This window comes from Edaphobacter modestus, from assembly GCF_004217555.1.
In the GTDB taxonomy this organism is placed as follows: Bacteria; Acidobacteriota; Terriglobia; order Terriglobales; family Acidobacteriaceae; genus Edaphobacter; species Edaphobacter modestus.
The window spans coordinates 1-57,671 of the sequence record NZ_SHKW01000007.1; the positions used below are offsets into that span (position 1 = coordinate 1).

The window sequence follows — 57,671 nt, forward strand, 5'->3', positions numbered from 1 at the left end:
CCAAGCCGATGGTCGACTACTAGGACAGAACCTCTTTTGCAGGCCAATGTCCGGATAGTCGCCTTCTCGGCAACTGTGCAGGTTCATTTCTACGGAAAGCCGGTTTTACGTCCAGGTGCATTGGATTTGTAAACTCTGGCCGACTTTGCGGTACGGATGAGAAACAAGCAATCACATTGTTTGGATCTAGCGTCCGTTTACTCGAAACGCAGCGCGGTCATCGGGTCTACCCTGGTGGCGCGTACAGCCGGAATCCACGTGGCCGCCAAGGCGACAATGCTGAGCAACAACGGCGTCAGGACAAATGCAAGAGGGTCCCATGCCTTGAGCCCGAAGAGAAAGCTGGTGAGGAATCGAGTCAGCCAGAAGGCTGCAACGATAACAGTAAGCACCATTCCCTGGCCGAGAACCATATTGCGGAGGTGCGATGTCTGCGCCCCCATCGCCATCCGTATCCCTAGTTCCTGCGTGCGCTGCTCCACAGAAAAAGCCATCAAGCCGTAAATGCCCACGGCAGCCAGCAACAATCCGGATGCGCCGAAGACCGTCAGGAGCAGCATGTTGAACCGTTGTCGCGAAAGGTTGAGGCGGTCAATCTCGTCCATGGTTCGGATGTGCGCTACGGGGAGCCCGCCGGTCGTCTCTCGCAGTGCGGATGTCACTTGTGTAACCAGCGTGTGAGGTGCGCCTTGAGTGCGCACAATCCACCAGAGGGGAGCGACTCGAGAGTTAAGTGCCGTCTCACCATCTGGCATCTGTGCCAGCGCCCTTCACTGCAACCTAACCGGCCGGGACTAACACTGCTCTTGGTACAGGAAAACTAGGCCCTTCACTCTTTCAGATTTGGTCGAAAACTAACATTCAGAATGGTTCAGAAATCCCCAGGGGCCCTATTACTTGGAGACAAAGATTTTACAATTGGACTCCGTTACCTCACTCTGGTAACGCGATAGGATTACTTTCGTTCCACGTTGCTCAGATCAAAACTTCAATTCCTATATCGCATTCCTAAGAAAGCAACTGTCTGATCTGTTGTCGCTGTCGCGATCTAAGTCGATGAGCCCGGACGTCTGGTTGTTGTATCTCGAAGTGTCACAAATATATTCCATCAGTTGCATGGAGAGATAAACCGCGGGCTCAAAGGTAACCCTGCCTTCTTACCTGGTTACGCTATGCATGTGACGATCGATGTTCCTCGAAGTTTGGATTGCCCAAAACTGTTGTTTTGAAACCAGTCGTTGGTCTTACCGGAGGCACTTTTTGAACTTATTCTTGCAGCACTTTATGTTTCTGCCTTTCTCCGTACTTCCACCTCGAAAAACTCACTCGATGGAGGTTGATTCGTTCGAGGTATCGCATAATATTCGACGCTGGTGGATGACACCGCTCCATGCGGTACTGATCGTCCTTTGCGCATTCGGCGGCAAGGCCATTGCCCAGACCCGTCAATTCGTCATTACAAACAACTGTGCCGAAACTGTATGGGTCGCTGGCGCAGGCAATCCCACCCCTAGCTTCAATGGCTCGTCAGGAGGTCTGGAACTTCCCGCCGGCGCGACCGTCACCACCTCACTGCCCACTCCGTGGGTTGGTGGCCGCTTTTGGGGACGTCGTCAGTGCACCTTTGACGCTAACGGAAAGGGCTCCTGCCAGACGGGCGACTGTGGCGGCCTCCAATGCCAGCACGCCGGAGCGGGCAACACAAGTCTCGCCGAATTCACCCTTACCGGCTCTGCAACCGGGGCCGACAACTACGACATCAGCCTGGTCGATGGCTTTGACTTTCCCCTCTCCGTTCAACTCAACGATCCGAATCCTACCCATGCGGTCAATGCTGCGTGCCAAGTGGATCTGCGCAGCTCCTGCCCCGCTGGCCAGCAGATGCGCAACAGCGCTGGACAGGTCGTCGGGTGCAAGAGTCTCTGCAGCCAGTATGGAACGGCGAACTACTGCTGCGCGGGACCCTATGCCTCGCCGCAGGCATGCAACAACGTGAAATGGGATACAAACTACCGCGGAGCGGTACTCAAGCAGTCCTGTCCCTCCGTCTATGGTTATGCCTTTGACGACCCATCCAGCGACTTCAATGTAGTTCCTCTACCCGCTTCGGGCTATCAGATTACATTCTGTCCAGCAAATACTCTTCCCAACTCAGGTCCTGCGACCGTTCCTACTTTTACTATCACTTCGCAGGAACCGAGCCAGACTGTAACGCCTGGTGGTTCCGTCGCGTACAACCTGAATGTAACCGCAAGCAGCACATTTACTGGCACCGTCAAGCTCTCGGCAGCGCATCTGCCGGGCAGCTGCACCTGGACAACAGTGGGCAAGGTGTCGTGCAGCAACAAGGGATCCTCTGCCTCTTTCAGCGCGTCCAACGTCAGTTTGACACCGGGAGTAACCGTCCCCGTCACCCTAACTGTCAATACAACGACGACTCCAGCTCCGATGTTGAGCACAGGAAATATCGAGGTCATTGGCCAGAGTAGCGCCCTCGAGAACGTCTGGGAGGGTTCGTTGACGGTTGCCAATCCCACAGCTCCCGACTATGTCTTTAGCATTACTCCAACATCTGCGCAGACCGTTCTGCCCGGAACGCCGGTGGTCTACACTGTCACGGCCACTCCAGTGAACGGTTTCACCGGCGTCGTCTCGATGAGCACCTCCGGTCTTCCTGCAACCTCCACCGCACCCGCGTTGCCACAGTTCACTTTTACCGGTGATCCTACACCGCAATCGGCGACTATCACGATCGCTACCTCTGCCTCTGCCACAAAGCGAGCCTACTTTCCTTTGTTCACCAGCTTTAGCGCAAACAGCCTCCACGACGCTCAAGTCGCTCTAACAGTCTCATCCTCAGCCCCAAGCCCGGATTTCACCGTCTCTGTGACTCCTGCAATGAGCGCGCTTCAAGCGGGAAACGGGACGTCCTTCACGATTACAACAACACCCGAGAACGGCTTTAGCTCCACGGTCGCTCTCAGTGCTCCCAGCCTTCCAGTTGGGGTGACGGCAACGTTTACGCCTGACTCGATTTCCGGAGCGGCAACTTCATCGCTAACGCTCGCCACCAGCGCCTCGACGTCGCCCGGAACCTATATTATTCCGGTCACTGCAACCTCTGGCTCGCTGAGCCATACCACGAACATCTCTCTCACAGTCAACCCGGCCGGCGTCCAGTTCACCGATCTTGACATCGGCGATCCGGGAACCGCTGGCACCTTCACCGCAAACGGAGGCCCCTTCACGGTAGGAGGCAGCGGCAGCGACATCTTCGGAACTGCCGACCAGTTCAACTACGCCTACCAGTCGGCGACCGGCGACTTCACGGTCATCACGCACGTTGCTACTCAGACCGATACCGACGTGTGGGCCAAGTCAGGCGTCATGATTCGCTCTACCACTGCAGACAATGCGGCCTTCGCCGCGGTCTTTGCTACCCCAGGGCACGGTGTCGCCATGATCGTTCGCACGGCCGATGGAGGAGGCACCACAGACCTGGGACAAGCCCAGCAAAACGTCCCTGTGTGGGTCAAGCTTCAGCGATCCGGCAACACCTTCACTGGCTACGCATCTCCTGATGGCCTCAGTTGGACGCTCATCTCTACCAGGGATGTCGGTATGACCGGATCTGTCACCGCCGGGCTAGCAGTCACCTCGAAACGGGAGTCGACACTCAATATCTCAACCTTCGATAGCGTCATCATTCGGTAGGGAAAGAGAGATTGATGAATCGTGCGCGACTGATTGCTTAGACAGTCCTGGGCGTGGCAGAAACCATGGCCACGCCCAAGATGCGATCTGCCGATTGATGGCAGCAACTCACTGTGTTCGATGAATGCCCATCTTGTCGCGGAGCCACTAAAAAATTAGATCTCCCCCTACGATCGACGTAGCAAAACCTGTCGATTGTTCGTCCCTGAACGTTGAACGTAGTCACTGAAAGGTATTGTGATGAAAAGAGCATTTCTTGTCTTATTGATGTTGTTGTCTCTGGGAGTAGGGGCGGCGCTGGCCGGACCCTGTCCTGCGCAGTTTCCAACATCGCGCGGCAATGGTACGGTCGCTGGCGTGCCCGTTGCGGGCGGAACTCAGTATTACTTCAAAGACACTCTACTCAATGGCTTCGATTGTTTCGAGGAGTTGAGCTCCTGGTTCCCCTCCTATATCACTTCATCGAACGCGACGAATCCTGCCAAACAGACAGTCGATATGGCCTATACGACTGACGGCACGGCGACCTTCTCGAACGTAGTGGTACCGACCGCAGGCACCTACACTTTGACGATCCGCTATGCATTCGCCACCGGCCTTTTTCCAGGGGTTTTGGCTCGGCCAGAGGGCATTAAGGTGAACGGCACCGTCATGACCGTGGACCTGAACTTCCCGGTCACCGGAGACTTCGATACCTTTAGTACTGTAACCATTGCGGTCCCCTTGAATGCAGGCCAAAACACCGTTCAAGTCTTCAACGTGGCCACTCAAAGCATCTCCCGCCTTGACTCGATGACCGTCACCGCGGGTGGAAGCAATAGTTGCAGCGTCCTGCCTCAGGCGCCGGGCGGATTTAGCGCGGCGGAAGACTCCAACAATGCGATTGCGCTGACCTGGAACGCCAGCACGACTCCCGCAGGCTGCACGGTTGGGTACTACAACGTGTTCCGCGGCACCACGTCTGGCTTCATCCCATCAGCCGCCAACCAGGTCGCGACCGTGGTGTCCGGCACGAAGTATAAAGATACGACCGGAATGTGTCAGACGCCTTACTACTATGTCGTGCAGGCAGTAGATTTGGCGGGGCTATCGGTTACGTCAACCCAGGCCAGCGCCTCAATCAGCCAATGTCCGACAGTAAGCAGCGCCCAGATCAACGCAGGCGGTTCAGCAGTCGCTCCCTTCATTTCGGACGTAGACTTTGAGGGCGGTTCGATTCTTAGCCACAAGAACGTCATCGATCTCAGTGGTGTTACGAATGCCGCGCCGATGACCGTGTATCAGGACGCACGCCAGGGCAACTTTACCTACACGCTTGCTGGCTTTGTCCCTGGATCGAGCCATACGGTAAGGCTACATTTTGCCGAAACCTACTTCTCCACTGTCGGCTCCCGCACCTTCAATATCAGCATCAATGGAACGCAGGTGATGACAAATTTTGACATCTTCGCCGCGGCGGGCGCCAAGAACAAGGCAGTGATACAGGAGCTCACGGGAAATGCTGACTCCAGCGGCACTTTCGTAGTTACGTTCACCTCGGTCGTCAACAATTCTCTGCTGAGTGCGATCGAAATTAACTAGCATGCAGGATAGATAGAATTCAGCCAGATCGCGGCTAAGCCGCGATCTGGCTGACGATTTCTACTCGCTGCGACAGCAGCTCATGTGCCTCGATCTGCGTGGCGCGATGTGGCGACGCTGATTGCACGGATTTGCAGGATCGACCACACTCACCGAAGCAATACCACTCCCCGCTAGAGATAATCATGCAGCAATCATCTTGGACCACACCCGACTTCGAAGAAATCTCACTCAACTGCGACATCAACTCCTACGCGCCTGTCGAACTGTAAGCCGGACTGAATGCTATTAAGGTACTGGGGCCGCAGCAGGTGGCGGCCTTCCTCAGTGGAATGCGCCTGGAAAAACTGTTCTGCTCTGCGACGTGGCCGAGATCGATCCCGATTTCCTCTCCGCGCGTCCACCATCGACACCTTCCGATCACCAGGAATCCATCGCGGCGGAACCGCGACTCCTCTATGTTGCCGTGACGCGCGCAAAGTATGCCGTCGACCTGCCGCAGAGCCTACTCAGGCGTTTCGGACTGAACCGAACGCCGAGCGAGGTCGTCGTCGCTCCATCTGTAGCCGAGGCCATCGTCGACAAAGGTCCACCTCGGAAGATCCACGCCTGTCCGGTGTAGCGTCTCCTTATCATTCGCCAGCTAAGGGAGAGTCGCGAGAGATGACATCGCTGCGCCGGAGTTATGACAACTGAGTTTTTCAACAGCCACCCCTGTTAGCACCAACTGACATTCATTTCAGTTTTTTCTGTCACTTCGGATGAAACGTGCCCGATGAGCACTAATGCCGCTTCCACATTGATCGAGAGAGTTCGGTGTCGTTGGATTCGCATGTTCGGCGTAGCGGATGCGCTGCTTTTCGCTGCATCACGGACACAGCTCGCCGTAACGGCCGTGAACGGCCATCTCTTTGCGGAAAGCTGTGGCCTTTTCGGAGAAGCTGCTGGCACCTTCGGTGTTCAGGCGGTCGATCCAGAGTTGAAGCGTGCGTAGGCGTCGACATCAACACCATCTGCTCGTGATTGGGCGATGGACCAGAATAGAAATTACATTCAAATGACATTGGGTTTCATTCCTCACATGTATAGTGCACTTATCCTCCCCGAGGATCACTGTTAAGTTTGCGATTCCTCCTCTAATGCGAGACCACTTGCATGTCTAAGTTGCAGAGACCCACTCCCACCTAAGGGAGAAAGCATAGCCATGCGCGATGAGCGCTGCAGGGGGAAATGGTTTGTCCAGAAGGTCGCGATATTGCGGTCTTATCACTCTGTTTCTGTTTTTCAAATTGAAAGGAAGCGTCTCTTGAGGCTCCCGTTTGGCACCTTCAGGCTTACTCTTGTTCTACTTTGCGTACTCTCGGCACCTTTACTCGCGCAAGACGTTACGATGTGGAAGGTTGATCCACAACATACCGGTTTAAATTCCCAAGAAACGATCCTGACCCCGGCACTCGTCGCAGACCCCACAAAATTTGCCCGTCTCTTCTTCCAGAAACTGGATGGACAGGTATATGGGGCGCCTCTCTTTATGAGTGCCGCAACGCTTAATAAGCTGCCTGGGAGCTTTTCGGACGGCAAGTCGCACAACGTTGTCTACGTGGTCACGCAGCATGACAGCGTGTACGCTTTCGATGGCGATGCTGATCCTCTTGGAGCCAACGCTTCCGGAAACGATTCTGCACCTCTGTGGCACACCAGCTTTTTGAAGCCGGATCCGGCGTTAGGCACACCCACCACTGTGCCATCTTCGGACGCTGCCGGAAACGATATCAGTCCGGAGTTTGGCATCAGTACAACTCCCGTGATCGACCCGGTATCGGGTACCCTCTACGTGGTCTCGCTGCTCAAGTTCCCGGGACAGCCGCTGAACAATCTCTATCGGCAGGAACTTCATGCCCTTGACCTGAAGACAGGTCTGGATAAGGTTCCCCCTTTTATCCTCGATGCAAGCCTGACGTTTGAGGGCTTTGCCATCTCGGATTCGAGTGCGACCGATCATGATCCGGTTACAGCACCTACAGGCCAGATCCCCTTCGCGCCTCTGCATGAACACCTGCGCAGCGCCATGACCTTTGATCCGAAGAACAACATCGTCTATCTGGCTTATGCATCGCACAGTGACGAGTCGCGTTATTACGGTCTTGTGCTGGGCTTTGATGGCTCCACGCTCAAACTCACTCACAGCTTTGTGACGACTCCCAATGGTACGACGCCGCTTGACGGAGCGACACATGGTGGAGCGAATAAGGGTGGCGGCAAGGGTGGCATCTGGCAAGGCGGAGCTTCCGTAGCCCTGGACGAGAACCAGAACATCCTCTTTGTGACAGGCAATGGTGTCTTCGATCAGGACCCCACCACCGGGTCCATGGACTGGGGAGAGACCGCGCTCAAATTACCGGCGGCAATGGATGGTCAGCAGCAGCTCCATCTGACGTTGAACGACACGAACTCATATTTCACTCCTTCCAACTGGGCGACTCTGAACCACGGCGGTGGTACCATCCCGGGCGATTCGGACCTCGGCGCGGGCGGCCCACTGCTGCTCCCTGTGCAGCCGGGCGAGCATCCGCACCTGATGATGTTTGGAGGCAAAGCAGGTGTCTGGTACCTGGTGGATCGTGATGTTCTTGGTGGCTTGAGGACGGATGATGCGCAGGTCATCCAGGAGGTCCCTGAACCGCGCGCTCCGCAACTCACCCTCACGCCGAGCTACTTCAACGGTGCCGTGTACTACGCTTCAAGCGGAAGCCCGATGGAGCGGCGCAAACTGGTCTTCGATACTGTCGACAATGTAATGACGCTGGAGACGACGCCTACGATCGGCACCGGCGGCAATATCAATGCGAAGGGCTCGTCGCCGTTCATCACGGCGAACGGCACGGCGAACGGTATCGTATGGGCAATCGACGGGAATCTTCGAGCCTACGATGCGAATACCATGCAGTTTCTCACTACCGGCTTTAATGGAGATATCTCCGCTCCGGATGGTTCAGGGCGATGCCAGACAACAAAGTTCAACACTCTGGCTGTTGCGAATGGGCATGCGTACTACACCTGCTACTCGGGCGTGAGCCAGGGCTTTCTCGTCGTGGCCGGTCTGAAGGGAACGGCGGCAGCAGTACCTGCGGCACCGTCCGCACTCTCCGCCGAGACCGCATCGTCTACGTCCATCAATCTGAGCTGGACCAACAATGCATCCACAGATCCTTCGTTGGCCGGCTTCCATGTGTTTCGTGCGACGAACGCCAACGGACCATTCACGCTGTTGAGCTTATCTGCGCAGGGTACAGACTTTTCGGACTCGACCGTCTCGCCCAATACTCAGTACTTCTACCGGGTGACCGCCTTTAATGGCGCAGGCGACTCCAGCCCGAGCAACACGGCATCCGCCACGACCTTTCCGACTTACACGCAGAGTGGGCTGGTGGGCTTCTGGCCCATGGAGGATGCCACGGGCAGCACCGTGACCGATGCCACTGGCAGTGGCCACAGCGGTCTGGCAGCGGGCGAGGCCTTGTACACCCCAACCGGTTACATCAACGGTGGCTGGAACTTCCACGGAACGAAGATTGCTGACAATATTACGGTTCAGGACAGTCCTGATCTCGACTTCTCCGCGACGCAAAGCTTCACGCTTTCAACCTGGGTTCGAGTCGATGCTCTGACCGGAGTGGAGCAGCCGATCATTCTTAAATCAGCAAACAACGGCAACGTGTATGGCCTGCTCGTCAATGGTGCCAACCAGTTTGCCATGCGCGGACCGGCAGGCGATGTCGCCGGCCCCGCGGTGACCCACGCGGCATGGACACATGTGGCCATGGTGCAGAATGGGACCGCTGGTACCCGTACGCTCTATGTGAACGGCCAGGCTGTGGCTCAAGGTGCCGCACAAGCTGCCGATGGCCCCGGAACCCTGGAGTGGGGTGAGGAAGATCTGCCTGCGGGAAGCGACCAGGTAGAGTTCGGCTTTCAGGGCGCGATCGACGAAACCAGGCTCTACAATCAGGCGCTCTCCGCGTCACAGATCGCAGACCTGCTGCCGGTCACGCTACTCGACGCCAGCTCCATTCTCGCGCCGAACACACCCGATCAATTCGGCACGACCTTATTCCCAAGCAAGGTTCTGGCTACCGAAGCCCGCATCGGCAATACAGCACAAAGCTACGCAGTCGTTGCGCACTTTGCCAAGGCCGTAACCGGCATCTCCGCGTCGCTCACCCAGCAGAACGGAGCGCAGGCACAGGCCGTCGTGGGCACCCCCGTCTATGATTCCTCACGGACAACCGTTTCCATTCCGCTGACCGGTCTTGCCAATAGCCAGCAGTTGAATCTTCACCTATCGGGAATCCTGGCGGCTGACCAGTCCTCCGTTGTTCCGGGAACCGCGGACATCGCGTTCCGGGTGCTTGAGGGAGACGTAAATAGCGATGGTGTGATCGATAACAATGACCTCACTCTCGAGAGCAGCATCGTGACCGGTGCTGCTGTGCTGCCGAGCAATGCGCCGTTCGATATCAACGGGGATGGCGTGCTAAACCAGGCTGACGTAACCCTGCTTTCGGGGCAGACGCCGGGTGGGCAAACTCCGCCTGCAGCCCCTGCCAACCTCGCGGCAACAGTCGGCGCGTCAGACGTCGCATTGAGCTGGAGCGCGAGCACCAACGCCATCTCCTACACGCTGTTCCGTGGTACCGCCGCGGGCAATGAGACGGAGCTGATGGAGAACCTTACCGGCACGCAGTTCACCGATAACAATGTGATCCCAGGCACCACCTACTTTTACAAGGTGGAGGCCGTGAATGGCGCAGGGACATCCTCCTTTTCCAATGAGGTCCAGGCCGCCGTACCGGGTAACAGCCAGCCAAGTGGGAACGCCGTCGTGCAGATTGACTCCGGCAGCACCACCGCCGTGGGGTCATTCGCCGCAGATGAGTTCGTCAACGGCGGCGGCGTCACGCCAAATGTCGGAGTGCCCATCGATACTTCAAAGGCGCAAAACCCCGCACCCATGGAGGTTTACCAGACCAATCGGTTCGGCAACTTCACCTACACGATCCCGAACCTTTCCTCGGGTACGGCCTACATCCTGAGGCTTCACTTCGCGGAGACCTTCTGGGGGCAGGCGAGCTCACGTCTGTTCAACATCATGGTGAACGGGCAAGCCGTCCAGTCTAACCTCGACATCTTCGCTGCTGCGGGCGGCAAGGACATCGCGATCTCCATTGACTACCCCGTCACTGCGCAGAATGGTCAGGTCGTTGTAACCTTCCAAACCGTTCGTGACAATGCGCTGGTCAGCGGCGTGGAGTTGCTGAACACGGCGACCCCGGCGCCGGTGACCTCGATCTATCAGGTCGATACGGGCAGCTCCGTCCCGGTCAGTACCTTCTCTGCTGACAGCTTCTTCTCGGGCGGAACGACCTCGAAAACCAATGACACGATCACCACGACAGGAGTAAAAAATGCAGCTCCGGCTGCTGTCTACCAGAGCAATCGCTTCGGGAGTTCAACCTACACGTTCACTGGGTTGAAGACCGGCAGCCAGTACACAATCCGCTCGCACTTCGCGGAAACATTCTGGAGCGCAGCTGGCGCGCGCCTCTTCAATATCCTCATCAATGGTCAGGTGGCGCAGCCCAGCTACGATATCTTCGCCGCGGCCGGCGGAAAGGACATCGCAACGACTCTGGACCTGCCCGCCACGGCTCAGAACGGGCAGATTACGGTGCAGTATAAGACCGTAAAGGATAATGCGATGGTGAGCGGCATCGAGGTCATCGGCGACGGAAGTATGATGCCGGCACCAAACCCACCGGCATCCCTGCATGCGGCAGCAGGCGTTGGCCAGGTGTCGCTTACCTGGGCACCATCGCCGACCGGGACCTACAGCGTCTTTCGCGGCAACGCAGCGGGGGCGGAGGCCGCAACTCCGATTGCGACTGGCCTGACGGGTACATCCTTCATCGACAAGAACCTCTCCAATGGGCAGACTGTCTTCTACACGGTACGAGTCGTCAGCACTACGGGAACCTCGACTGCTTCGAATGAAGCAAGCGCAACTCCCGGCGCAGCGATTGCTGGCCTACCTGTCTACCAGATCGCTGCTGGAAGCAGTACGGCGGTCGAGCCATTTCAGGCAGACACCTTCTTCGCGGGAGGAAATGCCTCCGGTGGTGCCGGTACTGCCGATCTCTCCGCAGTGATCAGTCCAGCTCCGGCAGCGGTCTACCAGCAAGAGCGTTCTGGAGGAACTATTACCTACACGCTTCCGAATCTTGCTGTGGGAACAAGCTATACGCTGCGTCTCCACTTCAACGAGTTCTTCTGGAAGCAGGTTGGCCAGCGCGTCTTCAACGTAACAGTCAACGGGAATGTTGTTCTACCGAACTTCGACATCATCGCAGCAGCCGGAGCTCCGGAGACTGCGATCGTAGAGCAATTCACGGTGCAGCCCGATCAAAACGGCAACATCACGATCACGCTTTCGGGTGCAACGGCCGATCAGCCGAAGATCACTGCGCTTGAACTCTACCGCTAACCTTCTGGCAGGAGCAGCGGTGCGGTACAAGCGCCGCTGCTTCCGCCAGATTCTGTTTTTAAGAAGACAGCCCACCAGCAAAACTTTGTAAGGACAGTCATGAAAGAACCCCGCCCTGCAGCTTCTATCCGCAATCTGCATTCGCTTACCTGCATAACCCTTGCGTTGATGATGGTCTTTGGGCCTGCTGTCACCTACTCTGCTCCAGCCCAGGAGCGACCGACCAGCACATCGGTAGCTCCCAATCCTGCCGTGACTCCATCGGCCTCTTCTATTGGCAGTTCAGGTCTCTCCGCTGAAGCATACGTCCATTACCTGCTTGCACTGAAGTTCGCAACAGATGGCATCAAATACGAAGCACTTCGCGAAACGGCAGCGAGCCTTCGCGTACAGCGTGAGGGCAATCCAGCAGCGGGTCTTGCATTTCAGCTGATCGCAGAGCAGCGCCAGGATGTGCACCTCAGACTCTGTTGTATGACGGCGAATCTTGTATTCGCCCGCTACAGCCCGGATGGTTCTCGGGTTCTGACCCTGCTCGATGACCACACACTCAGCATCTGGGATGCGCATACAACGAAGCAGATTGTCGGGCCAATGCGACATGACGCGGATGTTCTTGCTGCAGCCTGGAGCGCCGACGGGCGCTGGATTGTCACCAGTTCGCGCGATGCGACGGTCCATCTATGGAACACAGCTACCGGCCAGCTGGTCCATACTCCCTTCGGCACAGAGAAACCCCTATCAAATATTGCGCTCAGTCCGGATGGCGATCGCGTGCTAGGCAGCGTAGAAACTGACGTCTATCTGCTGAACGCTGCGACCGGTGAACTCCTCTCGCCTAAGCTCAGATACCACGATGACGTGAGCGTCCTCACCTTCAGCAACGACGGAAAGCATGCGCTGATTGGCACGAACGATGACACGGCGGATCTCCTCGACCCAATGACCGGAAAGCGTCTGCATCGTCTCGTCCTCGGCAACGCAATCTTCAGTGCGACCTTCAGCCTGGACAGCCGGCGGCTGATCATCGGTTCAGAAGATCGCACGGCAAAGATCTGGGATGCGACTACGGGCGCACCATTAAGTGTCTTCACGCAAACTGGGCCGATCAGCGATGCGGTGTTCAGCCCGGATGCCACGCGTGTGCTGACAACGTCCTATGATCATACGGCCCGTGTGTGGGATGCGCGCACCGGTCAGGCACTTACACCCTTACTTCAGCATAGTGAGCCGCTTATCGATGGTGGCTTCAGCGCTGATGCTTCGCTTGTTTTTACTCGTGGGCGCGATCAGTCCATCCGCATATGGAGCGCCGCTACGGGTGAGGCAGTGATGTTGCCCATTCATTACACCAGCAATAGGAACGGTGCCGAGTTCAGTCCGATCGATCCATCCCTGCTGGTCGCCATCGGCAACACAGCCGAGATTCTGGACGTGCCTCCGAGCGCTCCAGCGCCGGTGTGGCTCGCAGAATTGGCAGAGTTTGCAGCAAGCCGCTCCCGTTTCTCACAGATGACGCGGCCTGATCCCTCCCACATTGAGCAGCTCCGCGCAGAGCTGCTCGCGTCGCATGAGGATGATCCATGGACGCGGTTTGGTCAATGGTATTTCTCTGCCCCTGGTCAGCGTGCTGTATCGCCCTGGAGCAGGCTCTCCATGCAGCGGTACATCGATCAACTTTTCACTCTAAATACGAAGGAATCGCTGGACTATGCCCGACAGATTGCCTTTGAACATCCGGCATGGATGGTGAAGATCGATGCCGCGCAGAAAGCTCTTTACGCCAAAAGCCTTCCTTCGAAAACGAAAACGCACTAGCCAAAATGTCGGATAGGTAGATTATGAGACGTGTCATTTCGTGGGCATCCCCTAACCCATGGAACGGTCCCAGTCACGGGACCCATGGAGCGTTAAGCTGTCAACATAAATTCCGTAACTCCATGGGCTAGGCGCTGTTGAGCGGAAGCTGCATATTGTTCGCTAATATCCAACAACAAGCTAGGCGCTCTTCCTTCTACCGTTACAGCAACAGACATTAGGAAGGGGGTAGTGTGTGCGTTCTGCTAAAGGTTGTCAGGGGACGTTTCGCTTGCGGCCGATGTCACATTTCCAGATGCGAAGGGCTACGGCGATCGCAAGGCGGTCCTGGTCATTCGCCAGAGTCTTGATGACGATTCCAAGGGAGCCATGATCGGCGAACATGAGGTGGGCATGATCCATCTGGCGTGGCTTCCGGACAGCGGTGCGTCAATGAAGGACGCCCAATTTCGCTTCGGGGGCACTCTGGCCGGGGTCAAAGCGAAGCGTATCGGAATCGAAAAGCATGGCGATTCAATTGCAATCTTCATCAGTCTTGAGGGCGAACCCATGCACCAGCTTAGCCCACCAGTCGCCCTCCACTTCGACGAACCTTTTTACGTCGGCGTCGGCTTCTGTTCGCACTTGCCTGCGACATCGGATACTGCTGTTCTCTCCAACGTCGTTCTCCAGAACTCGGCGGGTAAGGTACAGTAGACCGGAACAACGCTCGCGCTCAGATGAGTTTAACTGTGTGGCGTGATGCCGAATTGCCTAAATGTAATTGCCGTCAATAAGGGAACGGCCCTGCGATTTCTATCCAAAGAGGAGTGTCATCGATATGAAGGTTCTCTCGACCCCAATGCGATTCTGCTGGAAGCTCACTCTGATCGCGTTCATTCTGGCGGCTCCCATTATCAAGGCGCAATCTTCTGCCGTTCACGCAGAAGCAGCACCCTCCGAGCAGCACCTGCGCAGTCGTCTCTTCATCTACGATCTGCACGACGGCTCTTCTCATATGGTCTATACTGCGGACTCGATATGGGAGGCACCCAACTGGTCTCCCGACGGGAAGTACCTCATCGCCAACTCTGGCGGGGGTATTTATAAGCTTGTCCTCAAACAGGACGGCACGGCCGAGCCGCAGAGATTAGCTCTGCCCGCCAACTTTCAATGCAATAACGACAAGGCCATCTCTCCCGATGGCAAGAAGATCGCTTTCTCCGCCACTGCTCCGCCTCATAAGGGATCGCAGGTCTTTCTCGCAGACGCCGATGGCAGCAACGTCAAGCTAATGGCGTCCGAGTCGCCCAGCTATTTTCACGGTTGGTCGCCGGATAACAAGACGCTTGCCTTTGTGGCCCAGCGCAACGGCAGCGGCCAATATGACATTTACAGCATACCCGCCGATGGAGGCGCGGAGAAGCAGCTCACCTCCAATATCCACCACGATGATGGCCCGGACTACTCGCCGGACGGCAAGTGGATCTACATCAACTCCGACCGGTCCGGCAAGGAGGCGGTCTGGCGTTTTCCCTCCGATGGCGCAGGCACCAACGATACGAAGGCCGAGATGGTTGTGAGCGATGGGCTCGAAGACTGGTTCCCCCACATCTCGCCGGACGGCAAGAAGATGGTTTATATCGGCTATCCCGCTGGTACGCCAACCCACAACCCGCGCACCGTCCAAATTGAGCTCAAACTTGTCGCGATCAACCACGGCGGGGTCGCCGCGTCCCAGGAGACGCTCGTGAAGGCCATCGGCGGACAAGGAACGATGAACGTCAACTCGTGGGCTCCTGACTCTAGGCGCGTCGCCTACGTAGTTTATGAGGTCCTGCCGTAGGGCGCGCGTAGGTATAGCGGCGGTTTAGGGTGGCCAGATAAGTGCGCTTGCTGCAAGCAACAACGGTTATGGTGCCCGTAATCGCGTTTCCGTTTCTCAATTGACGCAAAATCGCCAATGCTATGATTCGACGGTAGTGGCCTGGAAACGTTTGGGCCTCCGCCATGAGGGCTATATGTATAGTTAATGTTTTTCTGTTTCCCCTCGGAGGTCGCAGTGGCGAGAAAGTTCGCTATTGTCCTGGCCGTAGTGTGCCCTTCCGCTCTTTTCGCGTTGAAATCGCCGGCCGCGCACCACCTGAGGATGATGCCGGCAGCATCGGAGCCGGGATCTACACAAAACCAGATCCGTACGAGCGTGTCTACGCATGCTGCGTCCTCAACGTTTGAGGATCATCTAAGAGACAGTTTCTAATTCAGAGGTAGCATGTCCAACACCGTAAAGATCGTTCGCTTCCATAAGACCGGACCCGCCGAAGTCCTCCAGTTTGATGAACTCCCACTTCCTGAGCCCGGCCCAGGCGAGATCCGTCTCCGCGTCAAAGCTCTCGGACTCAACCGCGCCGAGATCATGTTCCGCAACGGCCAATACCTCGAGACGCCAGTTCATCCGGCAAAGAACGGTTACGAGGCCGCTGGTATCATCGAAGCCACTGGCCCAGATGTCGATGGCAGCTGGATCGGCAAGACCGTCAGCACTGTCCCCGGAACATTCAAACTCAACGACCACGGAGTCTATGGCGAAGTCGCGGTTGTTCCCCTTCATGGAATCGCCGAATACCCCTCAACTCTCTCGTACGAACAGGGAGCATCCATCTGGATGCAGTACCTCACTGCGTACGGTGCACTCATTTGGCTCGGTCAGGTTGCCAAAGGGGACTTTGTCGTCATCACCGCGGCCAGCAGCAGCGTAGGCATAGCTGCTATAGAGATGGTCAAGGTCGAGGGCGCCATCAGCATCGCCGTCACTCGTACCGCAGCAAAGAAAGCTGAGCTCCTCAAACTAGGAGCAGATCATGTTATCGTCACCGACGAGGAAGACTTGGTGGCCCGCGTCAACGAAATTACCTTGGGCAAAGGCGCACGCATCGTCTTCGATCCCATCGGTGGCAAGATCCTAGAATCGCTCGCCGCTTCGACAGCCTCCAAGGGCATCATCTTCGAATACGGAGCCCTGGCTCCCGAACCCACTCCCTACCCACTCTTCACGGCACTCGCCAAGCACCTCACCATCCGGGCCTACACGCTCTTTGAGCTGACACCCGATCCAGTATTTCCCAAGGCAAAGCAATACATCTTCGATCATCTCGCTTTAGGTGCATTCAGACCCATCATCGATAAAACATTTCCCTTCGCAGAAATCGTCGAAGCCCACCGCTATATGGAGTCGAACGCCCAGATCGGCAAGATCGTCGTCACTCTCTAAGTCTCACGAGGCGCTGTCAAACATAAAAGGGTCAACACTAATTGTGTTGACCCTTTGTGTTGTTCATTCGGCTGACGGGCAAACCGGACGTCAACGACTACAACCGCATTCCTTCCTGTTTGCCCGTTATTCTCAGAACCCAGAAATCTGGAAAGTCTTGTGTCCGGACTGTTCGGTGAGTGAGTTGGCGGTTTGCACTCGTGACCGAACGGCGCGGTGTTTGTGCGTAGCCGACAGTAACGAAGCAGCTGCAACTCGAGTCCGGTCGGGCGTCGTCTGTTTGTATGCGTTCGATTCCGGCAATCACCCATCCGTGTTCTGCTAGCGTCCAGCGATGGTGAAGGCGAGGAGCACGTTGCCGGGTGCTTCGCCGAAGGTGTCGTAGCCGGAGAAGACATAGACTGTAGGCATCACGCTCAAAGACCTGCTCTCGCAGGCCACCGAAATATTCGGCATCCTGCCGTTTCAGCGTGTAGCAGGTCGCGCAGGGCGAGGATCTTCTGATTCCCGCAGGGACAACAAATTGCGGTCTGGACCCTTTCTTCAAAGCCTTACTCCTTCGTCTTCAGCTTGGAGTCGTTTTCGCGGATGAACGCCTCGATCTCCGACGCACTCGCCAGAATGCGGAGCCATTGTTCTTTGTAAAGCGTGACCGGAAACCGGCCCATGCCGTACAGAGAGAGCCCGCCCTTCTCGCTCACCTTCAAAGTGAGGCCGCCCTTGTCTTTGCTCTTGAGCTGGGCGTTCTCAGCCCGCGGGCGCTCCAGCTCCGCTTGCATCTCCGATTCACTCATCGTTTCTCTCCTCCGATTCCCTGCATACAATTCATTTTCCAAGCTTCCCAGCCCGGCGCTTTTTGACCGGAACGTACCGATATAGCGTATCCCGGCTGATGCCGAACTCACGAGCAAGCGCGGCCTTCGAGTCACCATCGGCAACCCGCCGTCGCAACTCGGCCGCCCGCGAGGGTGTCAGAGTCGGCTTCCTGCCGCGGTACTTCCCTTTCCGCCTAGCGATCGCAATTCCCTCACGCTGTCGCTCGCGGATTAGCTCTCTCTCGAACTGAGCAAACGCCCCCATGACACTCAGCAACAGATTCGACATGGGCGAATCCTCGCCGGTGAAGGTCAAGTTTTCCTTCACAAAGACGATATGGACGCCCCGCTCCGTCAGGCCCAGCACTATCCTCCGCAAGTCATCGAGGTTGCGAGCCAGCCGGTCCATCGAGTGACAAAATACTGTATCGCCTTCGCGGACGAATCTCTGCATGGCCTCCAATTGGGGCCGCTTCGTATCTTTGCCGGAAGCTTTGTCAGTAAATTTTATGTCCAAAGCCAGCCCTTCGAGCTGGCGGACCTCGCTTTGATCCAGGGAGCTGACGCGCAGGTAGCCGACCTGTTGGTCTTTGGACGGCTTGCGCGTTCGCACGGGCCGATGTGTCCGAATAGACTCTTTGACCTTCGTCGTTACCGAAACGATAACTCAGAAGTAGACTCTATTACGACACTATTTCGCTCGGTATCGGACGTAGGGTTGGGCTATACCCCATCGCGACATCAATCCGCAGTGCCACTTCATTCAACGGATCACTTCCCGATTGCCGACTAACCAGACTTTACCTTCGAGACCACGACGAAGTTAACCGGGCGCTTGAACGTCATGAAATTGGCCCTCCTTCTGTTAACCTCCCACCACCTAGGGGTCACTACACCAAACGTCGAAAATCATACGCCAAGGGGTTCACTTCGGGCTAGAGTTCCGATTGCTGCTCGAAAGGCGTACTGCTATGTCAGCTCAACTCTGTGCTTCCAACGTATACGGTCTCGCCACGCGAATATGTTTCGCTAATGCCAGCCTGGACAATGTCAGCCCCAAACTCTTCTACCCCGGGTAAAGCGCCTACCGCTTGTCGCCTCTTCTCAATCAAGCCGCGGCTCTGCCGCTCTAGGAGCTTTGGAGTAATTGTTCCCTCAATTAGATCTCCACTCACAACGACAAGACGGATGCCTCTAGCGGACAAGCTGGGAATCATTCCGCGGAGTGCGTCTTCCCCCGCTCTCTTGCTAGCTGCAACAACTTCATCACCGTCGTATCCGGGGCCAGCGCCGTAAAGTGGGCAAGATGGCTGGTCACAAAGACAATCCGGCTTCCGGGTTTCATCATGGGCAACGCGCCGTTCACCAGGTTCACTTGCGCGGTGAGGTTCAACTGCATCGCGTAATCAGCGGCTTTGTCTTGTTCCAACCCTCCGCTAGCGTTCAAGACAAGGAAGTCGAGCCTTCCCCAAGCAGTCTGTATCAGATCAAAAGTGGCCGCGATGTCTTCTGCATTCGTGATATCACCCTGTACAAGGAGCGCCTTTCTCCCCATGGCGGCTAGCTCATCAGCGACTTCCTGTGCCCTCGGACCCTTGCTGCGATAGTTGATTGCAATATCCACTCCGAGTTGTGCAAGCTGCCGTGCCACACTTGCTCGTCAAGAGCCAGTTACTAGAGCGGTCTTGCCGAGAAGCATGGCGGAAGACAATTGCACCTGCTCGTCCAGAGCAGGCATATCAGCGGGACCAGAGGTTTTCTGACTCATACGAAGCAGTTTACAGGGGCTGCCATTGCGTGGCGATGGCAGTCCGAAACTCTCTGCCAGGCAGTTCCCCCCGCTTTATTGCGCAAACGAAGGATGCCGTTGAAAAACTCTCTGTCTGAAGCGCTTTGAGCTTTGATTTTGGTGCTTTCTAACAAGATGGGGAGTATCTGAGGCTCCCGCTCCTGTTATGGAGGGTCCTTGTCGGCGGTTAGGCCTCTTGATGAGAGGTTTTGCTCCCTGCTTTTGTCATGTGGTCGAGAGGCAAGGTAATTCAGCGATCGCAGGCGGACGGAGCCGTACAAGGCGACGTAGATTTTGAACAGTCGCCACCAATAAAAACTCCTCAGCGGCGCCAGCCAACCCTCTCAGCTTAAGCCGCGTGAAGCGAAATTGCTGCTTCATGTGAGCGAACAGCATCTCTACTTTCTTTCGTAAGCGGCGCGAGTGTTGAAAGGCTTCCGTATTCTGAAGTGCCATGACTTCTTGCCGAGTGCTCTCGTCGAAGGGTACCGATAAACTACGTTGCGTGCCTCGCGTGCATTGTTGGTGAATGGGACATGACTTGCAATCGCCCGCAGTCGCACGATAGATGTGGATTGGAGAGTCCATGCGAGCCGTACGGTGCTTGAGAATCTTGTTCTGCGGACAGATGTAGTGGTTCCTGTCGGGATCGAAGGTGAAGGCCTCGCGTGACAGCAGGCCGTCGGTCTGGTGCTGTCGATCCAGTACCGGAATATGCGGGATAATCTTGCGTTTCGATAGCCATCCCAGAAACGGGCCTGTGCCGTAGGCCTTGTCAGCCGCCAGCCTTTCGGGTCTGAGGTGGTGTGTTTCTTCCACCCGCTCCAACATGGCTTTGGTGGCGATGATCTCTTGCGCCAGTCGAGCCGGAGTAGCTTCGACATCAACGATGACGGCATGATCGGTGTCAATCAGATAGTTATTGAAGTATCCGAACTTACCCCGTCCTTCTTTCACATTCCACGCGGCGGCGGGATCGGTCGGCGAAAGATATCGAGCATCGCTCCGGTGCACCGGATTACCGGCGTCGAGCGCCTCGAGATACTCGCGCACCGCTCTGGTCTTAGTCTCTCCTCCTCGGATTGCGTCCACACTCTCAACCCGCCGGGTACGCCCAGCATCGCTGCCGATCAGACTACCGTCCACGGCGAAGCCTTCACAACTCACCAATCCTGCACTGCAGCACTGTCCAACAACATCCTCAAATAGCACTCGGTAAATATCGCTCTCACGGAACCGGCCATAACGGTTCTTCGAGAACGTAGAATGATCCGGCACAGCTCCCTCGAGCCCCAAGCGGCAGAACCAGCGATAGGCCAGATTAAGATGAACCTCGCTGCATAGCTGCCGCTCTGATCGAATGCCATAGACATAGCCAATCAACAGGATCCTCAGCATCAGTTCAGGATCAATAGAAGGTCTACCTGTAGAACTGTAATGACCAGACAGAACCGACCTGACGCGATCAAAGTTAAGCACCAGGTCGAGTTTTCGCAACAGGTGATCACCGGGAATGTGATCCTCAAGCCGAAACGAATAGAAAAGCTGATCCTGTGCGCTCTGATGTCCCATCATGCCGGTGCCCTCCGCTGCTGTTCCAACGGAATCACACGCACACTCCCGATACAAGAGTTTTCAGAGCGTTCTGCTCTTCGAGTACTTAAACAAGCAACTCTTGCCCCAACGAGTTTTTCAACAGCATCGAAGGTTATTGCAACGATCTTCCACTTGCAGGAAAGCCCGTCATTTCGCATTGCATAAAGGTATTGCGATTGACTTCGTAAAGGCGACAGGTTTTCGCAACAAACCTAAACGTACGATTTTTGACGTTTGGTGTGGTGACCCCACCTACGCCCAAACCACCTTTCATTTCTCAAAAGCGCTTCATCGTCGCTAAAGTGGGTTTTGCAGGATGTTCAGGGTATCCAGCTTCACGAGAGTAAGGACGGAATGAAGAATACCCGCAGCACAAAACCCATCACTCACTCCATCCGCAACGCCTCCAGCCGCTCGATCGCCGAAGCCCGCCGCGCCGGAAATAACTCGCCAGCGTGCTCTCACTCGGCACGAAGCGAAGCTGCATCAGCTTACCCGTGGCATCGTCGATGAAGACCAGCAAGGAGCAAGGTGCGCCCCGATCCTCGAACCAGCGGTGCTCGCTGCCGCCGATCTGGATCAGCTGGCCGTAGGCTTCACGCCGCAAGCGCGGCTGATGAAAGCTTCGCCGCTGCTTGCGCGACAGCCACAACCCCTCCTCGACCATCCACCTGCGCAGCGTCTCTCGCGAGACCTTGACTCCGTCCTTCTCGAACAGAACCTCCGCCGCCAGGCTCGGGCCGAAATCGGCATAGCGCGACCGAACCAGTTCGATCACATACTCGCGGATGCCAGGAATAAGCCGGTTGTTCGAGGTGCGGCCACGAGCTTTGTGGGTCAGCGCTCCGCCGCCACCATCGCGATACGCGGTCAGCAGCCGGCGCGTCTGCCTCGTGCTCAACCCCAGAATCGCCGCGGCCGAAATCTCAGTACGTCGCCTTGCTAGAACTTCAGAAAGAACCTCTATGCGTTGCAGTTCGCGTCCGCTCATCGTCACCAAGTCCAATCTCTGCCTCCCGAACCTCATCTTCGGAAGGGTAGTTTGGACATTTCAACTTTGCAGAGATACGGACATTTGAACTTTGCAGCAACAGAGAATCACTGACGGGCGAATGCCCAGTAGCGTTTTCCTTCTACCCATATTTCCCTGTGACGTCATCAGGAATCCCGGGGAACTTCCGGTCTAGCACGGGATCGTATGCTAGATCGGCGTAGAAGCACGAGCCTGGTCTTACCGGCGGAGGCTCAAAATCCTTACCCGGATGCTGTAGAGAACAGGTTCCGGCGCCGCACGCGTGCGGATGAGAATCTGCGCGCCTGTCGGCATGAGTGTGCTATTAGGGGCAGTCGCCCTCTTGGCCGCCTCTGTGTCCACGTTAAGATGTAGTTAGATGCAGAATCTCCCAGGCATTAATAATCAGAAATAGATTTTTCCTGCGAGTTCGATCGAGCGCGCTGCGTTCAGCGTCGCCGTGATCTGACCGGCTGAGGTCGAATCAATATTCGTTACGGGTGTTGCGAATGTAGTGTGGTTGAAGACGTTGAAGAAAGATCCGCGGAACTCGATCGAGCGCGATTCGCCGAGGGAGAACTTCTTGAGCACGGACAGATCGAACTGTACCAGGCCATCGTTACGCATGGTGTTAGTACCACCGTTACCGTAGGTGTAGAGCGCAGGTACAGCGAAGCCGTCCATCCCACCAGCCGGGCACGAAGCGTTCCGCGAATCGTAGTACCAGCAGTTTGGCCGGCGCACCATCTGCGCATTGCCGGTTAAGTTGGGCCGCTGGGATCCCAGGCCGGTGTTTGCCTGGTCGGTGCTGATGGTGAGCGTAAATGGCAGGCCGGCTTGCAATGTTCCCACACCGGAGAGGCCCCAGTTTCCGATCAGCCCCTGCACGACGCCGTGCGCACTGCCTGCGAAGGTCTTGCCGCGGCCGAAGGGCAGGTCGTACACGCCGCTAGTTACGAAGTTGTGCTTGATGTCGTAGTTGCAGGGTCCATAGTAGTTGTAGCCTCCGCTCTGCTCGCGCGTCAGACCGTTGAAGGTTCCGTCGGTGAGGCAGGAGCCGTAGGTGTAGGAGACGAGGATGGTGGCTCCGGCAAGTGCGCGCGTCTCAAGTTTGGTCTGCAGCGCGTTGTAGTTGCCGTTGCCTGCGTAACGCGAGAGACCGATGGTTCCCCACTGCTGCAGTGGGCGCCGCTGTTGAATGGCGCCAGCGCCGGGGAATGGATCGTTGACCTGGAACGGCTGCACAATGTGAAGCGAGCGATTGCCTACGTAAGCAATGTCGAGCGACATCTTGTTGCCGAACTGGTGCTGAACGGCGAAGTTGTATTCCTGCACGTAAGTGTTCTTGGTGTGCAGTTCCATGGAGCTGACGCTGGGCTGCGAACAGGAGTTGGCTACGGTGCCGAATGAGCAGACGGAGCCGTTGTTCGGCGCGACGATCGGTTGTCCGGAGTAGAAGTCCCCAAAGTTGAGTGTCGGCTTGGGCCGCGAATTGTTCACCGTCTGCGATGCGACGAAGGGCACGACGTTCTGTGTGTTGTTGATCGCGTTGTTATCAGGAAAGAGATAGAAGATGCCGTAGGCCGCGCGGAACACCGTGTTCTTGAAGCCGCTGTACGCGATGCCAAAGCGAGGCCCAAGGTTGACACCCGCCGTGGGCCGTACCGTATTCGGTAGTCCGAGTGAGCTGGTGGACTGAATGCGGTCGGAGAAGAGGGGGAAGAGCGTGGCAGTTGCGGGCTGCGCCTGCAGCGAGAAGTCGTCGGGGACGACGATTTTTCCGTTGTCCGGGTTGAAGCCGGTGACCTGGCCTTTGATGCCGTGGTAGAAGGGGTTGATCTCCCAGCGGAATCCGGCATTGATGGTGAGCGTGGGCGAGAACTTGTAATCGTCCTGCACGTACATCGCCTGAAAGTTGCCGTAACCTCCCCACAGTGAACGGAAGTAGCTGCGTGAACTGTTGGCGGGATAGCCCAGCAGGAAGTCCGCGAAATTGTCGCCGGAGTAAGAGTTGCTGAAAGCGAAGGTGCCGAGCGAGTTCGATCCGGATATGTAGGTGTTCGTGTTGTGGAAGTTCTCGTAGCCCATGCGCACTTCATGCTTGCCACTGGAGTAGGTGGTGCGTACGAGATACTGCCAAGAGCGAATCTTGTTCTGCTTGGGATACGAGTTGCTTCCGCTCTGGCCGTTGAAGCCGGTGTAGTTGGAGATGGTGAGTGTGGGAAGCCCGTAGTACTGCGCGGGCGAGAGCCCTTCCATGCCCTTGATGCCTGCGGCCGTGTTGAAGTCCTGCCCCTGCAGCGAACTGGTGAAGAAAAAGACGCTGCGATAGTAGGAGAACTGCGTCTCAGTAAGCCATTTCTCGGAGAAGGTGTGTGTCTCGCGGAGCACAACGTTCTGGCCGCGGCTGCGCAAGGGAAATCCACCGAGTGCGGGAAATGCGTTGGGGTCGGTCTCGCGGTTGTTGGAGATGGAGTACCTACCCGTCAGGCGGTCTTTGGAGAAGAGGGTCTGGTCGACGCGAATATCGCCAAGGTCGAGCTGCTGCTTGAGCTTGTTGGTGAGCACAGCGTGTGAGACGTTGCCGCGCAGTTGGTTCGCGGCGGGAATGTATTTGACGAAGTACGCCGCCTGAGGAGAGATGCGGTCGGCAGGAATGACATTGTTCAGGAAGGCCTGCCCGGTCAGTGGATCTTTGAGCGTGACGCCGCTTCCGCGATAGTCTCCGGTACGCATGGTGGCGCTTGGCACGATGTTGTCGAAGTTTTGTCCCAGCGAATACAACGTCGACTGCAGGTCGATGAAGAAGAAGGTGTGGTCTTTCACAATGGGACCGCCGACCGCGAATCCAAACTGGTTGCGGTGGAGCGGCTGGTTGCGACGGGTGCTGCCGCTGGGCGGAACGTAGAAGTAGTTCTTGGCGTCGAAGGCGTTGTTGCGGAGAAATTCGAACGCGGTGCCGTGAAAAGAGTTTGTGCCGCTTTTCAGAGTCGCGTTGACGATGGTGGGGCTGTGGCCGTAGTCGGCGGGCATGTTGCTCGATTCGACCTTGAACTCCTCGAGCGCGTCGACGTTGGGCGAGATGAGCGTTCCGCCAAGCTGCGTCTCAGTGATGTTCGAACCATCGAGATACCATCCGGTCCAGGAAGGCGACAGGCCGTTCACATTCACGTTGACGGCGCTGGCGCGGATGGAGGTTCCGCCGGCCGCGATGTTCTGACCGCCCTGGATAAAGCTGACGCCCGGGGTGAGCTGAGTGAGCTGCCAAAAGGACCGGCCGTTGAGAGGGACGTTCTGCACCGTGCGCGTGTCGATGACCTGTCCTACTGAGGACGACGACTCGTTCAGCAGTGGTACAGCAGAGGCCACGACGTCGATCTTGTCGGTAATGGCGCCGACGTGCAGCACGGGATTGATGGTGGCGCGCTGTGCCACCTGCAGCTCGGTGTCGGCGATCTGCGTCCCCGCAAAGCCGTCGCGAGTGATGGTGATCGAGTAATGACCCACCTGCAGATTCGACACGTTGTAGCTGCCGCTGTTGTCTGACTTGACCGTGCGCGCCTCACCGGTGCCGACATTGCGTATGGTGATCGTCGCATCGGGAATGGCCGCGCCCGTGTCGTCCTGGACCGTGCCCAGGATAGTGCCGGTGTTGGACTGCGCGAGCAGCGAGGTGGACGTTGCTGCTGCGAGTGTGAGCGCGATGGTAAATAGCGCCTGCAAAGAAAACCGTCGAATCAACATCGGAAGTTGCTCCGTTGAGAGGGTCACTGTGGTTGCTCAGTCGCCTCGAGATGACCTGCGATTGAGAGCGCGTGGTTCGTGTGGTGTCGCAAGGTCCGTCTTTTTGGAAACGCTTCCGAAAATACGCAGGGCGCCGCTCCGTTGTCAAGGAATTCTTCGAAAGAAGACGCGAAAATTCTTGCTGTTGACAACACTGCGGCGTCAAGTGGATGATTTTTCGGAAGCGTTTCCGATATTTACAAGAACACTTCCCGGGGGTCGACCTAAACACATGAATGACAACTTACGTGACGCAGCCTCACTCGCAGGCAAAACCGCACTGATCACCGGCGCCAGCAGCGGAATTGGCGCGGCATCGGCAGTGGCACTGGCCAGGGCCGGCGCCACTGTCATCGTTCATTACAACTCGCAGAAGGCCGACGCTGAGGCGGTGCTCGAGCAGGTGCGCGCAGCCGGCTCCAGCGGAGAGATGGTGCAGGCCGATCTTGGGACACGCGACGGAACAGGCAGCCTATGCAGCTACGCCTCGGCGCGGGCGATCGACATCTTGGTGAACAATGCAGGTTCGTTGGTGAAGCGCACGCGCGTGCTCGACTTAACTCCTGAGCTGTGGGAAAAGGTGATGATGCTGAACCTGACCAGCGCCTTCTTCCTGTCGCAGGCGGTTGTGGGCGGCATGGCCGAACGTAAGAGCGGCGTAATCATCAACATGTCTTCAGTGGCCGGGCGTTTTGGAGGCGGACTGGGCGCGCTGGCGTACTCGTCAGCGAAGGCTGCGATCTCAACAATGACGAAGGGGCTCACCAAGGAATTCGCACCGCAGGGCGTACGCGTGAACTGCATCTCGCCCGGCACCATCGACACGGGCTACCATCGCAGCTTCTCAACGCCCGAGGGACTGGACGGCGTGCGTGCGGCGACGCCGATCGGCCGCCTTGGAACGTCGGAGGAGATCGCTGATCTTGTTGTCTTCCTCTCGAGCGATCACGCCACCTTCATCCACGGTCAGACCATCGAGATCAACGGCGGCTTCTTCATGGCCTGAGCGTTCTCAAAGATCCTCAGGAGCAGATCCTGGTATAGGAACTGCTCCTGAAGGCGGGAGTGTTAGACGTTGCTGACGAGCGGCTTGCTAGCATCAGCGCGCGAGGTGCGTGGCAGCGTCCACACGAGGATTGCCGCTATGATGGGAAGCGTTCCGAAGAGCATGAACACGGGACGGAACGAGTAGTGATCGACCAACCATCCCGTAACGAGGCTGAAGACCATTCCGCCGAAGCCCGAACCCATACTTGCCAGGCCCCAAATGGAGGCCACGGCGTTCTTCGGAAAGGCGTCGCGCGGCAGTGCCAGTACGTTGGCGAGCGCTCCGCTGTAGCCAAAGGTGGCTGTTGAGATGAGCGCGATGCTCAGCGCAACGCTTGAGACGATCGCCGCGGGGAATGCCGCCACCATGCAGCCCGAAAAGACGAGCACGCTGATGCGGCGAGCGGTCTGCGCGGAGACTCCGGTCCTGAGGATGAGCATGGTCAGGAAGCCGCCGGCAAGGTTGCCGAGAAAGGCTGTGGCGAACGGGATCCATCCGATCCTGCCGATTTGTGCCAGCGAGAAGCCGTGGCCGACCTTGAGATACTGCGGGAACCAGAAGGTGTAAAAGTACCAAACCGGATCGGCGAAGACCTTGGAGAGCGTGAACTGCCACACGAAGCGGTCGCGCACGAGGCTCATCACCGAAGGCGCAGGAAGTTGAGGCTCGGCCGGATTCACCGGAGGCTCGCGATAGAGGATGAGCCACGCGATCATCCAGACGAAGCCGAGCAGGCCGACAATGACGAACGATGCGCGCCAGCCGAAGGTGATCGCAGCCCACGCCAGCAGAGGCGGCGCCAGCATTGCGCCAATGGCCGCGCCGCTGTTGAAGATGCCGGAAGCAAGCGAGCGCTCCTGCGGTGGAAACCACTCGCCGATCACCTTTACGCCTGCGGGATAGTTCCCTGCCTCGCCGACACCAAGCAGAAAGCGGTATGCACCAAGCGACATGGCGCCGGTCGCGGCGGCCGTGAGCACCTCAGCGGCAGACCAGAACGCGATAGTCAGCGAGTATCCGATGCGGCTTCCAAGCCGATCGAGCAGAGGGCCGGAGATGCCATTCATGATGGTGTACGCCAGCATGAAGGCCGTGATGATCTGGCTGTACTTGCCCGCCGAGATATGGAAGCGGTCCAGCAGCACGGGCGCCATCACCGAGAGCGTCTGCCGGTCGAGATAGTTGATCACGGTTGCCAGGAATGCCATCGCCAGCATTACCCAACGTAGGTTCATCCTCACAGGCTTTTCCATCGCAACGCCTCCTGCCTGTTTCACGGCGCCTGCTGTGCTCATACCAGCCCCTGTCTCGCCATGTGCGCGCGCACGGCCTTGAGATCGTTACTCATCGACTCAAATATTTTTTCGCGCGGCCACGTCAGCGCCTTCTTGCCGTTCTCTGCTCCGCCTACGGAATACTCAAAGTGGAGCTGTACGGGACCGGAAAATTCGTCGGACTTCACGATCTCGAGGAAGCTGTCGAAGTGCACCATGCCGTGATCGATGGGGCACCAGTGCGGCACGTAGGAGCCTGCGACACCAAGACTCTTGTCATAGGGATCGTCGTGTGTCGAGCCCTTCTCGTTTCTCGCCCAGACGAAGTCCTTCATCGCGATGCCGCGCATGTAACCCTTGGAGAGCTTGGAGGTGGCGATCCATCCACCGTAGCCGCCTTCGACGGTAGCATGGCCGATGTCGTAGTTGATGCCCATCCACTGCGGGTCGAGGTCCTTGAACATGTACCAGAGGTCCCAGATGCAGGCGCCCACCATACCGGGCCCGGAGTGCGTGTGATACATGCCGCAGGTCTGCGTGCGACGGTTCAGCTCTGCCAACGCATGCATCTTCGGCTTCATCGCTTCAAGCTGCGCCGGGATCGGCTTTGCGGGATCATACTTCAGCCCGCCCCAGCGGTAGTGGTGGATGCCCAGCTTTGACGCTGCCGTGAGGATGGGCTCGGCGGTGCGCAATGCGTCGATCGTGATGTCGGTGGTGATCATCGAGACATCGAGGCCGGCCTTGCGAATGATGGACACAGCCTTCGGCAATTCCGTGGCGACGTTCTCGGGAAGCACGTGGCCTTCGGCACGCACTGTGAGGTCGATCGCGTCGAAGCCCATATCCTTCGCCGCTGCTGCAGCGTCGGGTACGCTGAGGAACTGCAGGTGCTTTGAGAAGATGGAAACCTGCAGCTTGCCTGCGGGCTGCTGCGTCTGTAGAGGGGGCGCGGCCTCTGCATGCGCCAGTTCCCTCCCGAGGGCCTCGAAGGCGCCTGCTATCGCCGCTCCCAGCAGCAGCGAGCGCCGCGACATTCCGGTTTCCGTCATCTCTTCTCGCATCTTCATTCCTCACACTCTCCCTGCGTTATCTGCCCGCGTTGATCTTCCGTGGCTGCGACGGCAGCGCGAACGAAAGCAGCACCGATCCCGCAGTGACGGCGACGTACTGCTTTCCATCCACTGCGTAGGTCATCGGCGGCCCCTTCATTCCTACATTTGTGTCGTAGTGCCAGAGAAGCTTGCCGGTGCGCTCATCTACTGCGCAGAAGGCGCCGTTCGGATCGGCGTAGAAGATGATGCCGGCGCCAGTTCCCAGCACGCCTGACCATGTCTTCAGCACCAGCGGTCCCGGTTGCGCGATCTCCCACTTGATCTCGCCGGTCTCGATGTCGATGGCGCGCAGAAAACGTTGTCCAATACCCTTGGCTTCCTCTGAGCCCGCGGGCGCCTTTGGATCGCCGCAGTCCTCGATAGCCATGAAGTAGTACCAGCGTGTGGTGGGGCTGAACGCAGTCGAGCTCCAGTTGGCTCCGTTGTCAGGGCACTTGCGCTGCCTGGTGGGAACTGCGCCCGTGTACGTGGCGACGATCGGGCGGCCGGTCGCATCAATGCCTGTCGCCCAATTGATCTGCCTGAGGAATGGTTTGGCTAGCAGCAGCTTGCCATTGGTGCGGTCGAAGACGTAGAAGAAGCCGTTGCGGTCTGCATGCAACAGCAGCTTCATGGGCTTGCCCTGGAAGGTGGTATCGACCAGCACTGGCGGCTCAACGGCATCGCGGTCGGCCGTGTCGTGCGGGGTGAACTGGAAGTACCACTTCATTTTGCCGGTGTGCGGGTCGAGCGCGAGAATGCAGTTGGTGTAGAGGTTGTCGCCGGGCCGGTCACGGTCATCCGAGTCGGGCCATGGATTCCCCGTGGGCCAGAACAGCGTATCCGTCTCCGGGTCGTAGCTCCCATGCAGCCACGTGGAGCCGCCTGCGAGCGCAGGCCAATCCTTCCCCCACGTCTCGATGCCCGGCTCGCCGGGGCCGGGCAGTGTCCAGTGGCGCCACAACACCTTTCCCGTCTCTGCGTCGTAGCAGATGATGAAGCCGCGCATGCCCCAGTCGCCGCCGGAGACGCCGCCAATGACGGTGTCGTTGAGCACCATGGGCGCCACGGTCGAACCGTAGTGCTGCTTCTCCTCCGGCATCACCATCTCCCATACGACCTTGCCGGTTACGCGGTTCAGCGCAACCATGTGCGCGTTGTCGGTCGTGATGTAGATCTTGTCGCGAAAGATCGCCGCTCCGCGGTTGGTGCCGACCGAGGCATCGCCCACAAGGCCCGTCGTCGGCGGCCGGGAGTAGCGCCAGATGGTGCGGCCCGTCTTCGCATCCATCGCGTAGGCCTGGTTCTGGCCGGAGAAGTACATGATGCCGTCGACGACGAGCGGCGTCGCCTCAAGCCCCAGCTGCGGCATCGGCGCGATCCACTTCAGTAGCAGGCTGCCGACATTTGCCTTGCTGATTCCGGTTAGCGGGCTATAGCGGTTCGCGCTCAGCAGGCCGTTGTACGAAGGCCAGTTGCCGGGCCTGGGATGCAGGATGCCCTCAAACTCGATCGCGTTCGCTCCGAGTGTCGCAGTCGGATTTCTCTGGGACAGCGGGCCGGGCTCGATTCCTGTGAGAGTGCTGAGGTACGCCACCAGGTTGTCCATCTGGCCGGCAGGAACCGCGAGCGGCTTCATCGCAGCATGCTTGTCTTTGGTGACGGTGATCGTCTCGCTGAGCGGCAGGAGATGAAAGCGGCCTTCGAGGTCCTGCAGGTGGATATCGTAGTTGGTCTGATTGCGGAGATAGCCGCGCAGCGTCGTGCCGCCCTGCGTAGTCAATACCGTGGCTAGCTCATAGCCGGGCGTGATGCTGAGGTCGGGCGTCGCCAGCGCCGAGCGAAGCCCCAGCGCGCTCAGGTGTGAGCCGACATCGGAGAGGTCCGGCCCTGTCGACGAGCCCATGCCATGAACCATGTGGCAGCCGCTGCACTGACCCTCGTTCCAGTAGTACTGCTTGCCCGCCGCAACATCGCCCGCGCTCTTCGACTCCGACGCAGGCAGGTTAAGCGAGTGGACGTAGACGGCCAGCTCATCGAGCTGCGGCGCAGGCAGGCCACCGAAGGGGGGCATGCCAGAGGCAGGAAATCCGGCGGCAATCACGCCACGAATGCGATCGACGCCGCGGCGTAGATCGGGGTTGTCGGCCAGCGCGGGCGCATGCTCAGTTCCTACGCCGTTCTCGCCATGGCATCCGATGCAGAGGCTCTCGTAACGGTGTTTCCCTGCGCTCACCGAAGGCTGCGCAACAGGCGTGGCCGTCTGCGCCTCACCGTAACGCGCTGCTAGCACGGCCACCGCAAACAGCGAAATGCGAACCCAGTAACCCCTCTTCGTCCCGTGTTTCACGATCATCTGCGATACTCCACCGCGTTGTCCAGAATCCGCCGATACGCTGCATCTTCAAAGTCCTCAGTGCGATGACCCATCATGAAGTAGAAGACATCACCCTTTCCTGTCGGGAGAAGCCACCCGGCAGTGTCCTGCATGAATACCTTGCCTGTCTTCGGGTCGGTGTACTTCACACCCAACAACACGATGCGCGGGCCGCTCAGCACGTGATTCACGTACACCTCAGTCTCCTGAAACGACGTACCTGGGAGCTTCTTTTCGACCGCGCCCTCTGGTGAGGCATAAGGAATTGTATGGTCGAACTTCACGCCGCGAGTTGTGATCGCATTGCCGGGCGCAAGGTTGACGACTTCGAAGCCGACGGGGTCGAAGTACGCGTAGCCGCCCTCGGCGAGCGGGCGGTTGGGCAGCTCGATGTGAAGGAAGTTGAACCAGTCCTTGTTCTCGCGCTTGCGCGAGCTGATGCTGTGGTGCAGCAGCACCAGGTTGCCGCCCTCGTTGGCGTACTGGATGAACTTGTGCTCGGCCCCCGCCTGCAGTTCACCGTGCAGGTACACCATCACTGCGCGATAGCTGGCGAGCGAGGCAGGGATCTCGGTCTGCCCCATGATCGTGGTCTTCAGCCTGGTGTCCGCCTCGATCTGCGCGGCGAGGACCTGCATGGCATGAAACTCATCGGCAACGATAAGCACCTCCTGTGCACGGGACTGCGATGGACAAGCCACGTAGATGAAGAGCAACAGCGAAAGCAGGCGGCGCATCAATTCCTCGTTCCTGGGCTGCGATAACGGAAACGATACGATCGGGCAGCTGTGAGAACCGTTCGCAACAAGGGTGCCGATCGGAAACGTTTCCGAAGAATCTTCAGCCATCCCCATTGAGCCTGTCAACCACCTCGTCATTACAACTTTTCGAAAACGGTATCCGACTGATTGACATGCCCCGGCGGCGGGGTGATAGTTTTGGAAGCGTTTCCCAAACCTCCTCCCGGCGTACGGGCGAGCGAAGCGGCTGATGCGCTGCTCTAGAGAAAGCACATGGCAGACACACTGAAGGGTCAGGTTGTACTCATCGTCGGAGCATCGAGCGGCATTGGCCGCGCCACTACGCTGATGGCCGCGCGCGCGGGCGCCACCGTCGTCGCCGCTGCCCGCCGCAAGGAACGGCTCGAGGCCATGCAGGCAGAGCTGGCAGGCGAGGGCCTTCGCATCGTCGTCTATCAGGCGGACGCAACCAGCCTCGACGACCTGACGTCGTTAGTCAGCGCCGTGCTGTTGGAGCATGGACAGATCGACATCGCCGTCTATGCGACCGGCACGAACGCGCCGGAGCGCTCCATGAAGGTGATGCCACCTGAGACCTGGACCAACATTCTTGACACGAACCTGAACGGCGCCTTCTACCTGGCACATGCGGTGCTGCCGACCATGCGCCAGGCGGGCGCCGGGCACATCATCTTCGTGTCGTCCACTGCCGGGGCGATCGCGGATCTCTCAGGAGCGGCGTACCAGGCGTCCAAGCGCGGTCTGCTGGGGCTTGCCCACGCGATTCGCCTTGAGGAGCGCGCCGCCGGCATCCGCACCTGCTGCGTGATGCCCGGCCTCACCAACACGGAGCTCGTCGAGAAGCGACCGGAGAAGCTCTCAGGCGAGATGTTGGAGAAGGCGCTGCAGCCCGACGACGTGGCAGCGACGATTCTGCATGTGATGGCCATGCCGCCGCGCGTCACCGTGCCGGAGATTCTGATGGTCCCTTCGCTCGCCTGAGGTGGGAGCTATCGCCCGATCTTTGCGACCGAGGCGCGCTCCACCAGCTTCACGTCAACCACGCGATGCTGCGGCCTGTTGATGCCGGACTCCAGAAGCTCATTGACGATCTCGATCGCGGCACGGCCGACGTCGTACTTCGGCTGGTGGATCGTCGTCAGTGGGGGAAAGCTGATCGCCGCCAGCTCCACATCGTCAAAGCCAATGAGCGAGATATCCCGCGGAATCCTGATGCCGGCTTCGATGGCAGCGCGCATCACGCCGAAGGCCATGACGTCGTTGCCCGCAAAGATGGCCGTCGCGCCTCCCAGCTCTTTGAACATCTCCACCGACGCGTCATAGCCACCCTGCAGCGTGTTGATGGCATGAATAGTACGCACGCGGGTGCCACGCTGCACCGACATCGCCTTTAAAAATGAGCTGGACCGGCGCGCGAGGTTGGAGTGCCGCCGCGGCCCGGTGAGGTTGATGACGTTTCGATGACCGCTTCGCAGCAGGCATTCGGCAACTAGCCGGCCGCCTTTCTCATTATCGGCGCATACGGTGGAGAAGGGCGTTCCCCGTCCCGCGCCGTTGAGCAGAACGATGGGCACGCCTGCGGCCGCAATCTGCTGCTGATGCTCCTGTGACAAGCTCGCCACGGAGTTCATGATGATAGCCTCGGCTCGTTTGTCGAGCAGCGATATGAAAGACTTCATCTGCCGCTCGGCGTTTAGGTCGCTGTTGCACAACAGCACGTCGCGGCCTGACTCCAGCGCTGCATCTTCCACTCCGCGCGCCACTTCGGCGAAGTAGGAGTTGCGAACATCACTGACGATGAGCCCTATCATGTCGGACCGACCTGTGACCAGGCCGCGGGCGAAACGGTTCGGTGTATACCGCAGCTTTTGCGCAACCTCGAGCACTCGCGCCCGGGTTTCGGGATGCACACCGTATGCGTCGTTCAGAGAGCGCGACGCGGTGGCAATGGTAACTCCTGCCGCCTTCGCGACAGCCTGAAGCGTGATGCCGCTGGTTAGCGATTGTGACTTCTTCACCCTCATGACTATACCGTTTGCTCCCGTGATTCAAACTCACAGTTCTCCAGGCCGAGTGGTTCTATGCAGCACGCTACTCCACGCAGGATGGGAATGTAACGGAAACTTTCACTATTTCCGGAAACCTTTCCGAAAAAATCATATTTCGCCACCTACGCCACGCTCACACACCCCATCCAACCCGGCGATCGACTCGTTCTCTACACAGACAGGCTCAATCCTCTCTCCTTCAGATGTGTCCAGAACTCATCCACATCCGTGACGTGGATGATCAGCCGGCCCCACCGCGACACAGTATCACCTTGTTCGAGGTTTAGGATCGCAGATTCTGAATCGTTCGATCGCAGTGAAGAGAAACTTGCCTGTTCTCCGCCGTAAAGCAGCTCCATGCCGGGCAGATCTCGGTAAAACTGCACCGAAGCCTTCATGTTCAAAACGCGAAAAGTAGTCGCAGAAATCTTTTCAATTGTTGGCGCCATACGCCAGCAATGTACGTCGAATTTACTTTCGGTCGGCTTAGGGTGAAAGTTGAATCTGATCCAGCGACGGGTCTAGAATCCAGCCATAGCCATTCAGAGACTGGGGGTGGTCTGTATGCCCCACTATGAGTTCATCTGCAACGCCTGCAAGAAAACTGCATCAAGCAGCGATGGATGTGATCTGGACGGCGAATCCGGGGCTCTGGAGCCGGTTAACGAGTCGTAGCGCCTGCTTGCCTTTATCGCGGTTGTCGAAGTGGTTTGCGCCGAGGTCCTGGTAGAGGGTTCCGTCGTTGAGCATGTGGTAGGCGGCGGTGAGCATGGAGGCGGCGACGGCGCCGATGGCCTTCTTTGCGCCCCGCCTGGAGCGGATGCGCAGGTATTGGGCCTGGAGGTAGCTTCCTTTGGTGCGCGAGGCCGCCCAGGCGCATTGAATCAGCGTCGTCTTCAGCCAGGGGGCTCCCTTTTTCATCCGTGTGGATCGGCGCTTGCCGGCGCTTTCGTCGTTTTTGGGGCAGAGTCCCGCCCAGGAGATCAGATGGCCTTCGGTCTTGAAGCGGCTCATGTCGATGCCGATCTCCGAGACCATCACCTCGGCCGCAAGGCTGCTGACGCCGGGGATGGTGGTGAGCATTTCGATGGCTACGCGAAAGGGGTCGACGCTGGCGTCGACCTCCTTATCGATACGGGCAATGGCCGCATTGACAGCATCAAGATGGTCCAGATGCAGTTGCAGCATGAAGCGGTGATGGGGTGTTACCCGTCCGCGCAATGCCGCCTCCAGTTCGTCAGCGGAGGCGTGGATGCGCCGGTGAGCCAAGGCCGCCAGAGCTTCTGGATCGGTCTGTCCGGCGATCAAGGCCTCGATCATGCGGCGACCGGAGAGGCCAACGATGTCGGTGATGACCGAATCGAGCTTGATGTTGGCGTCCTCCAGCGTCTTCTGAATGTGCTGCGTATGGCTGCTGCGCTCGCGCACGAACTGCTTGCGGGTGCGCAGCAGATCGCGCATCTGCTGCGTCGACTCGTCGGGGACAAAGTTGGCCTTGATAAGCCCGTGCGCCATCAGATCTGCAAGCCAGGTGGCGTCGTTGACGTCGGTCTTGCGTCCCGGCACGTTCTTGACGTGGGCAGCGTTGGCCAACTCACCGTCCGACAGAATATGCCATACCGGCTTCCAGTAGACACCTGTGGCCTCCATGCCGATATGCGTTACCCCTTCGGACGAAAGCCAGTCGGACAGGCCCATCAGTTCCCGGGTTATCGTCTTGAAGGTCTGGACCGCGGTTGTCAACTTGCCGCCTTCCATGTGACGAACGCAGACCGCCACCGTCTCCTTGTGAACATCGAGACCGGCACAATGTGGATGCAAAAGTTCCATCGCTCCTCCTCTGCGCCGCTGGCGTGGAACCCCGATCGAACAAATCTAGAAAGCGTGCTCCGGGACGGTGAACCGCCTGTGGCTACAATTCGGGGTGCTCAAGGGTTCCGGGTCCGACTGTTACACGGGCTGACGCGCACCAATCTCATACCGACCTCAGTGCCCACGACGCAAAAACTCCGAAGCGCAAGAAATTACACCTTCGGTCCTGGTCAAAGGGGCGAGCATAAGCAGCCCGGGTCACGAACGCGGAAAACTTTTCACCCAACTTTAGTTAGCTCGCAAAGCTCCTCAAGGTCAGGCGACGGCCGCTTTATCGTTCCGGTACGCCGCGACCGTATTTTCGTATCCGCGTGAATGTAGCAATCTGTACCCGCTGAAGTGCGACAACAGCCATTACGCGAGACAATGCGGATTTGTACCGTGCGATTCCAAGATTATTTTTCGTTAAGTTTCGATTAGTGATGAGGCAAATGCCCTTTACTTCCCGTGCCCCTGTGAACCATTCTTTTAAATACCGGTATCACTCTAGTTTTGGCGGCTGATGAACCCCTTGCCAATGGATGGAACAGAACGGGCGCTCCCTCTGCCGCTCATGCGGGCGAGACGCGTTCTTGTATCCGAAAAACCAGAAAACTCACCCGCTTCCACGATTTCAACGGATGAAGAATTGCTTGAACGCATCCAAAAACGCGATGAAAGCTCCGCGCTGACCCTTTTTTATCGCTACAACAAGCTCGCCTTTTCTGTCGGAATAAAGATCCTCCAGGATGAAGGGGAGGCAGAGGACCTAGTTCAGGAGATATTCATACGCCTTTGTAACGAGGCAGGCTCGTTCGACAACGAGAAGGGCTCTGCAAGGACCTGGATCATCCAGATGATCTATCGGCGTGCATTCGACCGACGTAACTATCTGCACCGGCGGCAATTTTATTCTGGTACAGATGCTGCGGAGCGCACGAATACTCTTATTGAGAGGAAAAGCTTAGAGGAGGATATTATCGCCCGCTTGACCGTTCAGCAGCTAAAGGCGGCATTCGGTGACTTGAGCGACCGGCAGCGCAAGACATTGGAGATGTTCTTTTTTGAAGGGTTGACACTTGCCGAGATTGCCGAGCGAACCGGCGAAGATGTTAAAAATGTTCGTCATCACTACTATCGAGGGCTGGAGCGTCTACGACAGATTGCTCGCCAGATGTTGCGCTCCAGGAATTTTAACCTATGACGATTGAGGCGGGATACTCGAACGGCTGTAGTGAAGAATTCGCGGAACTCTGCGCTCTCTCGACAACCGGAGAACTGAGCGCAGAAGAATTGGCGACTCTGAATGAACACGTCGCCGGCTGCCATCGGTGCACAACGCTTATGCGTGAATATGCCGGTTTGATTCAGGGAGGCATTGCGAAGCTGGCTGCTGACCTCGCCCCGCATACTGAAGTCGAAATACCTGTCGGCTACGACGAAACGAAGGCAGCGACACAGTTAGTCGATGCCTTCCTTGCACAGAAAGGCACTTCGCGTTTACGACTGTATTCACGTGGAAATCAGGTACTGTCCCCTGACAAGTGGAAGACCATTAAGCGACCGGCTCTGATGGCCACAGCCGCCGCACTACTGCTGGTTGGCATTGAAGGAGCATTCGAGTTTGGACGCAGAATGGGGATTGCTCCGCCTCATTACGCATCGTTGGCGGCTGTTTATCCTTCGCCGGTCCCAGATGGGGAGAACGCACGATTGCGGACAGAGTTGGCAACGGCTCAACATGCATTGAAAGCGGCAGCAGGCAAGTCTGCCGATATCCAGAACCAACTGTCTGCCTTGTCAGATACGAAGGCTTCGCTTCTTACGCAGATCGCAGACCTTACAAAGAAAGACAACGCGGATTCTGGTTCACTGGCCACAATGGCACAGCAACGCGATGCTATTCAGCAGCAGTTGGATGATGCGTCAAACTCTCTGATGCGCACACGCGAGGAGTTGAATCGTGTGCAACAGGATCGTCAAGGGGCTCTTTACCAGGTTGCTACATTGGAGACCAGAGTCCAGGATTTGCATATGCAACTGACCTCCACAAATAACTCGTCGGAGAGTGCAGATAAGTTTCTGGCTGCGGACCGTGATATCCGTGAATTGATGGGCGCGCGGCAGCTTTATATTGCAGATGTCTTCGACGTGCAGAAGAATGGGGATCGCAGCAAACCCTTTGGCCGCGTCTTCTACACAAGAGGCAAATCATTGATCTTCTATGCCTTCGACCTAGAAAAGCAGCCGGGGTATAAAGAAGCCAAAACCTTCGAGGCATGGGGAAAGCCCGATAGTTCATCTGCCAAGCCCATCAGCCTTGGGATCTTCTACATGGACAACGAGCAGAACCGGCGATGGGTAGTTAAGTCGGACAATCCGGAGATACTCGCACAGATCAATTCTGTTTTTGTAACTGTGGAGCCTCATGGTGGCAGCCAGAGTCCTACGGGCAAACCATTTCTTGAAGCCTATCTGCATACCCTGCCACCGAACCATCCGTAAAGAACGGAAGGTAGATCCGCGTCTTCATTTGCTCGCATTCTGGACATGTGAACATACGGTCAATTCATCTCTCGAGCACGGTATAAAAAGCACTCCCGCCGCGAATACTCAACAGACTCGACTTACCGTTCCCAGGAGCATTCATGAAGTTCGCCCGGCTTGCAATGGTCTTTCTGTTGTTTTTATTACCCTATGCCGTTCCTGCTCAAACCACGAACGCCTCAATCACCGGTATCATTGAGGACTCTTCGAAGGCCGTCGTTCCCGATGTTTCCATTACAGCTATCAACACGAAGACAGGCGAGAGGAACACTACAAAGACAAACAAGAGTGGCCAATATACGATCGCAGCACTTACCCCAGGAACTTACCGGGTTGAAGTAGACAAGCTTGGGTTCCGGGGTGTGATCGAGGCGGGATTGACGTTGCACACACAGGACATTGTGCAACTCAACTTTAGTATGGCTGTCGGCTCTAACGCCGAAACCATCACTGTGAATGCGGACGAGAATAACATCAACACAACCGATGCAACGGTTGGCACGGTCATCGATCGGCAATTTGTTGAGAACATGCCGTTGAACGGAAGAAGCTTCCAATCACTTATCCTCCTGTCCCCCGGCGTGGTTACTGCGACCCCGCAACCCAACAATGCCCAGGGAGAATTCAGCGTCAATGGAATGCGCACAGATGCCAATAACTTCATGGTAGACGGAGTAAGTGCTAACAATTCCAATGGCGCAATTGATGGAGGCGCTGGCCCGGGTGGCATGACATCCAGCACGACAGCTCTTGGCACAACCCATGCGATTATTTCTGTCGATGCTCTTGAGGAATTTCGTATTGCGACATCCACCTATTCGGCTGAGTATGGCCGGCAACCAGGAGCGCAGATCAGCTTTCAGTCACGAGCTGGCACGAACGATTATCACGGAAGCGCTTTCGACTACATTCGAAATGCAGTGTTCGATGCGAATAACTGGTTTAACACATACAGCACGCCCGCTGTTCCCAGGCCGCAAGAGAAGCAAAATGACTTCGGTGGTGTATTTGGTGGCCCCCTGACCATTCCAGGGCTGTTCTCCGGCAAAGATCGCGCCTTCTTTTTTCTTTCGTATGAGGGACTTCGTCTCTCTCAACCGCAGTCTGCGCAGGTCATGTATGTTCCGTCCAACGGAACCTATAACACCGCAACAAACTATGCGAGTCCTCTTTATAAGAACTTGCGCGCCAATGCTCCGGCAGCAATCAAACCTATCTTGAATGCCTTTCCGCTGCCGAACTGTTCCATCGCGCAGGATCCTCAATGCGTCGATTACGGTGATGGGCTTTCGCCGTTCCTCTATAGTTCCACAACCCCCAGTTCGATCAATGCGCCAAGTGGGCGACTCGACTTTGCGGTTGCACCCTGGTTGCGCCTTTTCTTCCGTTATTCGGACACGGAAAGCAACACGGTACAGAACCCAGGTTCTTATTCTGGCAAGGTGACGACCAACTTTAGAACCAGAACATATCTCCTCGGAGCGAATAGCGCGTTTGGTCCGTCCGTCACCAATGCGTTCCGTCTGCAATACTCTCCCTCCTATTGGCAGACAGCAACTACTCCTTCTACCTTCGGCGGAGGCCAGCCGACAAGCCTTCAGGCGTTGCAGGGACTGCCTGAAAGCGGAGAGGAAGTTGTCTACTTTAGCTTTGCTGGAGGAGAGCAGGGCCGGCTGTACGATCAAAGCTATGGCACACGTCAGTTCCAGCCCAATGTCGTCGATACGGTGAGCTGGGCCAAGGGACGTCACCTTTTCAAAGCCGGCGTCGACTACCGGCAGACAACTACCTATATGGGCTTCGGATTTCTCTCTCGCGGACCCTATATCGTCTACACCTACAAATCTGCTGCATCCACTCTGGCAAATGCCATCGATACGGTCCAGGACAACACAACTGTGCGACAGGACCCCACTTTCAAAAACCTGGGACTTTATTTCCAGGATGAATGGCGTGTCCGGCCGCGCATGAGCCTGTCTTTAGGACTTCGCTGGGATCTCAATCCGCCTCCATCTGTCTCCGGAGCGCAGGACTACACCTATTCCGGAAATCTCGCCATCCCATCCACAGTTGGTCTGGCTCCGTTGGGCACGCCTCTGTACAAGACAACCTATACAAATTTCGCGCCTAGGGTTGGTGTTGCAATCACCCTTCGGAATGAGCCTGGTCATGAACTGGTGCTTCGTGGCGGCGGCGGGCTGTTTTACGATACTGGCCAATCACTGTCTCACCTATTCGGTGTCGGTTACGAAATGGGTGCTGGCTACAGTCAATCGCTTAAATCAACCGCAGGTAATCCGGTCAGTTTCCCATTGCCCCTCAGTGTCATCAATGCGCCGGCGCCGGCGCCCGCGCCTCCGTATTCGTTGAACTATACCGTAGACAGAAATTTTTTTCCTCCGTCCGCGATTCAGTGGAGTGCAAGCCTGGAACAGGCATTCGGAAATCTTCAGAGCGTAATTATTGGTTATGTGGGTTCCGAAGGTCGAAACCTGACACGGTGGACGAAGTATAACTATGGCGCATTGAACCCCTCTTTTGCATCGTTCAATGCACTCACCAACGGCCCCGGATCGGACTATAACTCTCTGCAGGTTCAATATAAGCGCCGGGCGTTACGTAACGTTCAGGTTCAGGCGGCCTATACCTGGTCACACGCTATTGACTGGGCCAGCACTGACTATTACGGTGGCCTTCCGTTACAGCGAGGCAATTCGGATCAAGACGTTCGAAACAACTTCTCCGCCGCGTTGGTCTACAACCTCCCAACGCAGTATGCAGAAAGATGGAAGAGATCAACGCTAGGCGGGTGGGCGGTTGATATGCGGTCATTTGCGCGTACTGGTTTCCCTGTGCAGGTACAGGGCGCCGCGTTGATTGACCCCATCTCGGGAGAATCGTATTCCGGCCGCCTGAACTATAGCGGTGGAAATCCATACGTCCAGAAAGCTGGAATCCCAGGCGGGCGGCAGTTCAATCCCTCGGTATTCAGCGTGCCAACCACTGTGGATGGTAATGGAAACTCGCCACGTAATTTCCTTCGTGGCTTCGGTGCGGCTTCGACGGATGTAGCTCTTGAACGCGTATTCCCTCTGTATGAGCGGCTAAACCTTCGTTTTCGTGCAGAGAGTTTCAACATTTTCAACCATCCCAATTTTGGGGCGCTGAATGTTACGTGCGGCACGAGCACTGCAGGAGCTCAATGTAACAACAGCATCATGGGGCAAGCAGCGAATACGCTTTCTGATGCGCTCGGAGGTCTAGCCTCAATCTATCAACAGGGCGGTCCGCGATCGCTGCAGTTCGCCTTGAAGCTGCAGTTTTAGGGGAAATATCCATAGGGAGTTGAGATTAGAAAAGGGTTCTCAACTCTCTAAACCCAATATCGACTCACTTCTCTATGCCAGCCTGCCGTGAAAAGCCGCTCTATTCCAGCAAAACTGCCCTAGGAGCTTGTTGAAATAGGTTCTGGCTTCGTCTGATCTGGGTGTTGGTCCGTCTCTGTTGTATGCGTGGCGACGAGCGGGTTCAGGGTGAGATGTTCAGTTGTGTGACGTTGGAGCAGCGGGTTCCACAGGATCATCCTTTGCGCGAGATTCGCAAGTTGACGGATGCAGTTCTGGTGTCGCTGAACGAGGATTTCGATGCGCTATATTCGGCATCAGGCCGTCCTTCGATTGCGCCCGAGTATGTGCTGCGGGCGCTGTTGTTGCAGGCGTTTTATTCGGTGCGTTCGGAGCGCCAGTTAGTCGAGCAGCTGAACTACAACCTGCTGTTCCGCTGGTTCGTCGGCCTGGGCATGGACGACGCGGTGTGGAACCATGCCGTGTTTTCCAAGAACCGCGACCGGCTGCTGACGTCGGACGTGGCGCAGCGGTTCTTCGCCGAGGTGAACGTGCTGGCGAAGCGCTTCATGAGTGACGAGCACTTCACCGTGGACGGCACGCTGATCCAGGCCTGGGCATCGCAGAAGAGCTTCCGGCCGAAGGATGGCTCCGATGATGGCGACGGCACTAACTTCCGTGGGCAGAAGAGGTCGAACGAGACCCATCAATCGACTACCGATCCGGAGGCGCGGCTCTACAAGAAGAGCTATGGCAAGGAGTCGAAGCTCGCGTACCTGGGCCATGCGCTGGTGGAGAACCGCAACGGCCTGATCGCCGCCGCGATGGCGACCCAGGCCGACGGCCATGCCGAGCGCGACGCCGCCCTGCTGATGCTCGACGAGCGGCAGAAGAACAGCTCGCGGCGCATCACGGTTGGTGCCGACAAGGCCTACGACGCGAAGGACTTCATCGCCGGAGCCCGCGCCCTCAACGTCACCGCACATGTGCAGAAGAACGACAAGGGACGCCGCTCGAACCTCGATGGCAGGACCACCCGGCACGCCGGCTATGCGCTCAGCCTCAGCCGCCGCTGGCTCGTGGAGAAGACATTTGGCTGGTTGAAGCAGACCGGTCCGCTCGACCAGCTGAAGGTGCGAGGACTCGCCAAGGTCGACTGGATCTTCGTCTTCAGCTGCGCCGCACATAACCTGCTGCGTCTGCCAAGGCTCATCCAAAGCCATACTCAGCAGGACCCACAGCAGCAGTGCGCCTGAAGGCCGGTTGAGTCTTCAACCCGGCAAGAAAACATGCCGCAGAATCCGCCAGCCAGCCGTCATAAACAACCCAACTCCCCTGCATCAACCCAAAACCTCATCAGTAAAGGAGTCAGCTCTAGCTATTTCAACAAGCTCCTAGAGAGATTACGGCATCTGTCTTGTCTTTATTGAAGCACGCAGGTGAGGACGTCTAGATATCTAAGCAACGAGTTTTAGGATGAACAAGGAGATCGAACTGTTATGAAGAAAGTTGTCTTTCTGTCATTGGCAATATCCTGTGCTGCTTTGGCGCAACAGGAACGTACTTCCAATGCAGGGACCGATAAGGCCATTGGCCGCTTGCCTGCGGCGTATCGGGAGGCGGCAGGCAAGTATCTGCATTTGACCGAGAAGAACCTGGCGCATATTGAAAAGGAGAGCGATCAGGATTGGGCCCACGAGGCCTTCGCTACGATGGTAAAGCAGCCAGAGGGAAGAGCGTTCTTGTTTGCCCAGCTTGAGAAAGAGACGGATGGACAGCTTCGGGTCAGTGTGCTCGAAGCGTTAGAGAACATAGTGAAAGTGGATGCGCAGACACTGAAGAACGGGTTTACACCGGACGAACTGAAGATCGTCAGAGAACATGCGACGAGCGATTCCGATTCTAAGGCTGCGGCCGTAGCGCTCAATATGGTGTATCTCGCAGACAGATACGAAGAGAACGAGTTGCTCGCTCAACGTAGAAAGCTCGGTGACTCCACAGAACTGCGTGAATATGAGATATCTCATTTCTCGCGGTACGGCGAAATTATCCGCATGCCAGCCTTCGCATACAAGGCTCCGCCTTTGTTTACTGTGGTTCCGAGTAATAAGTCTGTCCGGCTGCTTGCCTTCGGAGATTTTGGTACCGGCTCTGCGGGTCAGCTTCAGGATGCACAAGCGATGCTCGCTTACCATAAAGCGCATCCCTTCGATTTCGGCGTCACACTCGGCGATAACTTTTATTCCAGGGGTGTAAGCAGCCCGGACGAACCGCGGTGGCAGACGCAGTGGGAACAGCTGTATGGACCATTGGGGATCAAGTTCTACGCGGTGTATGGGAACCACGATTACAACAGTCCAGACAGTCCGGCCGCAGAACTTGCTTACGCGCGTCAGAGTTCCACGTGGGTGTTTCCCGCTCCGTACTATACGTATACCGCTGGAGCAGCACAGTTGTTTGCCATTGACACGATTCGGTTATCGGACGACGAACTGGCATGGTTGGACGATGCCTTGAGCAAGAGCACAGCCAAGTGGAAGATCGTTTATGGGCATTACCATATTTATTCCGCTACGCGTGGCGACAATCGTGAGTTGATTGCTCGCCTGCTTCCCATCCTTGAGAAAAATCATGTACAGATCTATCTCAATGGCCATGACCACAACATGCAGGAGGCTGGAACGGATTCTCCGGTGCATTTCTTTACCAGCGGCGCAGGTGGAGCAGGACTCTACGACATGAAGCCGACGTACAAGAACTCTATTTTCAAGGACAAGCAGTTCGGGTTCAGCGTGCTTGAGATCGATCAACAGCATGTGGACGTAATCTTTGTCGATATGGATGGTAAAGAAGTCTACCGCTCGCATATAACCAAATAACGTGCTGAATAGACGTGAATTTCTCTATGGGGCAATGGCGGTCTCTGCATCTGCTATGCAGCATGCGGGGCCGCCACAGCTTCGGCTGGAGATAGGCTCTCTTCGTCATGAAGTTGCACCTGGTTTTGTCTACGACACCACCTCATACAACGGACAGGTGCCTGCTCCCGTCTTGCGGCTACGCCAGGGCGTGCCAGTGACGATGGAGATTGTGAACAACACGGCCTTCGAAGAGTATGTTCATTGGCATGGACTCGAAGTCCCTGCACTTTTGGATGGAACGATGGAAGAGGGCAGCCTTGCGGTTCCCGCCCACGGACGAATCCAATACGCACTGACGCCACATCAAGAGGGTGTTCGCTGGATTCATAGTCATGCGATGTCGCATCCGCGACTCGACCGGGGCGTCTACAGCGGACAGTACGGCATTGTTTATGTAGAGCCAAAGAATAACCTCGGAGCGTATGACCGTGAGTTTTTTCTAGCGACTCATGAGTGGGGGGCCGAGATGCAGCAGATACCCGATTCGGAAGAAGACACAGAGGAGGCTGAGGATTTCGGGCCTGTGGGACTGCCCTCCGGCGGAAGCTGGGAGGTACAGTATGACATTGGCTCCATCAACGGCAAGGCTCTGGGGGCGGCCGAGCCCCTTCGCGTGCGTGAATGGGAGCGCGTGCTCTTCCATATTCTCAACGCCAGCGCTACTGTAACGCAGAGTTTTGCTTTGCCCGGGCATCGGTTTGAGGTCATTGCACTAGATGGAAATACGGTCTCCTCTCCTCGTGAAGTGGAAGTCCTGCAATTGGGTCCAGGAGAGCGCATCAGCGCGCTTGTTCGAATGACGAATCCCGGAGTCTGGATCTTCGGAGCTACGCGTGGAAGTGATCGCGTAGATGGACGAATGGGAATCGTCGTGGAGTATTCGGGGCGTTCAGGAACTCCGCAGTGGAAAGACCCTGTCTTACAGCCGTGGGATTACGCCATCTTTTCCGATGCACGCCCGCAGCCTAAGCTCGCACCGGAACAGCTTATTCCGATGGTGATTGATCGCGAAGAAGCAGCGGACGGGATGGAAATGTGGACGATTAACGGGAAGAACTACGATGGCGTTCCCATGAAGCTCCATGCGGGGCTTCGGTATCGTCTTCTTTTTGAGAACAGGTCGGATGAGGACCACCCGGTGCATCTCCACCGGCATTCGTTTGAGCTGACGCGGCTGCATGGCAGGGCTATGGGCGGCCTTTGGAAGGACGTAGTCTTGCTGAAGAGGTATGCGAGCCTGGAAGTGGATTTCACAGCTATCTACAAGGGGTTGTCTTTATTTCATTGCCATCAGCAAATGCACATGGACAGGGGCTTCAAGAAGCTATTTGAAGTCATATAGGGCACAGGCTGTATCCTCCACGAACGGCAAATGTGTTGTGTTGGTCGTTGCGATCTTCTCGGCGTCCACCTTGTCGCTTTTCCGATCACTGTGCGAGATGGCCCGCAGCTCGCGCACGTTCGCCACGATTACTTCGTGGCCCAGCTCCCGGAGCCGTTCGCTGATCCATATCGAGTGCGTTCCCGTCTCCATCGCGACTCGCGCCATGGGTAGATCGGTAAACCACTTCTCGACTCCCGAGGGTGTCGTTCGAAACCGCCCCCGGTCAACTACTTCTCCATCCTCGTTGAGCGTGCAGTAATGGCTCCAGACATCCCCAAGATCGATCCCGATCGTCGTTCCAACCTTGGTGATGCTGCGTGGAACTTCCGCGATGATGAGGTGTTGCGATGGCTTTTTCATGGCAATAGTCTCTCCGATCTAAGAGACCTGCTCATCCCATTTTTCGGCAACTTCAATTGAAGTTGCCCGATGTTTTACTCAAAGTTCTCAATTGACTCGATAGTCGGATATCAATATGGTCGGTTTCCGGCAATGAAACTGACTATGGAACCACGGCTGGGGTGAGGACGGTATGAGATTCGTTGGGGGATGAAGCTGGCCAATATTAATTGATTGCTGTAAGTACTTCAGGTGGTCAGTAATGTTGCCGATAACTCCGGTGCATTCGATAGGTCGCTGCAACACCATCTAGTAGAAGTTCTTCTATTGAGGATGGTGTTTATGAGTGAAGGAAAGCAGTCGAGACTATCTCCCGCGGAGAAGGCTGATGTTTGGAGCCGATGGAAGGCGGGGGAGTCGTTGCATGAGATTGGGCGTGCCTACGGCAAGCCCCATAACTGCATTCGCTGTGTGTTGTTGCCTCGCGGAGGGATTGCTCCAGCCGCTCGCCAGCGCTCTCGCATAGCGCTCACCTTGGCTGAGCGAGAGGACATTTCGCGAGGAATGGCTTCCGGCTCATCGATCCGCACGATAGCCAGCGGCCTCGGTCGGGCGGCGTCGACAGTGAGCCGGGAGGTCACGCGCCATGGCGGCCGTGCCGCCTATCGCGCCCACGATGCGGATAACCAGGCCTGGGGGTCGGGGTTACGACCCAAGAGGTGTCTTCTGGCCAGCAACCGCAAGTTGCGGAAGATGGTTGCGAGTAAGCTGGTGTTGGACTGGTCGCCGGAGCAGATTTCCGGATGGCTGAAGACACAGTATCCTGACGACGAGAGCATGCGCGTGTCCCACGAGACCATTTACCGAAGCCTGTTCATCCAGGCGCGGGGCGTGCTGAAACAAGAGCTGATGGAGCACTTGCGGAGCAAGCGGCGCATGCGCCGCTCGCTCCATGCAACGGTCAGCGGACAGTCCCGCGGCCAGATCGTCGATGCCGTCTCGATCCGTGAAAGGCCCGCGGAAGTGGAAGACCGAGCGGTTCCTGGGCATTGGGAAGGTGATCTGCTGAGCGGCGCAAAGAACAGTTACATCGCGACTTTAGTGGAGCGTCATTCACGCTTTGCCATGCTGGTCAAGGTGCCGGGCAAAGACACTGAAGCGGTCGTTCAAGCCTTGAGCCGGCATGTTCGTAAACTCCCGGCGACCCTGCGGCGTTCGCTGACGTGGGATCGCGGGTTGGAGATGGCCAGGCACAAGGAGTTTACAGTGGCTACCAAGGTGAAAGTGTACTTCTGCGATCCGCAGAGTCCCTGGCAGCGCGGCACCAATGAAAACACCAATCTATTATTGCGACAATACTTCCCCCGAGGAACCAACCTTGCCCCTATCTCGCAAGCGCAGCTCGACCAGGTCGCGCTGCGCTTGAATCAACGTCCCAGAAAGACCTTGGGTTTCCAAACTCCTGCAGCTAGACTGCAAGCAAGTGTTGCGTCGACCGTCTGAGCCAGCACCGTTTTGCAGGAACTAGGCAGTAGATATTCTGTCTGGCGTCATGATGTGCATTCCTGGAATCGGGGTTTTCGGAAAGCATCGGGCGCTCGGAAGCGCCATCGGACATAAAGCCTGTCTACACCCAAGCGTCCCGCTGTGGGCTAGCTCTCTTTCTCAATAATGAGGGACTGCCGAGCAAATGTATAAAAAATCACCCAACAACGCTCACGATCAAATATTCTGCTCACGATAAGTAAATTTCAAGGTCTCATTTAGACCCGAGCAGGAACCGTGAGGTCGTCTCATGTCGAGTCTCATTCGTAATCTGCGCTATTCCGCGCGTACCTTGTGGAAGAATCCCGGCCTCACCCTCACAGTTCTACTCACCCTGGCCCTCGGCATCGGCGCAAACACGGCCATCTTTACCGTCGACTATGCCACTCTACTCGCCCCCATGCCTTACCCCGAGCCCGACCAGCTCGTTGTCGTCTGGTCAAAGATTCAGACGTTCCACAACGGCATCTCCGCCGGAGACTTCACCGACTGGAAACGCGAAAACTCAAGCTTCCAGGACATCAACGCCTTCACCGGCGGCTCCTTCAATATTGCCAGCAAGGACGAGCCCGAAAACATTGACGGCAGGCAGGTCACCGTTGGCTTCTACAAAATGTTTGGCCGTCCTTTCCTGCTCGGCCGCGACTTTCTTCCCGAAGAGGGCGTCGAGGGCAAGGATCACGTCGTCATCCTCACCCACAAACTCTGGGCACACCTAGGCTCCGATCCCAAAATCATCGGCCAATCCATGCGCATCAACGGTGAGCCCTACACCGTGGTCGGCGTCCTGTCCCCTGGCCTCGACGATCGAGCGCAATCCCAGCTCGCCGTGCCACTCGTCTTCAAACCCGAGCAGCTCAACCACGACTTCCATTGGCTCCTCTCCATCGCTCGCCTCAAACCCGGCGTCACTGTCCAACAGGCGCAGGCTGATATGGACTCAGTCGCCACCCACATCGCCCAGGCCAATCCCAAAAGCAATAAGGGCTGGGGTGTCTTCGTCGAACCGTTCAAAAACGACTTCCTGCCCAGCGAACGCAAGCAGACGCTCTGGCTTCTCCTCGGCGCCGTAGCCTTCATCCTGCTCATCGCCTGCGTCAACGTCGCCAATCTTCTCCTCGCTCGCGGTCTGGCCCGTCAGAAGGAACTCGCTGTCCGCAGCGCACTCGGAGCGAGCCGGAGAACCATCTTCGAACAACTCATCACCGAAGGGTTATTGCTCGCAATCACCGGGGGCTTCCTCGGCAGCGGCGTCGGCTACGCCATGCTCCAGGGCCTCATGGCAATCATGCCTCGCGGAACGCTGCCGGATGAGGCTGATCTCCACCTCAACCTTCCTATCCTGCTCTTCACCCTCGCAGCCACCACGTTCGCAGGTCTTCTCTTCGGCAGCGCTCCCGCTTGGTATGCCTCCCGAGTAGATCCTGGCGAATCGCTCAAGGAAGGCAATCGCACAGGCGTAGGAGCAGGCCGCCATCGCCTGCGGCAGACCCTCGTCATCGGCGAGTTCGCCCTCGCCCTCGCTCTGCTGACCGGCGCCGGTCTCGCCATACACAGCTTCCTCAATCTCCTTCGTGTAGACCTCGGCCTGCGCACCGACCACGTCCTCACCTTCTATCTTCCCGTTCCCGACTCGCGCCCCAAAGCCCCCGAGAAGATCATTGCCTACTACAAGCAGATTCTTTCCAGCGTCAACGCCGTCCCGGGCGTAACTTCAGCTTCCGCGATGACCGGGCTTCCTCTCTTCGGCGCGGGCTTTGGTATGCCATTCACCATCGTCGGAAAACCAGCCTTCAACGACCCCTCCATGCGCCCTAACACAGCCTTCGGCATGGTCACGCCCGACTTTTTCAAAACCTTCGGCGTTCGCATGATCAATGGACGCGTCTTCACCGATCAAGACACCGCCTCGAGCGTCAAAGTAGCCGTCGTCAACGAAGACTTCGTGAAAAAGTACTTTAAAGGAGTCGACCCGCTCCAGCAGCGTGTCTCGGTCGAACAGCTAATCCCCGGCGTCACCAAGCTCGGGCCGCCTGTCGAGTGGCAGATCGTGGGCGTTTATCACAACGTCCGCAGTCGCGGCTTCCGCGAAGACCGCCCAGAGATGGAGATCCCCTTCTGGCAGATCCCCTGGTCCGGCGCAGGCATCGGCGTTCGCACCGTCAACGACCCCGCCACCATGGTCAAAAGCATCGCCGCAGCCGTTCACTCCGTCGATCCCGAGATAGCCCTCGCCCAGCCCCGCTCCATGGAGGAGGTTCGTGAGCTGGTTCTCTCCAATGACCGCTTCACTCTCGTCCTCTTCGTCAGCTTCGCCGCCGTCGCGCTTCTGCTCGCCGCACTGGGTGTCTACGGCGTCATGTCTTTCTCGGTGGCGCAGCGCTCGCATGAGATAGCCCTTCGCATGGCACTCGGCGCAAACCGCGGCCGCGTCGTCGCTCTCGTCGTCCGGGAAGGCCTGGTTCTTGCCTCCATCGGCCTCACCGTCGGCCTCGTCGGAGCCTATTTCATTGGCCGCGGCATGCAGAGTACGCTCTACGGGATCGGAAAGCTCGACCTCTCCGTCTTTGCGTCCGTCGCCTTCCTGCTACTTTTCGCCGCTGTAACGGCCTGCCTCGTTCCCGCCCGGCGCGCTGCCTCTGTCGAACCCATGCAGGCCCTTAGAGCCGAGTAAATGAAAAACCTCTCGCATATCCGCCGGAATTCCGCCGCGGCTGGTCCTGGAACGGTTATGAGCTTCTTCAATGAGCGGCGTTGCACGAAACTCCCGAGTGGTCGGCTATCCAGAAACAATCTGTTTGCGGCGGTCCACTGTCGCGGTAGGGACGATCATCACTGATCGCCCCCCGCACAGATCCGTACGAGCGCGTCTACGCATACGGCTCTTACGAAGGATGAGTGGCGTAGAAGCGAGCATCAGGATAGGAATGCAGAACGCGGGGCGGAGGAATCCACCGGTTCAAGACGGGAGTGAGGCGTCCCCAACGCATCTCTGCGCGCTGGCTGCGGCGGACCAGAACGCTCTGCCATAGCCTGCACACGCGAATCTTGAAGATGCTCGGCAGCGTCGTGTTGCCGGGCACAGCGTGGTATTGGTAGTAGCCCAGCACGACCTTCCGTAGCCATCCACCGACTTCGGCCACGCGATCATGCTTCCGGCGTTGAAGCTCAGCCTTGATGGCTTTCAGCTTCGCAACCATTCGCTTTTTCGCAGTGATCCGACCTACGGTGAAGGTTCAGCTCTTGTGGCGTTGCCCACACCAATGGGTGAAGCCCAGGAACGTGAAGGTCTCCGGCTTCCTCTCTCCGCGCTGTTTCCGGTTGCGAGCGGCGAACCGTCCGAACTCGATCAGACGTGTCTTGTCCGGATGTAATTCCAAGCCGAACTTCGCCTACCGTTTAATCCCTGGGACATGCGCTCCCCGCTCTGTGTCGGGTGCATGTGCGACTCAACGATGTTCTCCTTCGTCTGTGCCCTTTCCTCCCCAGACTCCGTAGAAGGTTGCCCTCCCTTGTTCGACTGGTTCACAGGTAGTACGGCACAGTCCGACTTCTCCAGCACGTGCGTGTCCGCCGTGGGGCTTATGGCCTTCGCGGACCGGCTTGATCGTCAGACCAAGGCGTGCTGGAGATCTCCCGGTTCTCGGTAGAGTAGGGTCATGGCGCTAAGCGGGCTTCGAATGATGCCGCCGTTTCCATAATCCCCTCTAAAATTCCGTACGGCGGGTTTTCCCCGGTACGGCTTCAAGGCTGACCCTTTCAGGTGATGCCTTCCTGTCTGTCGCGCTGTTTAAGCCTGCTCCCGGCATGCGCAACGCAACAGACCGTTTGCCTTCACCCTTCGTATCCGTCCGAGACTGAGACCTGGACTGCCGTTCTGAGCCGGGCAGGAATTCTCTTCGTAATACCGTCATTAGGGCCTCACGGCCTTACCCCAGAGATCCTCGCTCCGGTCAGGGTTATATTGTCTCTGTCCATCAACACTTATTGACCTCATCCGAGCCACTCATGAACACTCCCCGATTTCCCGGCCATGCCGGTTATACAAGAACCGATACTGTGCGAGAGCGCCTAGGCTGCCCACGAGTGGTTCCGAGCTTTCACTGCTAATTCTTTTCAGCATGCTGCCCTCTTCGACCACGGAGAATTCGCCAGTTGCTTATACCCAGTTCCTTCACTGACGACGCAGCCTTCATCTACATGCAACAGATTCGGCATTCTCATGCATCCCTCCACAGTCCGCTACCGGCGGGGAGAAATTTTCGCGGCTAACGGTTCGCTTGTGCTGCGGCCTGCTGACTTGCTCGCCTCCCTGACGGACCCGACGCTGCTCGCGCTTTGCCGGCTGAGACTTTTACTCCGGAGCTTTCGGTCAGAGAAATTACTTTCCCTGCCGTCCGGTATGACTACAGTAGCAACTGGGCAAGTTCTACTGGCAGGTCCTACCCCTGCTGGATCAGCAGTTAGCTTCGCTGCACTGCATGTTGTTTCTCAGTGTGCGCGGGTTCTCAGACTACGCAGGACCGGATAGCCACTCGCGTATATCGCGGCTGCCGTGTCGCCTTCCTCCTACTCGGAATGGAGTTCGGCATCCTGATCTACGGGCTTTTCGCAGCTCAATCGCCCCGCCCACCGATGCCTCTGTCTACGCTTCAAGAAACACCTCGCGATGTCCCTGCAAGACTCAAGGTCAGGATGGATTCGCTACTTCCTTTCCGGTAGGGCTCTTCCATCCCCTACAACATGCCGGTTTAACCCGGCGCTCTCCGAGTTGCCGACGATCCGGGAGTTGAGTGACGAGAAGAACGTTTGTCAGGACTCGTTATGTGCCCTGCCCAAACGCGCTTGCCGAGTTCCGGATACAAGAGGAAGGCCTTCTCATATGAGATTTTAGTAGACCCGCTTCGCTGAATGCTGAGGGTGCATGCGGCAATTGCGCCGACCTTCCATCCGCCAACAACCAGATCGCAAAAAACTGGAGACACAAAGCGTACAGTTCAAGCGAAGGCCACGTCAGCATGCCATCTCGCAAATGAATGCTAAAAAACGAAACTATCCTTTGATTACTAGCGAGCGAGAAGGCCAATTGATCGGGATCCCTGTTTTTTTGGTGTCATCGAAAGACTGCCAGTAACAGGAGCGAATGGAAGCTGATCCTCATTCTCCTGCTCTGGGATGATCCGGTATGAGACCTCTGCTTGCAGCTTCATCGTAAAGGTATCCTTTGAATCTCGAGTCGGAATGTATGGTTGTTGCTTGTTGGGAACAATCTTTATAGCCCGACCCGGCCATGGGTTGCGCATCTTCAAGTTGCCGGATTGCGCAGCTTGAACGCCAAGGCTGATGATCTTTCCCTTTCGTACTTGCAGGTGAACCTTGTCCCCGTGCTGCACGACGACAGTGCCGTCAGCATCCCAATCGTCCGGCCATGCGGCTTTGATCCGGACAAGACCGTCGTAATCCTGCACTAAACCGTTCTGAAGAGCGTCGGCCACAACGCCAACCTGTTCCACATAGAACTCAGGTGCGTCGGTCAGCTGCGCCAGCCCCGAAGGGTAGAACTGATATCGCTCCGTAACCACATGGAGCGCAGTTTTCATCTCTTCTCCCAGGCCAAGCCGTGCCGCCTGGACCGGGTCAGCACTCCAATCTGCCATTGCTTTATTCGTCCGTTGCATGAATGTCCTGACTCCAAGAGCATGAAGAGGCCCATCATCGCCAATCAACGAATACGGCCAAACCGGTTCCAGGCCAAGATTTTCCTGGTTGTGGACAATCGCAGTCAGATTGTAGGAGTTCGCAATCACCGCGTTGGGATTGGTGCGCTCATTCTTCGCAAGTAAAGCATTCGTTCCCGGGAGCATCAACGGCAGATCGGGCAAGGATGTCAGCGCCGCCTTAGCAGCCTGCACGACCTCGTCATCGATATTCAGCGCAGCAGCCGCTTGTATCAGAGCAGGGAAAAGAGCATGCATCGCCGCGACATCTGTCGTTGGATTGCGAACATCCCAGTTCGATTCGTGTGCGTTCGAAGGATAGGTGTAGAGAGTGCCCGAGGCGTCCCGACGCGCATAGGCCAGCAAGAACTGTGCTGCGCTTCGCATAAGCGGATAGTGCGACTCGAGAAAACCAGGTCGTCGGTATAGAGAAACTGTTGCCACACCCAGAGAGCAACTTCAGCGCCGGTTGAAATGGTACGCGCGTTGTAATAGGGGCGGCCGATCGCTGTGCAGTTGATCCCAGGACTCTTCAGCCATGTCTCATTCTCATAGCCTTGACCGTTGAAGCGCATGGTCTCGGGAATACAGATTCCAGGGCGCCCGTCCATATGATTACGCGTCCATTGTGAGACGGCGTCCAGATTGTCGTTGTAGAGGTTGAAATAAGGTTCGTTGAAACGCCCAAGTCCTGCTCCCAGATTGGCTGACACCTGCATGCGGAGGTTCCAGTGCCAATAAGCGGAAGGGCCCCAGTGGTGGTCATCTCCGAAAGATGAGAACAGATCTCCAATGCCTGCCTGCGAGCCGGGCAGGCGATCCCTGCTCTCAGCCGCAGTTGTAAACAGATCGATTGCGCGAAGGTTCTCAAAATACTCAGCGAAATGGTCTGGCGAAGAGAGTTTCATCAATGCAGCAGAGGCCCAGAAGGAATGCCACCATGCTCGATGATCCTGGAACGCTAAAGCCGTCGCCTTGCTCAGTACAGCAACACCCGCTCCCATTGCATTGCCGCCCCGCCATTCCGGTGCCGCAACAAGAACGCGAAATGAGCCGTCGCTCTTTGGGTGAAAAGTGATTCTGATGCACAACGGGTCCACGGCAGAAATCTTGCTGTCGCGCGCATCGACGCGAATAGCACTTAGAGAGCCGAATGTCAGCCCACTGGCTCCCATCTCATTGGCGTCTCTCCATGTCTCTGAAAGAACGCCCACCGTGTCTCCGACAAGCACCTTCGCGCTTCTTCCCGGCCAGAGTTTGAGTTCTGCAATTTGAGCGATGTTCGCATCCGCGCCTCGCACCTCAACCACCATCGCATCCGCAGTCTCGTCCACATAGGTGACAGCGGTCATTCCTGCACCATGCTCGATAAACTCTCCGTCATATAAATTCAATCGAGCTGAGTAGTCGGAAGCTCCTGCAAGTTTTTTGAGTCCAGGAAGAACAACGTGTCCCGGAGAGAGTCGAAATGGCCAGGTGTCTCCACGATTGAGCTGCGCCGTATAGCCGTCTTGTGACCACACGCCTAAGCCGAGTCGTCCATTACCGAGAGGCATTGCTTCCGTTTTGTCGAGATTCGGACGCTGGAGAATGATGTCGGAACGGCCAACCACCCCCGGCACATCAACCTGGAACACACCATCTCTCCATGCGGGAGGTTATTCCTTCATGGGACATTGTATTCTGCATCTGGGCGGGGGCAACTGAAGAGACAAACGTGATGAGCGCCGCCGTCGCGGACAGTTTTCGGCAGATATGCAAAATACAGATCGATGAAATCGTCATATCAATTTTCTAAACGTTTCCCCTGATCGAAATGGGATCACATTCACTCTACTCGCTACACTTCAACGCCAACGTAGCTCCAGCAGCCTGGACTCCGACGGTAACAACTGAATCTGGACAGCTGCCTGTGCAAGACTGCTTGTGGCTCCAGTGGAAACATCCGTTACGGTAACAGCTGAAGATGGAGCTGAGTTTTTGTTGATCCTTTGAAGTGGAATGTCTATGCTGTGCGGATTCTTGTCGTCGTAATTAAAGACTGCAATGTAGACTCCACGCTCCGAAGGACGCATGAAAACCTCTGCGGCCCGATCGCCGGTGCCCCCCTCCACCGGGCGAAAAGACTTCCCCTCGGAGGCGACAGCAAACCATTTCTCGTCGTTGTAGACCGCCTTTGCCAGATCCCAGCCATGTGGGTCATCCGCAAGGCGGCTGCTATCGAGAATCATTCCCCGCTTATGACGGCCGAGAGCAGACGGCTTTTACCTTCTGCCACGTTTCGTGCTCCTTGATCGGCACTTTCACCAAGCACAACATGATCCGGATCGGTTATGTAGAGACTGCCATTCGACCACCAGCCATAAGTCAGCGAGTTCAGCATATATTCCGTGCTTTGATCTCCACCATTAATATGCCCTTTCGTATCGCAGGAGAGGCGGCGGGCATGACCATATCCCGACGGGAAAAGAGGAGCGATGGAAAGGCTGAGGAACATGCGATCGCCTACTTCATCGACGATCTGTTTCATGCCTGCGTTGTAAGCCTGAATACCTGTCTGAACCATTGGATCGAAGTGGACACCTTCAAGAGCGCCATGAGAGAGAAAATCCAGCTTCAAATATTGGAAGCCCAGATTCATAAACTGTTGCAGATAGTATGCTGTTCGCGCCTTCGTTCCAGGGTGAGAAGGATCGATCGCTAGCCCGCCATCGACTTTAGGAAGCAACGATCCATCAGGTGCTTTAAGAAGAATATCGCGGTAGCGATACTTCATCATCGTGCCTTCTACATAAGCATCGAGATCATCGGACCAATACGCAAATGGCGTCCAATAAATTCCGGGCTCAAAACGTGTGCCATCCGATCCATGCATTGCCTTGATTGTGGCAACCGCATCACGCAACTGTACTGCATCGAGGCGAGACCAGAACGCGTCAAGGTTGACATAAACCAGTTTGTGGTTCCCGAATCCCTTGGGCACAAGCTCGTCTTTTACAAATGCGGCAGATCCGAGATAACGCTTCGCATCGATCTTGTCAGCATAGGCAGCCCAGCTATTCCATCCCATGGGAGCACCGGCCGTCCATTTCAGAGGCGGATGAATCATCGCATTGACCCGCCCATACGCCTCAAGACCATCGCGCCAGTCCGGAAAATATCCGATCAGGATACGCGGTGAGGTTACGCGACTGCCGTGGACAACTCCGTGAGGAACCGTGTCGTGCGTGTCCGTTCTTATTCCTGTTGGGCTTGAAATCCCTCCATAGATATCCAGATCCGTAATGCGTCCTTTATCGGCTCTGTTGCATTAGCTCAAAATTAGCTTCTCGGCATACAAGCTGTAGCGGGCAAGCGCTACCTTCACCCCCTACAGTTTGTGGCTCGAAAAGTTAATGCAACAGAGCCCCACTGGAAGTACCTGTTCCGGGCCGTCGACAAGCATGGCCGGTTGATCGACTTCATGTTGATGGATCGGCGAAACACCCGTGCGGCCCATCGCTTCCTGCGAAAAGCGTTGAC

Annotated in this window: 40 protein-coding genes and 1 pseudogene (1 of these 41 running past the window's edge); 20 read left to right on the forward strand and 21 right to left on the reverse strand. The window is 56.9% G+C overall.

Annotated features, from left to right (window positions below; genetic code table 11):
• Positions 1-197 precede the first annotated feature (197 nt).
• On the reverse strand, positions 198-755 hold the full coding sequence (locus tag BDD14_RS29130; RefSeq protein WP_130424773.1) for an FtsX-like permease family protein: 558 nt from the start codon (positions 753-755) through the stop codon (positions 198-200).
• Between the two features lie 505 nt (positions 756-1,260).
• Between BDD14_RS29130 and BDD14_RS29135 the strand changes: the two genes are divergently transcribed.
• From BDD14_RS29135 to BDD14_RS29175, 9 genes are all read left to right on the forward strand, one after another.
• On the forward strand, positions 1,261-3,714 hold the full coding sequence (locus BDD14_RS29135) for a thaumatin family protein (RefSeq protein ID WP_165420391.1): 2,454 nt from the start codon (positions 1,261-1,263) through the stop codon (positions 3,712-3,714).
• Positions 3,715-3,954: 240 nt separating this feature from the next.
• On the forward strand, positions 3,955-5,295 hold the full coding sequence (locus tag BDD14_RS29140) for a malectin domain-containing carbohydrate-binding protein (protein ID WP_130424777.1): 1,341 nt from the start codon (positions 3,955-3,957) through the stop codon (positions 5,293-5,295).
• Between the two features lie 364 nt (positions 5,296-5,659).
• Positions 5,660-5,917, forward strand: a complete 258-nt coding sequence (locus BDD14_RS29145; RefSeq protein WP_130424779.1) for a hypothetical protein — start codon at positions 5,660-5,662, stop codon at positions 5,915-5,917.
• Positions 5,918-6,070: 153 nt separating this feature from the next.
• A complete protein-coding gene (locus tag BDD14_RS29150; protein WP_130424781.1) occupies positions 6,071-6,289 on the forward strand; it encodes a hypothetical protein in 219 nt (72 codons plus the stop codon).
• Between the two features lie 396 nt (positions 6,290-6,685).
• Positions 6,686-11,836, forward strand: a complete 5,151-nt coding sequence (locus tag BDD14_RS29155) for a malectin domain-containing carbohydrate-binding protein (RefSeq protein WP_165420392.1) — start codon at positions 6,686-6,688, stop codon at positions 11,834-11,836.
• Between the two features lie 99 nt (positions 11,837-11,935).
• A complete protein-coding gene (locus BDD14_RS29160; RefSeq protein WP_130424788.1) occupies positions 11,936-13,654 on the forward strand; it encodes a WD40 repeat domain-containing protein in 1,719 nt (572 codons plus the stop codon).
• 252 nt (positions 13,655-13,906) lie between these two features.
• Positions 13,907-14,350 carry a biopolymer transporter Tol gene (locus BDD14_RS29165; protein WP_130424790.1) on the forward strand — a complete coding sequence of 148 codons (444 nt, stop codon included), beginning with the start codon at positions 13,907-13,909 and terminating at the stop codon, positions 14,348-14,350.
• Between the two features lie 124 nt (positions 14,351-14,474).
• Positions 14,475-15,479, forward strand: a complete 1,005-nt coding sequence (locus BDD14_RS29170) for a TolB family protein (RefSeq protein WP_130424792.1) — start codon at positions 14,475-14,477, stop codon at positions 15,477-15,479.
• Between the two features lie 426 nt (positions 15,480-15,905).
• Positions 15,906-16,904, forward strand: a complete 999-nt coding sequence (locus BDD14_RS29175; RefSeq protein WP_130424794.1) for a zinc-dependent alcohol dehydrogenase family protein — start codon at positions 15,906-15,908, stop codon at positions 16,902-16,904.
• A gap of 321 nt (positions 16,905-17,225) precedes the next feature.
• Here BDD14_RS29175 and BDD14_RS33925 read toward each other — a convergent pair whose 3' ends face one another.
• The 7 genes and pseudogenes from BDD14_RS33925 to BDD14_RS29210 all read right to left on the reverse strand — a co-directional run bounded on the left by BDD14_RS33925 (position 17,226) and on the right by BDD14_RS29210 (position 25,860).
• Positions 17,226-17,360, reverse strand: a complete 135-nt coding sequence (locus BDD14_RS33925) for a hypothetical protein (protein ID WP_278045556.1) — start codon at positions 17,358-17,360, stop codon at positions 17,226-17,228.
• Between the two features lie 95 nt (positions 17,361-17,455).
• Positions 17,456-17,698 carry a hypothetical protein gene (locus BDD14_RS29185; protein WP_130424798.1) on the reverse strand — a complete coding sequence of 81 codons (243 nt, stop codon included), beginning with the start codon at positions 17,696-17,698 and terminating at the stop codon, positions 17,456-17,458.
• Between the two features lie 31 nt (positions 17,699-17,729).
• The gene (locus tag BDD14_RS29190) at positions 17,730-18,332 is read right to left on the reverse strand and encodes a recombinase family protein (protein ID WP_130424800.1); all 603 of its coding nucleotides are present in this window, start codon (positions 18,330-18,332) and stop codon (positions 17,730-17,732) included.
• Between the two features lie 600 nt (positions 18,333-18,932).
• A complete protein-coding gene (locus tag BDD14_RS33490; protein ID WP_242618372.1) occupies positions 18,933-19,370 on the reverse strand; it encodes an SDR family NAD(P)-dependent oxidoreductase in 438 nt (145 codons plus the stop codon).
• 363 nt (positions 19,371-19,733) lie between these two features.
• Positions 19,734-21,083, reverse strand: coding sequence for a transposase (locus tag BDD14_RS29200; RefSeq protein WP_130424802.1), 1,350 nt, complete (start codon positions 21,081-21,083; stop codon positions 19,734-19,736).
• A gap of 448 nt (positions 21,084-21,531) precedes the next feature.
• A pseudogene (locus BDD14_RS29205) lies at positions 21,532-22,110 on the reverse strand (helix-turn-helix domain-containing protein); the annotation flags it as partial.
• Positions 22,111-22,521: 411 nt separating this feature from the next.
• Positions 22,522-25,860, reverse strand: coding sequence for a TonB-dependent receptor (locus BDD14_RS29210; RefSeq protein WP_130424804.1), 3,339 nt, complete (start codon positions 25,858-25,860; stop codon positions 22,522-22,524).
• Between the two features lie 271 nt (positions 25,861-26,131).
• Here BDD14_RS29210 and BDD14_RS32165 point away from each other — a divergent pair, with 271 nt between their 5' ends.
• Positions 26,132-26,905: an SDR family NAD(P)-dependent oxidoreductase gene (locus BDD14_RS32165; protein WP_165420393.1), complete on the forward strand. Its 774-nt coding sequence runs from the start codon at positions 26,132-26,134 to the stop codon at positions 26,903-26,905.
• 62 nt (positions 26,906-26,967) lie between these two features.
• On the opposite strand, the gene BDD14_RS29220 is transcribed toward BDD14_RS32165, so the two are convergent.
• Genes BDD14_RS29220 through BDD14_RS29235 form a run of 4 tightly spaced genes read right to left on the reverse strand, consistent with a single transcriptional unit; the run spans position 26,968 to position 32,429 of the window.
• Entirely contained in the window at positions 26,968-28,242 is a 1,275-nt protein-coding gene (locus BDD14_RS29220; protein WP_130424808.1) for an MFS transporter, read from the reverse strand.
• Positions 28,239-29,291: a sugar phosphate isomerase/epimerase family protein gene (locus BDD14_RS29225; RefSeq protein ID WP_207231933.1), complete on the reverse strand. Its 1,053-nt coding sequence runs from the start codon at positions 29,289-29,291 to the stop codon at positions 28,239-28,241. Before BDD14_RS29225 ends, BDD14_RS29220 begins: the two co-directional genes overlap by 4 nt.
• A gap of 19 nt (positions 29,292-29,310) precedes the next feature.
• Positions 29,311-31,671 carry an outer membrane protein assembly factor BamB family protein gene (locus BDD14_RS29230; RefSeq protein WP_130424810.1) on the reverse strand — a complete coding sequence of 787 codons (2,361 nt, stop codon included), beginning with the start codon at positions 31,669-31,671 and terminating at the stop codon, positions 29,311-29,313.
• Positions 31,668-32,429, reverse strand: a complete 762-nt coding sequence (locus BDD14_RS29235) for a ThuA domain-containing protein (RefSeq protein ID WP_165420394.1) — start codon at positions 32,427-32,429, stop codon at positions 31,668-31,670. The genes BDD14_RS29230 and BDD14_RS29235 overlap by 4 nt, the downstream gene beginning before the upstream one ends.
• Before the next feature lie 276 nt (positions 32,430-32,705).
• On the opposite strand from BDD14_RS29235, the gene BDD14_RS29240 reads away from it, so the two are divergent.
• Entirely contained in the window at positions 32,706-33,434 is a 729-nt protein-coding gene (locus BDD14_RS29240; RefSeq protein ID WP_130424814.1) for an SDR family oxidoreductase, read from the forward strand.
• Between the two features lie 8 nt (positions 33,435-33,442).
• Here the strand turns inward: BDD14_RS29240 and BDD14_RS29245 are convergent, their stop codons facing one another.
• The 3 genes from BDD14_RS29245 to BDD14_RS29255 all read right to left on the reverse strand — a co-directional run bounded on the left by BDD14_RS29245 (position 33,443) and on the right by BDD14_RS29255 (position 36,331).
• The gene (locus BDD14_RS29245) at positions 33,443-34,477 is read right to left on the reverse strand and encodes a LacI family DNA-binding transcriptional regulator (protein ID WP_130424816.1); all 1,035 of its coding nucleotides are present in this window, start codon (positions 34,475-34,477) and stop codon (positions 33,443-33,445) included.
• Positions 34,478-34,671: 194 nt separating this feature from the next.
• Positions 34,672-34,887 carry a VOC family protein gene (locus tag BDD14_RS29250; RefSeq protein ID WP_130424818.1) on the reverse strand — a complete coding sequence of 72 codons (216 nt, stop codon included), beginning with the start codon at positions 34,885-34,887 and terminating at the stop codon, positions 34,672-34,674.
• A gap of 223 nt (positions 34,888-35,110) precedes the next feature.
• On the reverse strand, positions 35,111-36,331 hold the full coding sequence (locus tag BDD14_RS29255) for an IS110 family RNA-guided transposase (RefSeq protein ID WP_130424820.1): 1,221 nt from the start codon (positions 36,329-36,331) through the stop codon (positions 35,111-35,113).
• A 544-nt stretch (positions 36,332-36,875) separates the two neighbouring features.
• On the opposite strand from BDD14_RS29255, the gene BDD14_RS29260 reads away from it, so the two are divergent.
• From BDD14_RS29260 to BDD14_RS29285, 6 genes are all read left to right on the forward strand, one after another.
• Positions 36,876-37,556: an RNA polymerase sigma factor gene (locus BDD14_RS29260; protein ID WP_130424822.1), complete on the forward strand. Its 681-nt coding sequence runs from the start codon at positions 36,876-36,878 to the stop codon at positions 37,554-37,556.
• Positions 37,553-38,857 carry an anti-sigma factor gene (locus BDD14_RS29265; protein ID WP_130424824.1) on the forward strand — a complete coding sequence of 435 codons (1,305 nt, stop codon included), beginning with the start codon at positions 37,553-37,555 and terminating at the stop codon, positions 38,855-38,857. The genes BDD14_RS29260 and BDD14_RS29265 overlap by 4 nt, the downstream gene beginning before the upstream one ends.
• A gap of 143 nt (positions 38,858-39,000) precedes the next feature.
• Positions 39,001-42,225 (forward strand): TonB-dependent receptor, encoded by a 3,225-nt coding sequence (locus BDD14_RS29270; RefSeq protein WP_130424826.1) that lies wholly within the window; start codon positions 39,001-39,003, stop codon positions 42,223-42,225.
• 182 nt (positions 42,226-42,407) lie between these two features.
• Positions 42,408-43,499, forward strand: coding sequence for an IS5 family transposase (locus BDD14_RS29275; protein ID WP_130417184.1), 1,092 nt, complete (start codon positions 42,408-42,410; stop codon positions 43,497-43,499).
• Between the two features lie 243 nt (positions 43,500-43,742).
• Positions 43,743-45,122: a metallophosphoesterase gene (locus tag BDD14_RS29280; RefSeq protein WP_130424828.1), complete on the forward strand. Its 1,380-nt coding sequence runs from the start codon at positions 43,743-43,745 to the stop codon at positions 45,120-45,122.
• Positions 45,123-45,156: 34 nt separating this feature from the next.
• Positions 45,157-46,506 carry a multicopper oxidase family protein gene (locus tag BDD14_RS29285; protein ID WP_130424830.1) on the forward strand — a complete coding sequence of 450 codons (1,350 nt, stop codon included), beginning with the start codon at positions 45,157-45,159 and terminating at the stop codon, positions 46,504-46,506.
• Here BDD14_RS29285 and BDD14_RS29290 read toward each other — a convergent pair.
• Positions 46,489-46,908: an IS110 family transposase gene (locus BDD14_RS29290; protein WP_130424832.1), complete on the reverse strand. Its 420-nt coding sequence runs from the start codon at positions 46,906-46,908 to the stop codon at positions 46,489-46,491. The two genes, BDD14_RS29285 and BDD14_RS29290, sit on opposite strands and share 18 nt — an antisense overlap.
• Before the next feature lie 321 nt (positions 46,909-47,229).
• Between BDD14_RS29290 and BDD14_RS29295 the strand changes: the two genes are divergently transcribed.
• Positions 47,230-48,390, forward strand: a complete 1,161-nt coding sequence (locus BDD14_RS29295) for an IS30 family transposase (RefSeq protein ID WP_130417389.1) — start codon at positions 47,230-47,232, stop codon at positions 48,388-48,390.
• A 292-nt stretch (positions 48,391-48,682) separates the two neighbouring features.
• A complete protein-coding gene (locus tag BDD14_RS29300; protein ID WP_130424834.1) occupies positions 48,683-51,106 on the forward strand; it encodes an ABC transporter permease in 2,424 nt (807 codons plus the stop codon).
• Positions 51,107-51,317: 211 nt separating this feature from the next.
• On the opposite strand, the gene BDD14_RS29305 is transcribed toward BDD14_RS29300, so the two are convergent.
• The 5 genes from BDD14_RS29305 to BDD14_RS29325 form a co-directional block, all read right to left on the reverse strand.
• Entirely contained in the window at positions 51,318-51,632 is a 315-nt protein-coding gene (locus BDD14_RS29305; protein WP_130424836.1) for a hypothetical protein, read from the reverse strand.
• Between the two features lie 36 nt (positions 51,633-51,668).
• The gene (locus BDD14_RS32170; RefSeq protein ID WP_165420395.1) at positions 51,669-51,812 is read right to left on the reverse strand and encodes a hypothetical protein; all 144 of its coding nucleotides are present in this window, start codon (positions 51,810-51,812) and stop codon (positions 51,669-51,671) included.
• 1,686 nt (positions 51,813-53,498) lie between these two features.
• Positions 53,499-54,536: a hypothetical protein gene (locus BDD14_RS29310; RefSeq protein ID WP_423201823.1), complete on the reverse strand. Its 1,038-nt coding sequence runs from the start codon at positions 54,534-54,536 to the stop codon at positions 53,499-53,501.
• Between the two features lie 1,460 nt (positions 54,537-55,996).
• Positions 55,997-56,380 carry a hypothetical protein gene (locus BDD14_RS29320; protein WP_130424842.1) on the reverse strand — a complete coding sequence of 128 codons (384 nt, stop codon included), beginning with the start codon at positions 56,378-56,380 and terminating at the stop codon, positions 55,997-55,999.
• On the reverse strand, positions 56,377-57,219 hold the full coding sequence (locus BDD14_RS29325) for an alpha-galactosidase (protein WP_130424844.1): 843 nt from the start codon (positions 57,217-57,219) through the stop codon (positions 56,377-56,379). The genes BDD14_RS29320 and BDD14_RS29325 overlap by 4 nt, the downstream gene beginning before the upstream one ends.
• Before the next feature lie 309 nt (positions 57,220-57,528).
• On the opposite strand from BDD14_RS29325, the gene BDD14_RS29330 reads away from it, so the two are divergent.
• Positions 57,529-57,671, forward strand: partial view of an IS6 family transposase gene (locus tag BDD14_RS29330; RefSeq protein WP_165420396.1) — the start only. The gene runs 343 nt beyond the window's last position; only the first 143 of its 486 coding nucleotides appear in the window; the start codon lies at positions 57,529-57,531; its stop codon lies beyond the right edge, outside the window.

Excerpts from the sequence above, each read along its gene's own strand:
- BDD14_RS29130 (WP_130424773.1), bottom strand. The coding sequence starts at position 755 with ATGCCAGATGGTGAGACGGCACTTAACTCTCGAGTCGCTCCCCTCTGG.
- BDD14_RS29140 (WP_130424777.1), top strand. The coding sequence starts at position 3,955 with ATGAAAAGAGCATTTCTTGTCTTATTGATGTTGTTGTCTCTGGGAGTA.
- BDD14_RS29150 (WP_130424781.1), top strand. The coding sequence starts at position 6,071 with ATGAGCACTAATGCCGCTTCCACATTGATCGAGAGAGTTCGGTGTCGT.
- BDD14_RS29155 (WP_165420392.1), top strand. The coding sequence starts at position 6,686 with ATGTGGAAGGTTGATCCACAACATACCGGTTTAAATTCCCAAGAAACG.
- BDD14_RS29160 (WP_130424788.1), top strand. The coding sequence starts at position 11,936 with ATGAAAGAACCCCGCCCTGCAGCTTCTATCCGCAATCTGCATTCGCTT.
- BDD14_RS29170 (WP_130424792.1), top strand. The coding sequence starts at position 14,475 with ATGAAGGTTCTCTCGACCCCAATGCGATTCTGCTGGAAGCTCACTCTG.
- BDD14_RS29175 (WP_130424794.1), top strand. The coding sequence starts at position 15,906 with ATGTCCAACACCGTAAAGATCGTTCGCTTCCATAAGACCGGACCCGCC.
- BDD14_RS33925 (WP_278045556.1), bottom strand. The coding sequence starts at position 17,360 with ATGCCGAATATTTCGGTGGCCTGCGAGAGCAGGTCTTTGAGCGTGATG.
- BDD14_RS29185 (WP_130424798.1), bottom strand. The coding sequence starts at position 17,698 with ATGAGTGAATCGGAGATGCAAGCGGAGCTGGAGCGCCCGCGGGCTGAG.
- BDD14_RS29200 (WP_130424802.1), bottom strand. The coding sequence starts at position 21,083 with ATGATGGGACATCAGAGCGCACAGGATCAGCTTTTCTATTCGTTTCGG.
- BDD14_RS29210 (WP_130424804.1), bottom strand. The coding sequence starts at position 25,860 with ATGTTGATTCGACGGTTTTCTTTGCAGGCGCTATTTACCATCGCGCTC.
- BDD14_RS32165 (WP_165420393.1), top strand. The coding sequence starts at position 26,132 with ATGAATGACAACTTACGTGACGCAGCCTCACTCGCAGGCAAAACCGCA.
- BDD14_RS29220 (WP_130424808.1), bottom strand. The coding sequence starts at position 28,242 with ATGAGCACAGCAGGCGCCGTGAAACAGGCAGGAGGCGTTGCGATGGAA.
- BDD14_RS29225 (WP_207231933.1), bottom strand. The coding sequence starts at position 29,291 with ATGAAGATGCGAGAAGAGATGACGGAAACCGGAATGTCGCGGCGCTCG.
- BDD14_RS29230 (WP_130424810.1), bottom strand. The coding sequence starts at position 31,671 with ATGATCGTGAAACACGGGACGAAGAGGGGTTACTGGGTTCGCATTTCG.
- BDD14_RS29235 (WP_165420394.1), bottom strand. The coding sequence starts at position 32,429 with ATGCGCCGCCTGCTTTCGCTGTTGCTCTTCATCTACGTGGCTTGTCCA.
- BDD14_RS29240 (WP_130424814.1), top strand. The coding sequence starts at position 32,706 with ATGGCAGACACACTGAAGGGTCAGGTTGTACTCATCGTCGGAGCATCG.
- BDD14_RS29245 (WP_130424816.1), bottom strand. The coding sequence starts at position 34,477 with ATGAGGGTGAAGAAGTCACAATCGCTAACCAGCGGCATCACGCTTCAG.
- BDD14_RS29255 (WP_130424820.1), bottom strand. The coding sequence starts at position 36,331 with ATGGAACTTTTGCATCCACATTGTGCCGGTCTCGATGTTCACAAGGAG.
- BDD14_RS29260 (WP_130424822.1), top strand. The coding sequence starts at position 36,876 with ATGAACCCCTTGCCAATGGATGGAACAGAACGGGCGCTCCCTCTGCCG.
- BDD14_RS29265 (WP_130424824.1), top strand. The coding sequence starts at position 37,553 with ATGACGATTGAGGCGGGATACTCGAACGGCTGTAGTGAAGAATTCGCG.
- BDD14_RS29270 (WP_130424826.1), top strand. The coding sequence starts at position 39,001 with ATGAAGTTCGCCCGGCTTGCAATGGTCTTTCTGTTGTTTTTATTACCC.
- BDD14_RS29275 (WP_130417184.1), top strand. The coding sequence starts at position 42,408 with ATGCGTGGCGACGAGCGGGTTCAGGGTGAGATGTTCAGTTGTGTGACG.
- BDD14_RS29280 (WP_130424828.1), top strand. The coding sequence starts at position 43,743 with ATGAAGAAAGTTGTCTTTCTGTCATTGGCAATATCCTGTGCTGCTTTG.
- BDD14_RS29285 (WP_130424830.1), top strand. The coding sequence starts at position 45,157 with ATGGCGGTCTCTGCATCTGCTATGCAGCATGCGGGGCCGCCACAGCTT.
- BDD14_RS29290 (WP_130424832.1), bottom strand. The coding sequence starts at position 46,908 with ATGAAAAAGCCATCGCAACACCTCATCATCGCGGAAGTTCCACGCAGC.
- BDD14_RS29295 (WP_130417389.1), top strand. The coding sequence starts at position 47,230 with ATGAGTGAAGGAAAGCAGTCGAGACTATCTCCCGCGGAGAAGGCTGAT.
- BDD14_RS29300 (WP_130424834.1), top strand. The coding sequence starts at position 48,683 with ATGTCGAGTCTCATTCGTAATCTGCGCTATTCCGCGCGTACCTTGTGG.
- BDD14_RS29305 (WP_130424836.1), bottom strand. The coding sequence starts at position 51,632 with ATGGTTGCGAAGCTGAAAGCCATCAAGGCTGAGCTTCAACGCCGGAAG.
- BDD14_RS29310 (WP_423201823.1), bottom strand. The coding sequence starts at position 54,536 with ATGCGAAGCGCAGCACAGTTCTTGCTGGCCTATGCGCGTCGGGACGCC.
- BDD14_RS29320 (WP_130424842.1), bottom strand. The coding sequence starts at position 56,380 with ATGATTCTCGATAGCAGCCGCCTTGCGGATGACCCACATGGCTGGGAT.
- BDD14_RS29325 (WP_130424844.1), bottom strand. The coding sequence starts at position 57,219 with ATGGGATGGAATAGCTGGGCTGCCTATGCTGACAAGATCGATGCGAAG.